The 57671-nt window shown below is 39.2% G+C and carries 50 protein-coding genes, 19 tRNA genes, 2 pseudogenes, 1 riboswitch and 3 other annotated features (1 of these 75 running past the window's edge); of the genes and pseudogenes, 13 read left to right on the top strand and 58 right to left on the bottom strand.

Features of this window, described 5'->3' with window-relative positions:
- The 11 genes from LI954_RS05695 to LI954_RS05645 form a co-directional block, all read right to left on the bottom strand.
- Nucleotides 1-743, bottom strand: the 5' portion of a protein-coding gene (locus LI954_RS05695) for a DUF871 domain-containing protein (protein WP_202064060.1). 346 nt of this gene lie to the left of the window's left edge; only the first 743 of its 1089 coding nucleotides appear in the window; it begins with the start codon at nt 741-743; the stop codon falls past the left edge of the window.
- Nucleotides 740-1000 carry a hypothetical protein gene (locus LI954_RS05690; protein WP_202064059.1) on the bottom strand — a complete coding sequence of 87 codons (261 nt, stop codon included), beginning with the start codon at nt 998-1000 and terminating at the stop codon, nt 740-742. Before LI954_RS05690 ends, LI954_RS05695 begins: the two co-directional genes overlap by 4 nt.
- 192 nt (nt 1001-1192) lie before the next feature.
- Nucleotides 1193-2500 (bottom strand): PTS sugar transporter subunit IIC, encoded by a 1308-nt coding sequence (locus LI954_RS05685; protein WP_202064058.1) that lies wholly within the window; start codon nt 2498-2500, stop codon nt 1193-1195.
- A gap of 128 nt (nt 2501-2628) precedes the next feature.
- Nucleotides 2629-3327: a DUF4310 family protein gene (locus LI954_RS05680; protein WP_202064056.1), complete on the bottom strand. Its 699-nt coding sequence runs from the start codon at nt 3325-3327 to the stop codon at nt 2629-2631.
- A 28-nt stretch (nt 3328-3355) separates the two neighbouring features.
- Nucleotides 3356-4135: a DUF4311 domain-containing protein gene (locus LI954_RS05675; RefSeq protein ID WP_202064054.1), complete on the bottom strand. Its 780-nt coding sequence runs from the start codon at nt 4133-4135 to the stop codon at nt 3356-3358.
- A gap of 22 nt (nt 4136-4157) precedes the next feature.
- Nucleotides 4158-4511, bottom strand: a complete 354-nt coding sequence (locus LI954_RS05670; protein ID WP_229443931.1) for a DUF4312 family protein — start codon at nt 4509-4511, stop codon at nt 4158-4160.
- Between the two features lie 72 nt (nt 4512-4583).
- A complete protein-coding gene (locus tag LI954_RS05665; RefSeq protein WP_202064050.1) occupies nt 4584-4940 on the bottom strand; it encodes a glycine-rich SFCGS family protein in 357 nt (118 codons plus the stop codon).
- 26 nt (nt 4941-4966) lie between these two features.
- Nucleotides 4967-5308, bottom strand: a complete 342-nt coding sequence (locus LI954_RS05660) for a PRD domain-containing protein (protein ID WP_202064048.1) — start codon at nt 5306-5308, stop codon at nt 4967-4969.
- A gap of 105 nt (nt 5309-5413) precedes the next feature.
- Nucleotides 5414-7288 carry a BglG family transcription antiterminator gene (locus tag LI954_RS05655; RefSeq protein WP_229443930.1) on the bottom strand — a complete coding sequence of 625 codons (1875 nt, stop codon included), beginning with the start codon at nt 7286-7288 and terminating at the stop codon, nt 5414-5416.
- A gap of 710 nt (nt 7289-7998) precedes the next feature.
- Nucleotides 7999-8958: a Gfo/Idh/MocA family protein gene (locus LI954_RS05650; protein ID WP_202064045.1), complete on the bottom strand. Its 960-nt coding sequence runs from the start codon at nt 8956-8958 to the stop codon at nt 7999-8001.
- An 824-nt stretch (nt 8959-9782) separates the two neighbouring features.
- Nucleotides 9783-10124, bottom strand: coding sequence for a type II toxin-antitoxin system PemK/MazF family toxin (locus tag LI954_RS05645; protein ID WP_229443929.1), 342 nt, complete (start codon nt 10122-10124; stop codon nt 9783-9785).
- A gap of 328 nt (nt 10125-10452) precedes the next feature.
- On the opposite strand from LI954_RS05645, the gene LI954_RS05640 reads away from it, so the two are divergent.
- Nucleotides 10453-10788: a hypothetical protein gene (locus tag LI954_RS05640; protein WP_202064043.1), complete on the top strand. Its 336-nt coding sequence runs from the start codon at nt 10453-10455 to the stop codon at nt 10786-10788.
- An 88-nt stretch (nt 10789-10876) separates the two neighbouring features.
- Here the strand turns inward: LI954_RS05640 and udk are convergent, their stop codons facing one another.
- Nucleotides 10877-11500 (bottom strand): uridine kinase, encoded by a 624-nt coding sequence (gene udk / locus LI954_RS05635; RefSeq protein ID WP_202064042.1) that lies wholly within the window; start codon nt 11498-11500, stop codon nt 10877-10879.
- 130 nt (nt 11501-11630) lie between these two features.
- Between udk and LI954_RS05630 the strand changes: the two genes are divergently transcribed.
- Nucleotides 11631-12080, top strand: coding sequence for a GNAT family N-acetyltransferase (locus LI954_RS05630; protein WP_202064041.1), 450 nt, complete (start codon nt 11631-11633; stop codon nt 12078-12080).
- A gap of 66 nt (nt 12081-12146) precedes the next feature.
- Here LI954_RS05630 and LI954_RS05625 read toward each other — a convergent pair whose 3' ends face one another.
- A complete protein-coding gene (locus LI954_RS05625; RefSeq protein ID WP_229443928.1) occupies nt 12147-12830 on the bottom strand; it encodes a YjjG family noncanonical pyrimidine nucleotidase in 684 nt (227 codons plus the stop codon).
- Between the two features lie 5 nt (nt 12831-12835).
- Complete coding sequence (locus LI954_RS05620) at nt 12836-13579, bottom strand: 16S rRNA pseudouridine(516) synthase (protein WP_229443927.1); 744 nt, start codon at nt 13577-13579, stop codon at nt 12836-12838.
- 290 nt (nt 13580-13869) lie between these two features.
- On the opposite strand from LI954_RS05620, the gene LI954_RS05615 reads away from it, so the two are divergent.
- Nucleotides 13870-14484: a 50S ribosomal protein L25/general stress protein Ctc gene (locus LI954_RS05615; protein WP_202064039.1), complete on the top strand. Its 615-nt coding sequence runs from the start codon at nt 13870-13872 to the stop codon at nt 14482-14484.
- Nucleotides 14485-14887: 403 nt separating this feature from the next.
- Nucleotides 14888-15208, top strand: a complete 321-nt coding sequence (locus tag LI954_RS05610) for a DUF960 domain-containing protein (protein ID WP_229443926.1) — start codon at nt 14888-14890, stop codon at nt 15206-15208.
- A 106-nt stretch (nt 15209-15314) separates the two neighbouring features.
- Here LI954_RS05610 and LI954_RS05605 read toward each other — a convergent pair whose 3' ends face one another.
- Entirely contained in the window at nt 15315-16949 is a 1635-nt protein-coding gene (locus LI954_RS05605) for a peptide ABC transporter substrate-binding protein (protein WP_229443925.1), read from the bottom strand.
- A 160-nt stretch (nt 16950-17109) separates the two neighbouring features.
- Nucleotides 17110-17333: a binding site (T-box leader), on the top strand.
- A gap of 33 nt (nt 17334-17366) precedes the next feature.
- Nucleotides 17367-17617, top strand: a binding site (T-box leader).
- Nucleotides 17618-17770: 153 nt separating this feature from the next.
- Between LI954_RS05605 and LI954_RS05600 the strand changes: the two genes are divergently transcribed.
- The 3 genes from LI954_RS05600 to LI954_RS05590 are packed head-to-tail and all read left to right on the top strand — an operon-like array spanning nt 17771 to nt 19890.
- On the top strand, nt 17771-18412 hold the full coding sequence (locus LI954_RS05600; protein WP_229443924.1) for an amino acid ABC transporter permease: 642 nt from the start codon (nt 17771-17773) through the stop codon (nt 18410-18412).
- A gap of 14 nt (nt 18413-18426) precedes the next feature.
- On the top strand, nt 18427-19062 hold the full coding sequence (locus LI954_RS05595; RefSeq protein ID WP_202064035.1) for an amino acid ABC transporter ATP-binding protein: 636 nt from the start codon (nt 18427-18429) through the stop codon (nt 19060-19062).
- 12 nt (nt 19063-19074) lie between these two features.
- Nucleotides 19075-19890: an amino acid ABC transporter substrate-binding protein gene (locus LI954_RS05590; RefSeq protein WP_229443923.1), complete on the top strand. Its 816-nt coding sequence runs from the start codon at nt 19075-19077 to the stop codon at nt 19888-19890.
- A gap of 120 nt (nt 19891-20010) precedes the next feature.
- Here LI954_RS05590 and abc-f read toward each other — a convergent pair whose 3' ends face one another.
- The 4 genes and pseudogenes from abc-f to LI954_RS05570 all read right to left on the bottom strand — a co-directional run bounded on the left by abc-f (nt 20011) and on the right by LI954_RS05570 (nt 27351).
- The gene (gene abc-f, locus LI954_RS05585) at nt 20011-21618 is read right to left on the bottom strand and encodes a ribosomal protection-like ABC-F family protein (protein ID WP_229443922.1); all 1608 of its coding nucleotides are present in this window, start codon (nt 21616-21618) and stop codon (nt 20011-20013) included.
- Nucleotides 21619-21959: 341 nt separating this feature from the next.
- Nucleotides 21960-22368: pseudogene (gene fosX / locus LI954_RS05580) on the bottom strand (FosX/FosE/FosI family fosfomycin resistance hydrolase).
- Between the two features lie 88 nt (nt 22369-22456).
- Nucleotides 22457-24973 (bottom strand): leucine--tRNA ligase, encoded by a 2517-nt coding sequence (gene leuS, locus LI954_RS05575; protein WP_229443921.1) that lies wholly within the window; start codon nt 24971-24973, stop codon nt 22457-22459.
- 95 nt (nt 24974-25068) lie between these two features.
- Nucleotides 25069-25285: a binding site (T-box leader), on the bottom strand.
- A gap of 47 nt (nt 25286-25332) precedes the next feature.
- Complete coding sequence (locus tag LI954_RS05570; protein WP_229443920.1) at nt 25333-27351, bottom strand: muramidase family protein; 2019 nt, start codon at nt 27349-27351, stop codon at nt 25333-25335.
- A 281-nt stretch (nt 27352-27632) separates the two neighbouring features.
- Between LI954_RS05570 and LI954_RS05565 the strand changes: the two genes are divergently transcribed.
- From LI954_RS05565 to LI954_RS05545, 5 genes are all read left to right on the top strand, one after another.
- A complete protein-coding gene (locus LI954_RS05565; protein WP_202064015.1) occupies nt 27633-28295 on the top strand; it encodes a DUF1700 domain-containing protein in 663 nt (220 codons plus the stop codon).
- Complete coding sequence (locus LI954_RS05560; protein WP_202064013.1) at nt 28295-29341, top strand: DUF4097 family beta strand repeat-containing protein; 1047 nt, start codon at nt 28295-28297, stop codon at nt 29339-29341. Before LI954_RS05565 ends, LI954_RS05560 begins: the two co-directional genes overlap by 1 nt.
- A gap of 199 nt (nt 29342-29540) precedes the next feature.
- Nucleotides 29541-30191 carry a phosphatase PAP2 family protein gene (locus LI954_RS05555; RefSeq protein ID WP_229443919.1) on the top strand — a complete coding sequence of 217 codons (651 nt, stop codon included), beginning with the start codon at nt 29541-29543 and terminating at the stop codon, nt 30189-30191.
- A gap of 14 nt (nt 30192-30205) precedes the next feature.
- Entirely contained in the window at nt 30206-31174 is a 969-nt protein-coding gene (locus LI954_RS05550; protein ID WP_229443918.1) for a TIGR01212 family radical SAM protein, read from the top strand.
- On the top strand, nt 31174-31737 hold the full coding sequence (locus LI954_RS05545) for a class I SAM-dependent methyltransferase (protein ID WP_229441888.1): 564 nt from the start codon (nt 31174-31176) through the stop codon (nt 31735-31737). Before LI954_RS05550 ends, LI954_RS05545 begins: the two co-directional genes overlap by 1 nt.
- A gap of 646 nt (nt 31738-32383) precedes the next feature.
- Here LI954_RS05545 and LI954_RS05540 read toward each other — a convergent pair.
- From LI954_RS05540 to LI954_RS05525, 4 genes are all read right to left on the bottom strand, one after another.
- Entirely contained in the window at nt 32384-32926 is a 543-nt protein-coding gene (locus LI954_RS05540; RefSeq protein ID WP_229443917.1) for a hypothetical protein, read from the bottom strand.
- Between the two features lie 71 nt (nt 32927-32997).
- Complete coding sequence (locus LI954_RS05535) at nt 32998-33423, bottom strand: hypothetical protein (protein WP_229443916.1); 426 nt, start codon at nt 33421-33423, stop codon at nt 32998-33000.
- A 233-nt stretch (nt 33424-33656) separates the two neighbouring features.
- Nucleotides 33657-35426: an ABC transporter ATP-binding protein gene (locus tag LI954_RS05530; RefSeq protein WP_229443915.1), complete on the bottom strand. Its 1770-nt coding sequence runs from the start codon at nt 35424-35426 to the stop codon at nt 33657-33659.
- A complete protein-coding gene (locus LI954_RS05525; protein ID WP_202064001.1) occupies nt 35423-37141 on the bottom strand; it encodes an ABC transporter ATP-binding protein in 1719 nt (572 codons plus the stop codon). The genes LI954_RS05530 and LI954_RS05525 overlap by 4 nt, the downstream gene beginning before the upstream one ends.
- A gap of 229 nt (nt 37142-37370) precedes the next feature.
- On the opposite strand from LI954_RS05525, the gene LI954_RS05520 reads away from it, so the two are divergent.
- Complete coding sequence (locus tag LI954_RS05520; RefSeq protein ID WP_202063999.1) at nt 37371-38018, top strand: TetR family transcriptional regulator; 648 nt, start codon at nt 37371-37373, stop codon at nt 38016-38018.
- Nucleotides 38019-38466: 448 nt separating this feature from the next.
- On the opposite strand, the gene LI954_RS05515 is transcribed toward LI954_RS05520, so the two are convergent.
- The 35 genes and pseudogenes from LI954_RS05515 to LI954_RS05345 all read right to left on the bottom strand — a co-directional run bounded on the left by LI954_RS05515 (nt 38467) and on the right by LI954_RS05345 (nt 57623).
- Entirely contained in the window at nt 38467-38712 is a 246-nt protein-coding gene (locus tag LI954_RS05515) for a GlsB/YeaQ/YmgE family stress response membrane protein (protein ID WP_202063998.1), read from the bottom strand.
- Nucleotides 38713-38740: 28 nt separating this feature from the next.
- The gene (locus LI954_RS05510) at nt 38741-38896 is read right to left on the bottom strand and encodes a hypothetical protein (protein WP_229443914.1); all 156 of its coding nucleotides are present in this window, start codon (nt 38894-38896) and stop codon (nt 38741-38743) included.
- A 246-nt stretch (nt 38897-39142) separates the two neighbouring features.
- A complete protein-coding gene (locus LI954_RS05505; RefSeq protein ID WP_229443913.1) occupies nt 39143-40102 on the bottom strand; it encodes an IS30 family transposase in 960 nt (319 codons plus the stop codon).
- Between the two features lie 405 nt (nt 40103-40507).
- Nucleotides 40508-41305, bottom strand: coding sequence for an alpha/beta hydrolase (locus LI954_RS05500; protein WP_202063996.1), 798 nt, complete (start codon nt 41303-41305; stop codon nt 40508-40510).
- A 24-nt stretch (nt 41306-41329) separates the two neighbouring features.
- Nucleotides 41330-42811 carry an MDR family MFS transporter gene (locus LI954_RS05495; RefSeq protein ID WP_229443912.1) on the bottom strand — a complete coding sequence of 494 codons (1482 nt, stop codon included), beginning with the start codon at nt 42809-42811 and terminating at the stop codon, nt 41330-41332.
- A 158-nt stretch (nt 42812-42969) separates the two neighbouring features.
- The gene (gene metK, locus LI954_RS05490) at nt 42970-44157 is read right to left on the bottom strand and encodes a methionine adenosyltransferase (protein ID WP_202063994.1); all 1188 of its coding nucleotides are present in this window, start codon (nt 44155-44157) and stop codon (nt 42970-42972) included.
- Nucleotides 44155-44269: riboswitch (SMK box riboswitch) on the bottom strand. (Overlaps the previous gene by 3 nt.)
- 334 nt (nt 44270-44603) lie before the next feature.
- Nucleotides 44604-45035, bottom strand: coding sequence for a hypothetical protein (locus LI954_RS05485; RefSeq protein ID WP_202063993.1), 432 nt, complete (start codon nt 45033-45035; stop codon nt 44604-44606).
- Nucleotides 45036-45211: 176 nt separating this feature from the next.
- Nucleotides 45212-45925 (bottom strand): DUF1003 domain-containing protein, encoded by a 714-nt coding sequence (locus LI954_RS05480; protein WP_420705970.1) that lies wholly within the window; start codon nt 45923-45925, stop codon nt 45212-45214.
- 759 nt (nt 45926-46684) lie between these two features.
- Nucleotides 46685-48322 carry a peptide ABC transporter substrate-binding protein gene (locus tag LI954_RS05475; protein WP_202063992.1) on the bottom strand — a complete coding sequence of 546 codons (1638 nt, stop codon included), beginning with the start codon at nt 48320-48322 and terminating at the stop codon, nt 46685-46687.
- 29 nt (nt 48323-48351) lie between these two features.
- Entirely contained in the window at nt 48352-48669 is a 318-nt protein-coding gene (locus LI954_RS05470; protein ID WP_229443911.1) for a cupin domain-containing protein, read from the bottom strand.
- A gap of 492 nt (nt 48670-49161) precedes the next feature.
- On the bottom strand, nt 49162-49977 hold the full coding sequence (locus LI954_RS05465) for a histidine phosphatase family protein (RefSeq protein ID WP_229443910.1): 816 nt from the start codon (nt 49975-49977) through the stop codon (nt 49162-49164).
- 367 nt (nt 49978-50344) lie between these two features.
- The gene (locus tag LI954_RS05460; protein WP_229443909.1) at nt 50345-50536 is read right to left on the bottom strand and encodes a hypothetical protein; all 192 of its coding nucleotides are present in this window, start codon (nt 50534-50536) and stop codon (nt 50345-50347) included.
- 325 nt (nt 50537-50861) lie between these two features.
- Nucleotides 50862-51063 (bottom strand): annotated as a pseudogene (locus LI954_RS05455) (family 1 glycosylhydrolase); the annotation flags it as partial.
- Nucleotides 51064-51225: 162 nt separating this feature from the next.
- Nucleotides 51226-52656 carry a 6-phospho-beta-glucosidase gene (locus LI954_RS05450; protein WP_229443908.1) on the bottom strand — a complete coding sequence of 477 codons (1431 nt, stop codon included), beginning with the start codon at nt 52654-52656 and terminating at the stop codon, nt 51226-51228.
- A 135-nt stretch (nt 52657-52791) separates the two neighbouring features.
- Complete coding sequence (locus LI954_RS05445; RefSeq protein ID WP_229443907.1) at nt 52792-54690, bottom strand: beta-glucoside-specific PTS transporter subunit IIABC; 1899 nt, start codon at nt 54688-54690, stop codon at nt 52792-52794.
- A 150-nt stretch (nt 54691-54840) separates the two neighbouring features.
- Nucleotides 54841-55683 carry a BglG family transcription antiterminator LicT gene (gene licT / locus LI954_RS05440; RefSeq protein WP_202063981.1) on the bottom strand — a complete coding sequence of 281 codons (843 nt, stop codon included), beginning with the start codon at nt 55681-55683 and terminating at the stop codon, nt 54841-54843.
- A 262-nt stretch (nt 55684-55945) separates the two neighbouring features.
- Nucleotides 55946-56017, bottom strand: a tRNA-Glu gene (locus LI954_RS05435).
- A gap of 12 nt (nt 56018-56029) precedes the next feature.
- A tRNA-Ile gene (locus tag LI954_RS05430) sits at nt 56030-56103 on the bottom strand.
- Between the two features lie 3 nt (nt 56104-56106).
- Nucleotides 56107-56177: transfer RNA gene (locus LI954_RS05425), tRNA-Gly, on the bottom strand.
- Nucleotides 56178-56187: 10 nt separating this feature from the next.
- Nucleotides 56188-56260 (bottom strand) — tRNA-Asp (locus tag LI954_RS05420).
- 33 nt (nt 56261-56293) lie between these two features.
- A tRNA-Met gene (locus LI954_RS05415) sits at nt 56294-56367 on the bottom strand.
- Nucleotides 56368-56379: 12 nt separating this feature from the next.
- A tRNA-Ser gene (locus LI954_RS05410) sits at nt 56380-56469 on the bottom strand.
- Nucleotides 56470-56482: 13 nt separating this feature from the next.
- Nucleotides 56483-56554 (bottom strand) — tRNA-Glu (locus LI954_RS05405).
- Between the two features lie 9 nt (nt 56555-56563).
- A tRNA-Ser gene (locus LI954_RS05400) sits at nt 56564-56651 on the bottom strand.
- 2 nt (nt 56652-56653) lie between these two features.
- Nucleotides 56654-56727 (bottom strand) — tRNA-Ile (locus LI954_RS05395).
- Nucleotides 56728-56732: 5 nt separating this feature from the next.
- A tRNA-Gly gene (locus tag LI954_RS05390) sits at nt 56733-56803 on the bottom strand.
- 10 nt (nt 56804-56813) lie between these two features.
- Nucleotides 56814-56886 (bottom strand) — tRNA-Phe (locus LI954_RS05385).
- A gap of 4 nt (nt 56887-56890) precedes the next feature.
- A tRNA-Asp gene (locus LI954_RS05380) sits at nt 56891-56963 on the bottom strand.
- Between the two features lie 33 nt (nt 56964-56996).
- Nucleotides 56997-57070: transfer RNA gene (locus LI954_RS05375), tRNA-Met, on the bottom strand.
- A gap of 12 nt (nt 57071-57082) precedes the next feature.
- Nucleotides 57083-57172: transfer RNA gene (locus tag LI954_RS05370), tRNA-Ser, on the bottom strand.
- Between the two features lie 30 nt (nt 57173-57202).
- Nucleotides 57203-57276: transfer RNA gene (locus LI954_RS05365), tRNA-Ile, on the bottom strand.
- Between the two features lie 18 nt (nt 57277-57294).
- Nucleotides 57295-57368 (bottom strand) — tRNA-Met (locus tag LI954_RS05360).
- A 9-nt stretch (nt 57369-57377) separates the two neighbouring features.
- A tRNA-Ala gene (locus tag LI954_RS05355) sits at nt 57378-57450 on the bottom strand.
- A 21-nt stretch (nt 57451-57471) separates the two neighbouring features.
- Nucleotides 57472-57545: transfer RNA gene (locus LI954_RS05350), tRNA-Pro, on the bottom strand.
- A 4-nt stretch (nt 57546-57549) separates the two neighbouring features.
- Nucleotides 57550-57623 (bottom strand) — tRNA-Arg (locus LI954_RS05345).
- Between the last annotated feature and the right edge of the window lie 48 nt (nt 57624-57671).

Here is a 57671-nt window from a genome sequence, read left to right as displayed (position 1 = left end):
AATTCCAGCTGATAGCGATTCAAATTGCCTAATACTTCGAGCTCTTCATCTGATGCATAGGCATTTCCTATGATAACATCATCAATCAGCCCTGTAGCAAATAAGTGCTTGGCCTGAACCTCCACCGGCAAATGACGGTGACTCTCAAGTGTTGGCAAGCCATCATTGATATCCCACGGTCCAATGCTCCCTGACTGAGAAGTAATAAAGGCTGCAGTACGAATGCCCTTTTCTTTAAAACGTATACTGCATTTTTCAAAGAAATCATAAGGCAGAGCTGTACCTTCCTGAGGATAAAAATTATGACAGCCGTACAAAAAGGGCTTATTTGCTTCATAGGTCAAAATATTATCCAAGTAGGCAACATCATTACTCATATTCAATTCTATCGCCAAATTATATGGATTGAAAGTTAGTTTCGCTTCTTTATTTCCATCAAAGCCAACATCCAGACGGATTCCGTCTGCTCCAAGCTCATGGAAAAAGGATAAATCATCATAAGAGATTTCCAGCTCATCAAATAAAGAGGGAACAACATCCAGTATGGTCTCAAAGCCAAGCTTTTTCGCATAACTGATTAAATGCTGAAACTTTTGTTTGACTGTGTCTTTCCCATCCGTTACCTCCAGCATACTCATAAAAATTCTGGTAAATCCATATTCTGCTGCTTTCTTTAAATAAGCTTTATCCTGTTCCATATCACTATGATTCGGATATACTGAAACTCCCAGTGCTCTTTTCATATTCTTTTGCCACGCTCCATCTTGTCAAATTTATCTCGATTTTTCCATGATACCAAAGATCCAAAGAAAATAGTGGTCGTTCCTACAATCAATATCGGCTGTCCTGCTATAATACCCAGAACAATTGCCAAAGAAATTCCGCCTATTGAATACAAGCAAAGTGTTCTCAATCGGACACTTGTCAGTTTTTCAGGCAGTAGCTTTTTCTCCAGCACAGCCTGTACAATAACAAAAAAAAGAATGAACCATACCCACATCGCTTACTCCTCCTATAGCAGTGTTTGTTAGCGCCTTTTATCTAAAATGAAAGAGAGATGAGCCCGGAACATATGCACGTACCAGGCTCATTTACTATCTCTATAACAGAATAATGGACGTTGCTGAAACATCGAGTCTACAAAAGACTGTCATAACCTTATTCTGCCCGCTTCCCTTTTTACAAATTCTTTTTATACTGCTTCTGCTGCTTCTTCCAGTTCCAATTCTTTATCAAGCTGCTGCTTTTCATAAACTTTAAAGAATGGATAGTAGATAGCCAGTGTAATGACAAAGTTGATACAAACCAGAATCGCTGACATGACACTGTAATCTGTACTCAGCCATGCAGCAATTGGTGCCGGTAAAGTAAAGGCCAGACGAACAGCCATCATTGGAACGACGTTCGTAATTGTTAAAAAGTAAGATAATGTAGTTGTTACCAATGGAGCCACAATAAACGGTATCCCGATAATTGGATTCATTACAATCGGCGTCCCGAAAATAACTGGTTCATTGATGTTGAAAATTCCTGGAAGCAGGGATAGTCGGCCCAAGCTTTTTAGGTACTCTGATTTTGAAAAGACCATTAAAAGAACTAACGCCAGTGTCGTTCCCGCACCGCCAATCCAAACGAACCATTGTAAAAACTGTTCCGTAAAGATATTAGGCAGTTCATCTGCACTTATACCATTTAGAAATGCCTCATTATTTTCAACAATTGACATATCCCAGAATGGGCGGATAACCGGTCCCATAATTGCCGGACCATGAATCCCAAGAACCCAGAAGAAACAGATTAGGAAAACTGTTAGAAGTCCTCCGAACAAACTGTTTCCTGCCAGAATACCTTTTAACGGCATCAGCAGATTACTTAAGAATCCGTTTAAGTCAAAGCCGATAATATGGCGCAGTCCCCAGAACAACAACAAGATAACAGTGCCTGGAATTAACGCTACAAATGAATTTGATACTTCCGGCGGTACACCCTCAGGCATTTTAATCGTAATATCTCTTGAAACAAAGAAGCGGTAAATTTCCACCGTCAGCAACGCTGCAACAATTGCTCCAAACAGAGAAGCTGCTCCCATGTTTGCCAAATTAATGTAACGACCGGCATTAATGACATCTGGAACATCCTCAAACACTCTTGTTGGAGGAGCAGCCGTCACCAAGAAAGCAACCAATGCCAAAATGCCGCACATCAGTGAGTCAAGTTTATAACTTTGCGCTAAAGAAGATGCAATCCCAAAAGTAGCATATAGAGCCAGAATTCCCATAGTATATCGGGAAGGAATATCCATTACAGCTGAATAAGGTGCAATAAATTCCATGTACGAATCAATAGGAATATTTTGAAACAGCGTAAAAAACGACCCCACGATTGTTAAAGGCATTGTTGCAATCAACCCTTTTCTAATTGCCACCATGTGCTTTTGCGAGCCAAATTTATTGGCTACAGGCATCAGGTGCTGTTCCATCCACAATACAAATCCATTCATTTTAAACTTCCTCCGTTCAATTAAAGATTATAACGTTATTATAAATCATTGCGGATTTATAATAACATAGTTCTATACTAATGTAAACGGATTTTTCACTATTTTATGAATAGAGTTTCTACTTATTACTACGGCAATTCTACTGGAAAGAATGCTCCGAAAATCATCGCTCCAAGTATTGCCCCGCCTGCAATCGGTTTTTTCCATGCATAGAAAATCAATGCACCGATCGTCGAACCGATACCAATGGGGATTGAAGCACCAGCTGCACTTAAAATGATTAGCGGACCAAGGAAGCGGCCAGCCGCATTTCCTGCTCCCATCATAATATCTGCTCCAAATGTGGAATTCGCCTGATTAATCGTAAATTTACGAATCAGAATAATAACACCGCCAACTAATAGTCCCAGCACAGCTCCGGTAATCAAGGACAACGCAAAATTATCAATCGGCGCTGTAATATTCATACTCAATAAAATAGCTGGTACGCCAATACCAATTCCTGTCAGAATTGAACCGCCCAAATCTAAAATCCCTACCAGCGAGCCTTCCAAAATACGTGCAAACAGGAAGCTGGCTCCAAACGCTGCCGCAGCTCCATAAGAATCTCCGTCAAGCCCAGCCTTCAGCATTGCCACGATCGATACTTCATTAAAAGCCCCTACACCATGGACCACATACATATGTGTACCTGCAAATACTGCAGCTGCCATCAAACCAACTAAAATCGGAAAAGACCAGTCAGCATACCAGAAGCTTTTTGCTTTCAATGATTCTTGAATCTCTATCTCTTCCTGAGACCATTCTTGTTTCTCTTTTACATCCATACCTTGCTTCCCCCTTACTTAAATCAGTTTATTTTACAGTAAATACATCATGCAGATTATTCAGCCAGTTTGGTACTTCCAGCTTAAAGCTCTCAATCATCTGCATATCAAATCCACGGAAAAAGCCGCTGAAAATAAACAGGAGAATAATTGCAGCCATCATAGCTTTCGTCATCTTGGACCAGCCCAGCTCATCGACGCCTTTACCAATTAGAATTCCCAGAACTACACCGGGCACTGCATTTCCCATAACCAGCTGAGAAAGTCCGCCAAATAATGTTCCCCAAAAACCTGTACGTTTACCTGCATCTAAAGCTGCCAGCCAAAACAATACCGGCATCACTGTATTTATTAAAATAGTTGCAGCCGGAACCAGAACAGCCACTGCGGTTACTTGAAGAGATGGCGGTATAGCTGCAGCTGTACTGTTTAAAAAAGCTACAGTTATAATTCCCGCAATCATTCCTGTAATCCCCATTTTTTTAGGATCATGCATCGTTTTTGTGACATCTTTATCTTTGACCAATAATGCAGCAGCTGCCCAGTTCGGAATGATTCGATGTGTGACATCCTGAGTAAATGCACCTGCCCCCACAGCAGAAGCCCACGCATTAAAGAAAAAGCCCAACCCAAAAGAAAAATGGGAAGCTGGATCTCCCTCTGCTGCATTCATTTCTCCTAATGTTCTAAATGCACCCAACCCCTGAGTTTGAGGAGCATGAAACATTCTCGCCGCTCCGGTCCCAGCCGCAAAGCCAAGTAACCCGCCAATAATAACTGATTTAAATAGAATAATAATTAAATCCACTTACCTGTTCCTCCTGCCCTAATTAAATTTTCCTTGATGTAAACGGAATCGTTACACCATTCGGATCTTCTGAATCCACTTTTGTAAAAACGATATCAGCTGCTTCAATCAAACTGATTTCTACCTCAACCATTAACTCTACTTCATAATTTGTTCGTTTTCTCGGAAAGAAGAAGAACAGAAATCGTTCAGTGTACTCTTTCTCTTTTGCAAACAGAACAGCAATATTTGTCGGTTCGATTCGAATCAGTACATCTTCTGAATCTTTAAGAACTTTTTTCGAAACACTGCTCAATGCACTGGCAAATGCGGTGACTTTACTGTCTCCTTTTCCTGTTACCTGTACGATCTGTGACATCTTTTTAGTTAGTCCCATTCCTCTTCCTCCTCGTGCATTTTTTAGACATCTGATATACATTTAATCTGCTTCTGTATTAAGCATTCATTGCTATTCTCCATGTTTCTTAATGAATGCTTCTGTCAGTCTTTTCCCAAGTTCTTCCTGATCCATGAATCCAAAACCAAGAACTGTTTTCCCATCATTGATTGCTGTAATCCCCTCCTCAATCGAACGCATCCCATGTCGCTCCGGATAGCCATATTTCGTTGCCGCAGTTAAAGCTCCTGCCCCGCCGCTCCCACAAAAGGAAATACCCATATCCGCATTTTCCTGCTGCATCACATCACCTAAACGCATATCTGCACCCATTCCCGGTACAACTACCGCACGTCCGCCGGCAGCTTCGACACCTTTCGCTACATTTTGTCCTTTTCCTAAACGATCTGCAATTACTACTGTTATCATCCTATTTCCTCCTAAAATTATTAGATTTACTCAACTGAATTTTGTTTAGCTGTTTCAAAATGAATGGATAAAACATACATTTCATCAATCATCAGATTCCCAATACTTTTTACCAGCTCACCAGCTATAGACAGTGCTTCACTCGATACTTCCGCAAACAGCTCCGGATCAATACCTGTCATTTTCTCACCTGCTTTCGAACGCTTAATCATTTCATTTATGTGATTGATTAAAACCGTCCACTGTAAATCGGTGGGAACAATCCCGTTCGCTTCCAGAAGCTGATTTGCCTGTTCAATCATTTCAGTCAGTTCCGCCTGATATTCAGAATCATTGATGATTTTTTTTGCCTCTTCAGTTAAATTCATAGCCTCACACCCTTTTCATTGATATCTTTTACTTAATTTCTGTTTATGAATTGGCTTCCTTCCCTGACTCAATAATTGCCGCTTCTGGAGTGTTTCTCTTGTGAATCACCCCAGATTCTCTTTAATATAGTTTAATAAAGCAACGATCTCTGCCTGATTAACAGTTAAATTGTTTTTGGCAAATATTTGTTCAATTTTTTCTACCAATACTTTCCTTTCCATCAATTTTTCTTTCATGCTGTACCTGCCATTCTCATACTGCCCGTCAAACATTATTCTGTGAACCATCAACAGCACATGAAGCAAAAAAGCTTCTCTGTATTCCTCATTCAGACTTTCTGAAAAAGCTGTCAGCAGCTCTTCATAAATAATGTATCCTGTCATCAAAAGCTCTCTGCTTTCAGCCTCAATTCCCTTTCTTTCTTTCAAGGGACGGCGCGGCGTCAGCCTAGGAATACTTCCATCACGAACACTGGTCAAAATTTTATTTACCTGTTCCTGAATTAGCTGGATATCTCCTTCAGTCGGTAAAGGGTTCACTTTAATAAAAGGGTGATTCATTCCCTCAATCGGAAAAATACTAAGAATCAGGTCAGGATTCTTTTCTTCAATCAATTCTGCAGCATTGAGTACTGAGGCAAATCCGGCTATCTCAACATTCGACACTTCCTCCAGAATTTTCTGTTCAATCAGGCTGGTAACACCTAGCCCCGTTGAACAAACATAAACAATCCTCACAGTGTTCACTTCATGCTGATTTTTTTCATAGGCAACCAGAAAATGCAATGCAATATAAGCAATAAATGATTCATTAATAAAATGAACGGCGTTCTCAATAGTACGATTACTTCCACATTCGATTGCAGCAAAAAGCTGCGGATATTTTGTCTTGATATCATCAACAAAAGGATTGTACTCATTGATAAACTGATGCTTCTTTGTTAAACGCAAAGACAGATGTGCAAATAAATTCGTAAAAAGCTGGCGATCTCTAAAAAAAGGAAAGTTGATTTCATTAGAAACATTTTTAATTAATTCTTCAGTCAGTTTCGCTATATCCTGATTTTTGTCAGAAATAAACACATCACTGTATATATATAAGTATTCGTCAGCAAGCAGAGGCAGTTCATAATATTCAAATACTTTATCCATCAGCAAAAATGGCAGATCCTGTTTTTTCAGAAGCTCCTTTTGGTTTGATAAAATCTTATAGCCATTCATGGTGTGATTCAGCTGCATTCGTGAAGCTGCAATTGAAACACGTAATGTAATTGACAGAAGCTCTGCATAATTGAAATGCTCAAATAGTGATGGGTCCAATAATTGAGCCATTTTACTCAATGCCACTTGATAAATATCCCGAAAAATTGCGTTTGTACCTACATGGACTTCCAGCTTTGATTTTTTATTTCCGGGTTGAACAAAGTGGCTCATAATTTGATAAATATCATATTCAGTAATTTCTTTCTGACTGATGTATTCCATTAGCAAACGGATTTTGCTTTCTTCTCCGCAAATTAGAAAGCCCAGACCGCTTTGCCGGTTCAATGTGATTCCATATTCATTAATAAAAGCCTCCAGCCGATCAAGATCTTTTAAAATCGTATTACGGCTGACTTGAAGTTCATCAGATAATTTCTGAGATGTTACGTAATCCTTTGACAAAATCAAGTAGAAAATCAGCTGATTCATCCTCAGCTCCTGATCAGGATATGTTTCAAATCGATCAACTTCAAGGATTTCATTTTTCAGTCTCAATAGTTTTGAATCAGGCAGGTCCAGCCATATTCCTTTATTCCTTCGTGCCTGCAGTATAATTCCGCGCTCCCAAAACCATTCACGGACTTTATCTAAATCATATTTGACTGTGCGGACACTAACCTTAAACTTCTCTGCCAGCTCCTTCGTGGTGATACTGTTTTCCATATCCAAAAGCAGCAGCAGCAGATTGATTTCTCGTTTTGATAAGTGCAGCGACATCTTTCACCACCTTCATTTCCTTCCCTTACATTTGCAACTATAGCCTGATTTTATTAGTGTAACAACACAAAAAAGTTGCACTTTTGTAAGTGCAACCTTAATCAGATATCTTTTTTATAACTCTAAATTTGAACTGTTTCTCTTGTCAGCCTCTTTCCACTGCTTTGTTAAAAGCTGGCATTGCAGGCTTTTTTATTTCCTTAAGTGCAAAACATCTTAAAAATAACAGAAGAAACATACCTGCACTTAACTTGAATTCTCCAATATTTTATGGAAATTTGCAAAAAAAAGAAGATTTTCATCTTCTTTTTATACAGTATTTATATGGTTATAAATAGATAACGACTTCTCCACAAAGACTTTATCCGACACACTACAAATGCGGTAGCTGATGAACAAGGGGTACCTTGAACCTCTGTGCCTCTGTTTTAACCAACCTCAAGCCGATGAATCGGAACAGTCAGAAACTGTCAGGTTGAGTCAACTCGTCGCATGAGGACTACTTTAGCACACTTTTGTCCTTAATTCAACCGGATTCCAAAAATCGAATGACTATTCTTTATTTAGAAAATCCTGTCCAAGTTTCTTAGCCGGAGTTACACAGCACTTTATCCTGAAACAAAATATGATAGACGCTTTACTCACGTATAAGATTTCATTTTCAGTCCCTTTCAGGTACTCTTATACTTCTGCTGCTTCATATCCGTTTTTTATTCAGTCCACCGGGTGTACATTTCTTCCACTAATTTCACCGTATCAAGAGTTATTTTCTTTGTCATAGCAGGACTTTCCAGAAGTCCTTTCTCCAAACAATCATTGACATGGTCTACTTCAAATGAAAATTCATTGTTAAATGTACTGGTTAGTTTTTCTGTTGTTCCATCTGCATAATGAATCATTCCCTGCTTTGCTTTCCAAAATGATGGAATCTCTATTTTTCCCTTTTCACCATAAATCGTCATCTCACTAGGTAAGTCAAGATTTACAGTTATAAATATACTGGCCAAAAGCTGATTTGAAAATTTTAACGAGAGGTCAAAACGTGCGTCTGTTTTTCCCGGCTCAATAGATGCCTGCCCGGTACAGCTCTCTATTGCTTCTCCCAGAATAAACTGAATATACTCAAGCGGGTAGCTTCCTGATCCATGTAATGCACCACCACCGGCATCCATTGAATGAAACCACTTCAGGTGATCAATATTCGGATAAGCAGTCACGGATCGAATATACAGAACTTTTCCAATTTTATTCTCTTGGACAGCAGCTTTAACTTTAGCAGTTACCGGCAGAAAAACAGCTTTTTGTGCCTCCATCAAAAAACAATTATTTTTTTCGGCCAACTCAAATAGCTCTTCTGCTTCACTGATACAAAGTGTAAAAGGCTTTTCCAGAAGCACATGCTTGTGGTTCTCCAAAGCCAGCCTGGCTGCTGAATAATGACCTTTGTTATATGTTGCGATGTAGACCACATCAATTTCTTTATCCCGGCAAAGTTCATCATAACTTCCATAGGCTTTTGGTATCCCAAGCTTTTCCGCTGCCTCTTTTGCTTTTGTCAAGTCTCTGGATGCAATTGCTGCTGCTTCTCCTTGTCTGCTTTCTCTGATCCCCTGAACAAACCGCGGAACAATCTGCGCAGTGCTTAAAATCCCATAGCGAATCTTTTTCAAATTAAACCCTCCTTATCTACTCTACTATACTGAGAAAAAATAAAATTTCAAATCCTGCAAAGCAAACCCTTAAAAATAAACAAACAAAATGGGTCTGCGACATTAGTATGCCCCAGACCCTTAAAACTGAATAAACAGTGTTCCAGAAGTAAAAGTCTCTTTTGGACCTGCGGTTACTTAAGACATAACATTTAGTGCCTATGAGCTATGATGAACAATACCTGCCTAATCACCAAAAATTTGTGGCGCATCAAGTAGGAAGGCGCATAGGAACGTGTTGTGTTGCCGCTGCAATTAATTGCCTCTCTTTCCGGAATGAATGATCGCTAATTCATTTGACTAGCGCACATATATCATTCCACTAAAAAAATCTGACAAAAGCGGAACTGACAACTCAAGGCATAGCAGCAGCACGTTCCTGCAAGCTGCTCTACGGTTCTCACTACACTACACTTTGTTTCGATCTCATCAATTTCTACATGGCAAAGCCACTAAGAATTGAAGGACTTCGTTTCGATCTCATCACTTTCTAAATGACAAAGTCATTAAGAATTGAAGAATTTCACTGCGATTGATTTGTCAGAGCAGATGATGCATGATACCTGCCCGATGCTAAAAGCTAGGCACTTCTGCCTCTGCAGTCAGCTATCTCATTGTATATGGAATAAATTCTGACAAATTTATCTCCATCAGAGCTTCGCATACCATCCTGCTAGCTTACTACTAGGCAAGCAGGACTGGCAGCTCAGGACAAATAAAGATTTGTCATAACCTCATCTTCCCCATTCTTCACACTTCATCATTCTATGTATCAGCTAAAGAGCCTATCGAATTCCTATGCTTATCTTCAGCGCCTGATTTACTTTTTCCATATCACCTTCTTGCAGTTTGCAGATCTTCTGCAAAATTCGTTCCTTATCCAGTGTCCGAATTTGTTCCAGTAAAACAAGCGAAGGAGTCAGTTCCTCTTCATGCGGAATGTTCACCTTAACCTGTGTCGGCTGCATTTTTTTTCTGATATTTCTTGTAATAGGCGCTACAATCAATGTTGGACTAAATAAATTTCCTTTATTATTTTGAATAATCAAAACCGGCCGGATTCCTCCTTGTTCAGATCCAACAACTGGTGACAGATTTGCGTAAAAAATTTCTCCCCTGCGTATCATTTCTTTTATCTCCCCCTTCCGAGGATAACATCTTTTTACAAATTATAACATGATTCGTACAGAAATGTTTTTCAAGATTTTAAAAGAATAAGCAAATATTTGATAATTTATAGTAGAATAACTGACATATTATCAAAAAAAAAAGAACTGCAAAAAAAACTTTCAATTCATGACCTTTTTTGACCTTTTTCCTGTTAAAGTTCAAGTTGAATAGATATTCAAAAGCTTTTATGATAAACTTATATTGTATTTCGGGGTCAGCTTCTGACCCTTATTTACTTTAGGGGGATGGTTAGAGAATCACCATTATTGATAGAAGGAGCGCTGTATGAATATCTATTCGATTAAAATTTCACCTAATCGACCTTTCAACAAGTCTGAATTGAACTACTTACTTGAAAGATGTACCATACTTTCCAAAAAGGCGGAAGCCTTAGACTACATTAAAAAATGTAGTTACACTTATGACCAGAATGCCGAATCATTCAACTTTGATTTTATCTGTATCCATGATGAAGCCTTCTCGCTCAATATTGTTAAAGACAATCGCTCAAATAATCATACATTTTCTATGCAAAATTATGAAAAATGGGCTGTCTTGAGAAAAGATTTTTTGAAGCAGCTTAAAATCATCGACGATATTCACACCGGCCTTCACAACTAAGACAGCACTGCTTGACAAAATGATGATTAGCTGAAAAAACGGGATTTTCAAATTGAAAATCCCGCTTTTTTTATCTTGTATGGTCAGCTTAATCCAAAATACTTTTTATTTTAGTCGTAATTAAATCAATTGCCACATGATTTTCTCCGCCTTCTGGAACAATTACATCGGCATATCTCTTTGTAGGTTCAATAAATTGATGGTACATCGGCTTTACTACGGTCAAGTACTGATCAATCACCGAATCCAGTGTCCGTCCTCGTTCTTCCATATCCCTTTTTATCCGCCGAATAATCCGAGTATCGTCATCTGTATCCACATACAGCTTGATATCCATTAGCTCCCGCAGTCTGGGATCTTCCAAAATCAGAATTCCTTCCAAAATAATCACGTCCTTCGGCTCCTGTATAACAGTCTCCGAACTTCTGGTATGAGCCACATAATCATAGACCGGTTTTTCTATAGGCTGGCAGTTCAACAGCTGCTTTAAGTGCTCAATCAATAAATCCGTATCAAATGCAAACGGATGGTCATAGTTGGTTGTTAATCTCTCCTCAAAGCTTAAATGGCTTTGATCTTTGTAGTAAGAATCATGCTCAAGCATCATGATGGAATGATCAGGAAAGTAATTGAAAATTGCTCGGCTGACACTTGTTTTGCCGCTCCCTGAGCCCCCGGTTACACCAATGATTATCGGTTGATTGTTTTTCATGCAGGAAAACCTCTTTCTTTTTCAGCTATAGTCATTGTCGTCCTTATCTATTATAATGAAAAGCGGAAAGAATGCCACAGAAAATATGAGCTTTTTTAGAATTCAATAAAAATTTACTGGAGGTAAAAATTTGAAGCTCGATAAAATAAAACTACTGACAGATGATCACTACAGATTACTCTTTAAAGCCGATCCATCCAAACGACTTATCGATGACTATACACAAAGGGGAACAGTATTTGCTGCTCTGAATCCTGAACTGGTTGGAATTATGGTCCTGCTGCCAACTCGTCCTGATACACTGGAACTGGTGAACATTGCAGTAGACGAAGCCTTTCAAAATCAAGGCTATGCACAAAAAATGATTGCCTTCGCATTTGACTATGCAAGAAAGCAGGGAATTAAGACGATGGAAGTAGGTACAGGAAGTACAGGATTCGCCCAACTTTATCTCTATCAGAAATGCGGATTTCGCATGACAGGCATAGATAAAGACTTTTTCATTCGCCATTATGATGAAGAAATTATTGACAATGGTCAAGTTCTGAATGATATGGTTCGTTTAAGTCTGGATTTATAAATAAAAAATTTTTAACAAATTTCTTTCAAAATAAACATACTAAGATTAGTGGTTTCTTAACCTTCTTTAACCTAATATCGAAAACAACTGATCCAGCTGTTGAATTTCATACGTAGGCTGAATTTCCTGTTTGCCTGCTTGTCTGGTTGGATTCAGCCAAACCGTTTGAATATTTGCCTGCTGTCCTCCGCCAATATCTGAATTAAGAGAATCACCAATAATGACCGTCTTTTCCTTATCAAAATCAGGGATTCGATCAAATACATAATCAAAATATTCTTTCATCGGCTTTTGATATCCAATTTCTTCAGAAACAAAGATATCCTGAAACAGCGGATAAAGATCAGCATCTTTCAATCGCTTGTATTGTGTTACAGCAATCCCGTTTGTGACCACATACAAATCATAATCTGGCTGTAATTTTTCTAAAATCTTCTTACTGTTTCCCAGAAGATCATGACCATCACTTAGGTGCTTCTGATATCTTGCACCCAGTGCTTTTCCATCAACCTTTTTCCCCAGCTGCTCAAACAATAAACCGAAGCGCGTTTCGCTGATGGTTTCTTTTGCAACTTTACCATGCTCGAAATCCTGCCACAACTGATGATTGATTGCCTGATAAGTCTGTTCAATTTCCTTCGTCAGTTCAAGCTGCTCTTCTGAAAACAACGTATACAGAGCACGCTTTTCTGTTGTCCGAAAATCCAATAATGTGTCATCTACGTCAAATAATAATGTCTTGTATTTCATCCTCACTACCCATTTCTATCTATATTTACCTTTTTTACAACAGGAAGCAGCTGCCTTATTTCTTCCTGATTTAACGACCGATAGTCTCCGCTCCTTAAATCATCCTCCAAAACAATCGGTCCTATGCTGATCCGCTTAAGATAGGTTACTTTTTTCCCAACGGACAGGAACATCTTTTTAACCTGATGAAACTTTCCCTCTTTGATATCCAGATAAGCCTTGCTTCTATCTGAAGAGCTAGTAAGAATGTCCAACTCAGCCGGAAGACACTGTACTCCGCCAATAAAAACGATTCCCTCTGAAAAACACCGGCAATCTTCTTCAGTCAGTTGGTCATTTACCGTAACAAGATATCGTTTTGTTACTTTCCTGCTGGGGTGAAGCAGCTGATACCCCAATTGTCCGTTGTCTGTAATCAAAACCAGTCCCTCGGTATCTCTATCCAACCTGCCAACTGGATAAAGACCAGGTTTTCGATCCTCTTCTCTGATAAGATCAATGACTGTTTGGTGTTCAGCATCCTTTACAGCTGTAACTGTTCCCTGCGGTTTGTTCAGCAGGAAGTAGGAATGCCCTGCACCTCTTATCCTTTTACCCGCCACTTTTATTTCATGGACAGTCGGATCAATATTTATATTTTCTTCTATTACTATCTGACCGTCAACGGTTACAGCTTTTCGCTGAAGTAATCGTCTGACGGACTTTTTAGAACCTATATTCTGCTGTTCCAAAAATTTATCTAAACGCATAACAGCTCCTTAACATAATAATCCTTAATTATACATTAAGATCTGTTCAATTCAAGCCAAAAATTTCACTTCCCTTGACTTAAAGTTAAAATCACGTTATGGTTAATAAGTAAAGTGAATCATAGGTTTCTCAAAAACAGCGTAATGACCTGGAAGAGAAAAGGTATCATAGGTGAAGTTCCAGGGCTGATTATGTTGTAATCAGTCCTTTTTTGTTCGTTGGAATTTCTTTATGTTGCATTTTGTTTAACCAAATAAATTCACTCACTATCAAAGGAGGAATTTAGGTTATGTCAGTTTCATTAGAAGTTCAGAAAAGAGCCGTCCGTCCCCGTTCACTTAGAAATGAGTTACGTCACTCAGGAAAAATTCCAGCAGTTGTTTATGGCTATCAGATCGAAAGCACTCCAATCACTGTAGATGAGAAAGAATTAACTAAGGTCTTACGCGATAATGGTGCCAACACAGTTATTGCATTGACTATTGATGGAAAAAAAGTAAATACCTTGGTGTATAAAACACAGCTTGATACATTTACAGGTAAGATTAAACACGTTGAATTTCTGGCAGTTAACATGACTGAAGAAACAGAAGTGGAAGCTGAAGTTGTTTTAGTGGGAGAAGCTAAAGGTGTGAAAGCCGGTGGAGCTCTTACTCAAAATCTGTATTCTGTTCTTGTATCCGCTACACCTGAAAATCTGCCTGAACGTGTAGAAGTTGATGTTGCCAAGTTGGCAATCGGTGATTCATTAACTGTTGCTGATCTTCCAAAAAATGATAAATTCACTATTGTAACTGATGGTGACGAACAAATTGTCAACATTACGGAAGCTCAGTCCAACGAAGAAGAAGAAACTCCAGGAGAAACTTCTGAACCAGAAGTGATCGGAGAAGAAAAAGAATAATAAAAATCCTTTTACACAACCCAATTTTTTATTACGGAAACAAAGGATTATTATCGGGGCTGTAACATTATGTTGCAGCCCCTAGTGTTCCAGACTTTATATACCTCTGTGATTAATTGCTTCTCTTTCTGGAATGAATGATTGCTAATTCATTTGACTATCGCACTCCTATCATTCCACTAAAAAATCTGACAAAAGTGGAACTGACAACTTGAGGCAAACAATGACTGCTCAGAGGCTCAAAACAGAGTCCTTCAATTCTTAATGGCTTTGCCATTTAGAGATTGTTGAAATTGAAACGAAGCTCAGCAAGAACTATAGACACAGAAAAAGAAGCACCCCATTCCAAACTTCCAGTTGTTTGCGCTATACTAATAGTAAGTGAAATGAAGGAGGGATTTCTATGTTTGAATCATTTGATACAAATCGCAGCCGTTATGCCTCTTTAGGCATTGTGACCACTCTTCCGGGAGAGCTGATAGATAGTATCTGGTTTATTATTGACCGTAATCTAAAAGGTGTGATTCCTTTAACAACTATGCTCACTTTTGATGTTCTGTCCAATAACGACAAGGTAACTCTCCACTTTTCACAAGAATTCAGCGATGTAGAAATGGCAGTTGATCTGGATTTTCCTTACTCTTCAAATTATCCTGAACGAGTTTTAGCAGTTGATGATGGACAAAGGGAAACAATATTACTGCCTACCGAGATTATTCATTAAAAAGCATATGTATAAACAGCTAAATGAAAAAAGACACAGAACGTTTTGGGGTCACTTCAAACCGTTCCTTGTGTCTTTTTTCATTTTTAGTTTCTTCAATCAGTCATTATTCCTCAACATAAGCCATACGATAAGAGATCGTCCGACCAAATGAAAATACCTGAAGATCTTTTAGTCGATCTGCTTTCAGATAACCAATCGCTCCCTGATACAGCGGAAGCACCGCAGCATCTTCCTCAACAAGCATTTTCTCCAGCTTCAGCAATTCCTGCCAGCGCTGTTCGGGTTCATTGGCAAGTGTGATTTGTGCATCATTCAATCCGGCATCATACGCTGAATTGTCGTATCCTGCTGTATTTAATCCGCTCTTTGAATCATAAAACTCCAAAAAGTTAATTGGGTCCGCATAATCTGGTGTCCATGTTCCAAATACCAAATCAAACTCGCTTTCTGTCTGAAGGTCCAATCTGTTTTGCAACGGTATAGATTTTAAGTTGATTGTCAAGCCAGAAAGATTCTGCTGCAGCTGTCCCTGTACAAATTCAATCGTTTTTTTAGCAATTGCCGAGTCAGCAGAAAGCAATTCCAGTTCAATCGTTTCTTTTCCAAGCTCTTTCTTCGCTTTTTCCCAGCTTTCCTTCGCCGCATCTAAATCATAGGGCAGCAAATCACCATTTTCGTTCCTGAAATCATCTCCATTTGCCGGATTTCTCGTAAAATCTTTGGGTACAAATCCATTTAAAGCAGTCGAGCCATCACCCAAAATATCTGCTGCAAAAGCCTCCTTGTCAATAGCCTGCAGGATTGCTTTACGAACATTCACATTCCCTGTTACTTCACGCTTGTGATTTGGACTCAGATAACCGACCAATGCTTTGGGAACAAAGTAGGCCTGAGGTGAATCCTTATATTGCAATGCATAGGTATCGGCCAATCCAGTATAATCCAAATCACCACTGTCGAATAAATTCGTTCCTGTCGCAATTTCCTTCACAACCTGTACATTGATTGCCTCAAGCTTTACTTTTTCCTGATCCCAGTAATTCGGATTTTTAGTCAGCTGCCAGCTTTCCGTTGTACCATCCCACCCGGAAATCAAGAACGGACCATTCCCTACAAAGTTATCTGAAGAAGTACCATAGGCAGTTCCTTTTTCATCTGCAAACTCTGCATTTTTCGGCATAAACGGTGTACCTGTCAAAACTTGAGACAAGTACGTAATCGGATATTCCAGCGTGAGCTCCAGGGTCTGATCATCCACAGCTTTTACACCAAAATCATCTAAAGTAAGTTCACCTTCACGAATCTTTCGTCCATTTTTAAATATATCCATCTGATTACTGCTGCTTGAGCCATACGCAGGATCAACAACATTTTTAAAAGAGTAGACAAAATCTTTTGCTGTGACCGGCTCCCCATTTGACCATTCAGCTTCCCTCAACTTAAATATATAAACAAGCCCATCTTCACTTACTGTCGGTTCTTCTGCTGCCATCGCCGGTTCCGGCTCCTGATCTTTGTTCAAACGATACAGCCCTTCAGCCAACTGCCCAATCATATCGGAACTGTAAACATCTGTATAATGAGCACTGTCTAAAGTTGATAATTCACCACCAGAAGCTACATTAATCACTTGCTCTGGTTCAGTCGTGCTTCCAGACTCACTTTTATTTTTAGCCCCTGAACTACAGGCACTAAGCAATAGTACAGCTGCTGCCATTAATAAACCAAATTTCTTCATTCTCTTTCCTCCTCCAAATAAATCCCGCTAAAAGTACAAAAAAAACTGCACATATACCTATTATATTCTATTTTACCTGAAAAAAATTATTTGCTTAATTTATATGCTTCATATTTTTTCCTTTTCACATTGACAGATTGTAATCCCGATGATAAAGTAAATAAAAACAAAGAACAGAAGAGTAGCTTTCGTCATTGTTCAAGAGAGTCTTTGGTTGGTGAAAAAAGGCACAAGACAAAGTGAACCACATCTGGGAGTTGGTTTGTTGAACTTCAGTAAACAAACCCGGGACGGCCCGTTACAGCATAGAGTCATAGACTTTCTAAGACTGTTATTGTGAGATAACAGTGAACAAAGGTGGAACCACGATATTTCGTCCTTTGGCATTTGATATGCCGAAGGACTTTTTTTTATTATCTAAAACTAATGAACAGAACGAGTAATTATTGCCCCCTTACTGACAGAGAATGCTTCAACCGCTGAAAGAAGCAGCAGAAAGACAATAATGAACACATCTGAAGAAGTCATTTTCTGAAGCTTTCAGTAAGAAAATGCGGCAGCTCACCGTTAACGAGGCAGCAGTCGGTTTATACAGCCAACTGCTCATGAGGCTTTTGTTGCAAGACAGAAGTAAAATGAGGTGGAACCACGATATTTTCGTCCTCTTGGCTCTTATGCCGGGAGGTTCTTTTTATTTGGTCGAGACTGTATTGTCTGATGGAAAGAGGAAAACACAACATTGTTTTTGGTTTTTAAAATGAGCGGCAAAACGGTTCATTTTTTAACATAGTCTTTATAAAGAAATTACTGGAGGTTGTATCATGGATTATGTAGGGGAAATTTTACCGGCTTTATTAAGCGGTGCTGGAATGACCATTAAGGTATTTATTTTTACTTTGCTTGGGTCAATTCCTTTGGGAATTATTGTTGCCTTTGGACTTCAAAGTCGATTTAAGCCACTGACTTATCTTATCAACGTGTATATTTGGCTGATGCGGGGAACACCATTGTTACTGCAGTTGATTTTTGTTTTTTACGGTTTGCCGTTAATTGGAATTGTTTTCGAACGATACGATGCAGCACTTTTTGCTTTTATATTAAATTATACTGCTTATTTTGCTGAAATTTTTCGTGGGGGTATCCAATCAATTCCTCAAGGGCAGTATGAGGCAGCTAAAGTGCTTCGTCTGACAAAACTGCAGACCATTCAAAAAATTATTCTGCCTCAGGTCGTTAAAATCGTCCTGCCTTCCATTGGCAATGAGGTCATCAACCTGGTGAAAGACACTTCACTGATTTATGTTATCGGACTGGGAGACCTGTTAAGAGCCGGAAAAATTGCAATGAGCAGAGATGTAACCATATTGCCGCTGGCTTTGGTCGGGGTCATTTATCTATTATTCACAGCTGTTCTGACGCTGCTGTCTAAAAAAATCGAAAAATACTATCAATATTACCGCTAAAGGGAGGAAAAGACATGCTGGTCATAAAAAATTTAACAAAACGATTTGATACTAAAATGATTATTGATCAATTATCTATAGAAATTCCGGATGGAGAAATTTTGACAATTGTCGGTCCTTCCGGTGGTGGAAAAACAACATTACTTCGTTGTCTTGCCGGTCTGGAAACCATTGATTCAGGAGAATTGTCTATTGATGGACAAACCTTTGATCCTGTTGCAATGGATAATGCAGATCAGGTTGTAGGTATTGTTTTTCAGGACTTTCAACTGTTTCCTCATCTTTCAGTACTTGATAATATCACATTAGCACCTGTCCTGTCGCTGAAACAACCCAAGGAAGAAAGCAGAGCCGAGGCACTGGAGCTGCTAAATAAATTTGGCCTTTCAGGAAAAGAGGAACTTTTCCCTTATCAGCTGTCTGGTGGTCAAAAGCAACGGGTAGCTTTGGCTCGAGCTCTTGCAATGAAACCCAAAGTCTTGGGATATGACGAGCCTACCAGCGCACTGGACCCTGAGCTGCGTCAGCAAGTGGAAGCAGTCATTTTAAGTTTGAAAGAACAGGGCATCACGCAAATCGTTGTGACTCACGATATGCAGTTTGCTGAAAATATTGCCGACCAGCTGTTAACGGTCGCCCCTGTTCAATAGGAGGAGAATTTTATGAAAAAGAACGTATATTGGCTGATCCCTAGTTTGCTGATTTTCTCCTTACTGATCGTCGGTTGCGGAAGAAAAAAGACTGACGGAGACCAATGGGAACGAATTAATCAGGAGAAACGGATCATTATAGGCTTGGATGATTCCTTCGTCCCTATGGGCTTTCAAAATAAAGCAGGAGAGATTATCGGCTTTGATGTTGATTTGGCAAAAGCCGTCTTTGCTTTGTATGATATTGAGATTGATTTTCAGCCAATCGACTGGTCAATGAAGGAAAACGAACTGCAAAATCAGACCATTGATTTAATTTGGAATGGCTACTCAAAAACAGCTGAACGAGAAGAAAAGGTGCTGTTCAGTAACGATTACATGAAGAATGAACAGGTTGTTGTATCATTGAAAAAGAACAATATCAACCAGTTTTCTGATATGAAAGATAAAATTTTAGGTGCTCAAAACGGCTCTTCCGGGTATCATGGCTTTGAAGAAGAGCCGGAGATCCTGAAAGATCTGGTAAAAGACCAGACAGCTGTTTTATATGATGGATTTAATGAGGCTTTCATGGATTTAAAATCCGGTCGTATTGACGGTCTCCTGATTGATCGGGTTTATGCCAACTATTACCTTTCACATGAAGAGAATCTTGCAAATTATTCCATCATTCCCGGAGCCTTCGAAAGCGAGACATTTGCTGTTGGTATACGCAAAACCGACCCGCAATTAGCTGAAAAAATTAACGAGGCTTTCAAAATACTGCGTGAAAATGGGACGCTCGCTGAAATATCTGAAACCTGGTTTGGTGAAGATGTTACTGAATAATAACTAATCTGAAAGTTGCTGAGCCGTTCAGCATCAAAAGACTGTGTAAGACTACAAAAGAAGGACAGAGTAAAATTTAATTTTATCTCTGCCTTTTTTTATATCTTTCATTTTCCCAACTTAGATTTCCTGTTTAAAAAAATCAGAATAGCTGCATGTTATCTTAGTGATTCGTTCATCTTTAATCACCAAAAAATCAGGAAACATTTTTTCTAAAAAGAAACGATCATGCGAAACAGCCAGTAATGTCCCAGTGAAGTCTTCTAGAATTTCTTCCACCTCTTCCCTTGTTTCAATATCCAGATGATTTGTCGGTTCATCCAGCAACAAAAAATTAATTTTCTGCTGCATCAGTTTTGCCAATTCGAGGCGGATTTTCTCTCCGCCGCTTAAAAACCGCAGTTGAGTCAGCACATCCTCCTTATAAAATGAATATCCAGCAAGCAGCCGCCTGCTCTCCTGTTCGTCCAAAGAACACTCATACATAAACTCCTGTAAGATGGACCGCTGTGGATAATCGTATTGAATAGCTTGGGGTAAATAGCCAATCTTCACATTACTTCCCAGTTTAAGCTCACCACTATCTAGAGATTCTTTTTCCAGAATCAGCTTCATCAATGTTGTTTTTCCGGCCCCGTTCTCACCGATTATCGCAACCCGCTCTTTCCAAAATAAAGAAAAACTGCTGTTCTTAAACAACACGCGATCATCATACTCCTTTTTAAGCCTTTCGCCAATAAGGACTTCTTTGCCTGAACGATCAGCCATGCGGAAAGAACCTTTCCCAAGTTTCTGGCTATCTCCTTTGGGTTTGGGTATTTTTTGAATTTTTTCCAGACGACGTTCCAACTCTTTTGCCTTTTTAAAGAACTTTTCGTTATCTCCTTCATGCCCCCATTGTCTGAATCTACGGATCGTCAGCTTTATCTTTTGAATTTCCTTTTGCTGCTCAGCGAAATCCTTCCTCAATTTTTCAATGCGCTCTTCTTTTTGTTCCTTATAAGCAGAGTAACTGCCTTTATAATTCCAACATTTACCATCCTCTATCTCAACGATTCTCTCAACCACTTGATTTAAAAACTGACGGTCATGTGAAACAATCAGACAAGTTCTCTTTTCATGAAGCAGATAACCTTCCAACCAGCTGATTCGCTGAATATCCAAATGATTCGTCGGTTCATCCAGCAGCAGCACTTCATGCTGCTGAAGAAGAATACGTGCCAGATTAATGATTGTCTGTTCCCCACCACTTAATGCATCAAAACTTTGATCCATAAGGTGAGCTACCTCCAATCCATTTGCAATCATCTCCAAACGATTCTCTACCTCGTAACCGCCTGCTGCTTCAAACAACTCCTGCTGTTTGCCATATTGTGAAAGCAGCTTCCCAAAATCAGCCTGCGGATCGGTCATTTTCTCTTCTAAATACTTCAGATGTTTTTGTATATGATTGACAGTCTCAAACGAATCAAGCAAGTATTCCCGAACCGGTTTTGGCTCAGCTTCAGGAAGTTGAGCCAGATAACCCACAGTTACATTTTTTTGAATACTGATCGTGCCTTTATCTGCAGCCTCCAATCCTGCAATCATTTTAAGAATAGTGGATTTTCCGGAACCATTTGTTCCCACTATTCCAATCCGTTCTCCTTTTTCAACTTTTAAACTCAGCTCTTCAAATAACGGATATGTGCTATAGTTTTTTTCTATTCCCTGTAGTTGTATTAACATCTATTGCCTCTTTCTGCCGCTCAGCATACTAAAAACAGATTTGTTCATATCAAAGAAAAAAGCCGCAGGAAAAACACCCATGGCTTTGTTTGTTATTTATTATCTTTAACATATCTGCGTAAATAAGCCTGAATGGTCTCTTTATTTAAATTTTTCTTCCATATTTAGACACACTTGTCCCTTGGAAGAAAAAATTGGAAATAATGTTATAGCAAAAATAAATAAATCCTAGAAAGTCAAAGACTTTGTATGTTATTTTTCCCATAACTGCCATCACGCCTATTCACCACCTTGTCTTTTTTTGTTATTGTATCATGATGCTGACGACACCGCAACCGCCTCTATTTATTTCCCTTCCTGTATCTGTTTAAGCGCTCTCCCAATGTTCCGGTATGCAGTTCAAACAAATGATTATCATAATCATAAAAATAAATAGACTGCCCCTCTTCCTTTATCCTATTTCGACCATCTTTGATCTCTAATCCAAGTGAAGAAATTTTGTCCCCATACTCAGCCAGTTTGTCCCTGTCAATTTTAAAAGCTACATGATTATACGTTTTTGACGGTAAGGACTCTCCTTCCATAACTGCGATCCACACCTCCCTGAACCAAAAAAAACTTTTCTCTTGATACAGAAAATACATCCTCTCCGCTTGAATAGATTTCTTCTGCAGCAAACACTTCTTTAAACAGCTTAGTTGTTCTTTCAATGTTTTTAACGATAAACGTGATATGACTTAATCCTTCCATAAAAAATCTCTGCTTTCAATAAAAAAATGGACCTCAGAAAGCGCATCATAAATATACACTCACGCTCTAAGGTCCAACCTTCAATCAGTTAATTTGCTACTATATTGACTAATTTATCTGGTACAACGATAATCTTTCGCACAGGCTTTCCTTCAATGAAGGACTGCACACTTTCTGAAGCAAGTGCCTGTTCTTCCAAAATTCCTCGATCAAGTCCCCGAGCAACTACCAGTTTTTCTCTGACTTTACCATTTACCTGAAGAACAATTTCCACTTCATCTTCAACCAATTGGCTTTCTTCATAGGTTGGCCAAGCAGCATAAGTCAGGCTTTCTTCATTTCCAAGAATTGACCACAGCTCTTCTCCAAGATGAGGAACAATCGGTGCAAGCAGCTGAACAAATCCTTCTATATATTCATAAGGCAGAACCTCTGCTTTATTTGCTTCATTTACAAAAACCATCAGTTGAGAAATCGCTGTATTAAAATGAAGCTGTTCATAGTCTTCTGTGACTTTTTTCACCGTTTGATGATAAACTTTTGTCAGTTTCTCATCGTTCATAGTAGTGATACGATCCCGCATTTTCCCTTTCTCATCAACAATCAGACGCCAAACGCGGTCGAGGAACTTCCTGCTTCCTTCCAAACCATTTTCACTCCAGGCAATCGCTGCTTCCAAAGGTCCCATAAACATCTCATACAGACGCAGCGTGTCGGCTCCGTATTTTTCAATCACCTCATCCGGATTCACCACATTTTTCAGTGATTTACTCATTTTGGCCGGAGCTTCTTCCAGCTCTTCCCCAGTTTCAATACTTACCCAGCCATTGTTCTCAGCTTTTTTAACCATATCTGTAGGTACCAGTGCACCTCGACTGTCACGGAAGCTTTGACCCAAAATCATTCCTTGATTGAACAGCTTTTGATACGGCTCTTTTGTCGGAACTACACCGATATCATACAGGAATTTGTGCCAGAAGCGTGCATACAGCAAATGCAGCACCGCATGTTCTGCTCCGCCAATATAAATATCCACCGGCAGCCAGCGCTTCAGTTTCTCAGGATCTGCAATAGCTGTTTTATTATGAGGATCAACATAGCGCAGATGATACCATGAGCTCCCTGCCCATTGAGGCATCGTATTTGTTTCCCGACGCCCCTTCATTCCTGTTTCAGGATCAACAACATTAATCCATTCTTCGATATTTGCCAGAGGTGATTCACCCGTTCCGCTCGGTTTGATATCATCCGTTTTAGGTAATGACAACGGCAATTCTGATTCAGGAACGGTCGTCGTCGTGCCATCTTCCCAGTGAATGATCGGGATTGGTTCACCCCAGTAACGCTGACGTGAAAACAGCCAGTCACGCAACCGATAGCTGATTTCCTTTTTACCGACACCCTGCTCTTCCAGCCAGTCGTTCATTTTTACAATCGCTTCTTCTTTATTCAATCCATCAAGAAACCCTGAATTAATATGGAGCCCATCGCCTGTATAAGCTTCTTCAGCTGTATTTCCACCAGCAACAACCGGAGTAATTTCCAATCCAAATGTTTTGGCAAATTCATAATCCCGTTCATCATGAGCAGGGACAGCCATAATTGCACCTGTTCCATAAGAAGAAAGAACATAGTCTGCAATCCAGATCGGTATTTTTGTCCCATTTGCTGGATTGATTGCATACGCACCAGTGAACACACCCGTTTTTTCTTTTGCCAGATCTGTTCGGTTCAGCTCTGATTTCTTTGCGGCTTCTGCAATATATGCTTCTACCTCTGAGCGTTGTTCATCTGTTGTTACTTCCTGTACAAGTGCCAGTTCAGGTGCAAGCACACTGTAAGTCGCTCCAAAAAGTGTATCCGGACGAGTTGTAAATACCGTAAACTCTTTATCTGTGTCTGCAATCTTAAACGTAACATTAGCACCTTCTGAACGGCCAATCCAGTTCCTCTGCATTTCCTTAATATTTTCAGGCCAGTCAACCAGCTCAAGGTCGTCCAATAGACGATCCGCATAATCAGTTATTTTCAGCATCCATTGACGCATAGGCTTACGGACAACATCATAACCGCCGCGTTCGCTTTTCCCATCTATCACTTCCTCATTGGAAATCACAGTTCCCAGCTCAGGTACCCAGTTAACCGCCACTTCAGCTTCGTATGCCAGTCCATGTTCATACAGCTTGGTAAAAATCCATTGTGTCCACTTGTAATATTCAGGATCTGTCGTATTAATTTCACGATTCCAGTCATAGCTGAATCCCAGAGAATTAATTTGGCGTTTAAACGTTTCGATATTTTTCTTTGTAAATTCTGCTGGATCATTTCCAGTATCCAAAGCATATTGTTCTGCCGGAAGCCCAAAAGCATCCCATCCCATTGGATGCAAAACATTGTAGCCCTGACTTCGTTTCATTCTGGATATAATATCTGTTGCTGTATAGCCTTCCGGATGACCGACATGAAGTCCTTGACCGGACGGATAGGGGAACATATCCAGTGCATAAAATTTCTTTTGATCCGGATCATCATGTGTATTGAACAAATTATTTTTGGCCCAGTACTTTTGCCATTTCTTCTCTATTTTCTTGTGGTCGTAGTTCATTTTTCTCCTCCTGATTCATTAATTACTGTATTCGCTGCTACAAGTTTCGGCAATACAACACCTTAATAAAAAAAACGCCCTACAGGAAAACTTTCCCATAGGACGTTGAATACAACGTGGTACCACCTAAATTTATTTGCTGCTTGCACAGACAAATCTTCAGCGCTCTATCGGCCGCCGCCGTTCTTATCTACTGTTCAATTCAACAAGAATCAGCTACAAGGCGAGTTCAAAAGCTTCTGTGCGTATTTTCACCAGCCATACGCTCTCTAAAACAGAGTTCTTTCTACTACTCCTTATCATTGCTGTAGTTATATATGACGTTATACTAACAAATTTCCTTGCGCATTTCAATCCTTTTACGCAACTTTCAACTGCTGTCCAATATAAATTATATCTCCGGTTAAATTATTCAGCTGTTTAATTTTTTGAATTGTTGTAGAGTACTGGTTAGCAAGCTCCCATAATGTATCGCCGCTTTTCACCAGATGTGTCTTGCTGCTTGAGCTGTTGGAATTATTGGTACTGCCGGTACTGCCGGAGCTGCCTCCGCTGGATGCCCCGCTGCCTTTTTTCACAATCAAACGTTGACCAGGATAAATCAGATCACCGCTGATATTGTTCCAGCTTCTAAGATTCGCTATACTCACTCCGTTGCTGTTAGCAATTACCCACAGGCTGTCACCAGATTTCACGGTATAATACGTATCCGTTGTCGTTCCAGTACTGCCTGAATTATTATTGTTTGAAGAACTGCCGCCGGTATTGGTATTTCCTGTGCTGCCGCCTTTTTTTACAATCAAGCGTTGACCGGGATAAATCAGGTCGCCGCTGATATTGTTCCAGCTTCTAAGATTCGCTATACTCACTCCGTTGCTGTTAGCAATTACCCACAGGCTGTCACCAGATTTCACGGTATAATACGTATCTGTTGTCGTTCCAGTATTGCCTGAATTATTATTGTCTGAAGAACTTTCCCCTGTACTTCCTGTGCCTCCATCTGAGGAAGTACTGCTGCCTCTCTTCACAATCAGTCGTTGACCAGGATAAATCAGGTCGCCGCTAATATTGTTCCAGCTTCTAAGATTCGCTATACTCACTCCGTTGCTGTTAGCAATTACCCACAGACTATCACCAGACTTCACGGTATAATACGTATTTGTTGTTGTTCCGGTATTATCAGAATTATTGTTGTTATTGTCGGAGGATGAGCCGCCGGTATCCCCAGTACTCCCTCCGGAAGATGTCCCGCTACCTTTTTGCACAACCAGCTTTTGTCCAATATAAATAGTGTCGCCGAATAAATTATTCCAGTTTTTAATATTGGTAATAGTCGTTCCATATTTGCTGGCGAGTGCCCACAAGCTGTCTCCGGAGACAACGGTGTGAATCACATCCTTATTGTTTGACGAAGAACCGCCGCCAGTTCCTGTTCCATCGGTACTACTGTCTGTGTTTCCTCCAGTATTCCCATCGGTTGACGGTGTGTCGTACTGAGTCAGATTATTGGCCTCAATCAGAGTATTTAATTTTGCACCATATGCTGGATCAGTTGCATAACGTCCTGTCAGCCATGCTGTTGCATCCCTGTAAGAACTTGTATTACTTTTCCAAGCGCCGGAATAATAATATACGCCGGACTGAAATGATGTATTTCTTAAAACATAGGCATTATCATGAAAAGATTCCGTAAATGATGGATATTTACGAAACGCTTCATTTTTAGCGACCCATTCCCCATTCAAATATTCCCAGGTATTCATGTATACTGATTGACCATTATAGCTTCCTTTAATCCCAAACAAATTATAATACGGTGCCTGAGCTAACGAGCTCGCCCCTGAACCACTTTCAAGAATAGCCTGAGCAATCATTACCGAGGTATATAAGTCATTTGCTGCTGCAACGGTTTGAGCATGCCCGGAGATACTGTTTATAAAAGAGGACGTACTGACAGACGCACTTGCTGCTGCAAAAGGAGCAGGTTCAGTACGTTCATCTAAAGAGACTGGAGTTTCTTCTGCTGCTGTCGATTCTTCTGTTACAGCTTCACTTTGGATCGTTTCCTCTATAGACATTTCAGAGTCGTCTATTATTTCTGAAGAAGCGGTCTCCTCCGCCCAGGAATCTTCTGCTGTGTTTTCTATGTTTGTTGTTTGTATATTGTCCAGATATGTATCAGTAGCCGATGGCGCAATTTCTGCACTGTCTGCTTCCCCATCTGTTGCTTCTGCAACACCTGGTAATAAAGCCGCTGTACTGGCAATAGAAGAGACAGCCCAGGCTGAACTGAATATCGTAGTTCCTTTTTTTAATTGTTCAACCGCTTTATAGTGTTGTTCTGCTTTCCTTCTTTCTTTTCGTGACAGCTTTTTCATAAGTAGGTCCTCCATCTATAATAGAAAAAAATTCTTCTTTATAAGTATACATGTTTTTAATAAAAAATAAAAGATTTATAAAAACATAACATCTATATTCATTTTAGAAATATTTCTTATATTTAGTTTTTATAGTATTAAATCCTCTCCGTCTTAAGACCTACTTTACTCTTTACCTTAGACCGATTTTCCGCAAAACTACTTGTTATTCTTTTCGTAAAAACTTATAGTGTACATGAGAGAAACATCGTAGAAATTATTGAATGAAAAGAGGGAATCGTATGAATAAAGAGCATTTTTTGATCGAACTCAAAATATATTTAAAACCCCTTTCTCCTCAACATCAGGCAGCTGTTCTAGAAAAATATGACACACTTTTTGAAGAACGGACAGCTGCTGGAGAAGCAGAAGAACAAATTGCTAAAAGTTTGGGAAAACCCCGTTCTATCGCAGAAGAAATCCTAAAGGAATTTGGTATTGATATCCCTGAAAAAAAGCTGACCAGAGATGGCTGGCAGGAGATTCCCTCATCAGAGGAATATGACGAATACACTGAATTTGAAAAATTCGTATCAGAACATCCCTATAAAGAAGAACTCTTTGATACACGGCCTCCTGAAAAAATAGGCATGCGTGTTTTTAAAAGCTGTGCATTGCTGGCTTTTGATTTTCTGTTTATGATCTGGATGTTTGTTGCTTTCGCCGCGGTCGTTTTTTCATGTTGGATTGCAGCGATCGTTCTGGTTCTTTCACCAATTCTAGGAACATATTCACTGATCGTTGGATTTAATGATGCCGGACTGTTTCAGCTGTTCTTCACTATTTTTCTTTCCGGTATCGGAATTATTGGTGTAGTTATTTTATTGCCGCTTACACGGTTATTCTTCAGTTCATTAAAGAATTACATCAAATGGCATGGTAAAGTGTTTAGGGGGCGGGCATAATGAAAAAAGTCACTATTTTCTTTCTGATTCTCGGTATTCTGGCAATAGCCGTCGGCGGTATTGGCAGTGCAGTATTCTATCAGCGGGCGAAAATATCAATGGTAAAAAATCAGCAGGAAGCTTATACTATCAAAAATAAAAAAGATATCAAAGAGCTGCATTTAACTCTTTCCGGCAATGCTGCTTACATTCTGCGGTCTTCAACAGATAATCAGGTGTCCATGAATACTCAAAGCAGTGTTACTACACCCATTAACAGTTCCTTTGATGCAAAGGAATCAAAGGAAACGCTCACAGTATCTGTCAGCGGAAATCAAAAAAATGAAACCTTTGAACAGTTTGACTTTCAGTTTTTCCATCTTGAAGATTCCCAAATTGAACTGACCATCCCAGCAGATATTGAGCGCTTGGTTATTGATGGTGATGCATCAGGCACAATTGATGTCTATGATTTTATCACTACCAAGTTGGAAGCAACAATTGATCATGCCGATATCAATTTTATTTCTAATACATCAGAAGAGATAAATATAAACAGCAGGAATGGATATATTAATATTTATGGTGACAGCCGCATTGAGAAACTATCTCTAAAAAGTGAGTATGGTAATACCAGTATTTATGGCTTTACAGGTAATGAGGTTGAAATCATTACTTCAAGTGGAAATATAGACTTAAACGATGTAAAAACTTCTAAATTAACCGCAGATTCTAAAAATGGAGAGTTCTATATCATTGATCTCCGGGGGGATGTGGAGCTGACCGGGAAAAGCGGCTCTATTTACCTGGCTGGAGAGAATCTTCCTAAAAAGATGAACGCTGTGATGGAACACGGAGATATTGAAATCGATTTACCCCAGGGAGTAGATAATATCACAATCAAAGCCGAATCCGAACTGGGAGATGTAGATCTTTTAGATGAAGAAAGCTCTACTTATAAACGCGGAAAAAACGGTAGTGAATTTGAACTAAAAACTAATACAGGAGATATCTCTGTTTATGATATATATTATTATGAGGAAGAGTATGAAGAATACGAAGAATAGTTATTTTCACAGTATTCCATCTAAATAGAACATAATAGGGCTGAAGCAGATAATCATTTATTCGCTTCAGCTTTTTTCATTAAAATTTATTAAATAAGCTCCGACTCATTTTTTAATAAACCATAATGCGGTATACTGAATAAGCGTGTCAAAAATTTTCTGTAGAAAAACAAATGACTAAAAGGAATGACTTATATTAATGAAAAACAACCTTTATTATCAGTTTGCCGGCAGCTGCTTTCTTCTCGTTTTTATATTTCTTGGATACACAGTGAAGTTCTACTCCGAATGGCTGAACGGCTTTGATCAAACACTCACTGCAATTATTCGAACTCCTTACCCTGCACTTAATCAGGAATTTATCTGGTACACAAAATTTGCCAATCCATTGACTGTTGCCATTTTAACAATGACAATTGTAGGAGTACTTGCGTTGAAAAAGTATTATGCAGAAGCTCTGTGGCTCTTGATTAACACAGGCTTTGCTGCAGGTATTCTGAATTCGCTGCTAAAATTAATATTTCTACGGGAACGTCCGGATCTGGAACATCTAGTAACAGAACACAGCTACAGTTTTCCCAGTGGTCATTCTACCGGAAGTGTCCTGCTCTATGGTACAATCATTCTATTATTGCCATTATTTGTCAAAAAAGATTCTCTGCGCCTGACTTACCAAATCCTATTGGGAATTGGTATCCTCTTTATTGGAATCAGCCGGGTCTACTTAGGCGTTCACTTTCCAAGTGACATACTTGGAGGGTTTTGTTTCGGTCTTTCATGGCTTTTAATCAGCTATCCCGTTTACCAGAAGCTGCGTTTTGTATGGCGATTTAAAAATATTCAATCTTAGAAAGAAGACTAAAAATGAAAACTTTTCCTTATACTGATGATCTTAATAAACGCTATCATACATGGAACTATGCTTTACGTCAGCAATTTGGCGGCAAGATTTTCAAGGTGCCTCTTGATGGCGGCTTTGACTGTCCAAATCGCGATGGTACAGTTGCTAAGGGCGGCTGTACATTTTGCAGTGTATCCGGATCTGGAGACATGATTGTTGCACCTCACGATCCGCTTCCAGTGCAATTTCAAAAAGAAATTCAAATGATGCATGGAAAATGGCCAAATGTGGAACAATACATTGTTTATTTCCAAAATTTTACCAATACTCACGCACCTGTTGAAGTTATTCGTCATCGCTTTGAACAGGTTGTTAACGAAAAAGGTGTTGTCGGGCTGGCAATTGGAACCCGCCCTGACTGTTTGCCTGATGATGTAGTAGACTATTTAGCTGAGCTGAATGAACGCTATTATTTATGGGTAGAACTAGGACTTCAGACAACCTTTGAAGAAACCAGCAATGCCATTAACCGTGCACACGATTACCAAACCTATTTGGACGGCGTAGAAAAACTGAGAAAGCATAATATTCGTGTGTGTACCCATCTGATTAATGGCCTGCCAGGGGAAAATCTGGATATGATGCGGGAAAATGTCCGCCGAACAATTATAGATTCAGACATTCAGGGAATCAAACTGCACTTGCTTCACTTGATGACCAACACAAAAATGATGCGGGATTACAATGAAAGTCGTCTTCAGTTGATGACCCGTAAAGATTATGTCTCTGTGATCTGTGATCAGCTGGAAATGATTCCCCCGGAAATAATTATTCATCGATTAACCGGGGACTCTCCTTTTGATTCTTTAATCGGTCCTATGTGGAGTCTGAAGAAATGGGAAGTATTAAATGCCATCGATAATGAACTGAAAAACCGCGACAGTTATCAAGGAAAATACAATGTCCGGACTAACGGGGAGGTATTGGCATAATGCTTCAGACATCCCTTCATTTCAGCCACCGACTGCTGGAAGAAATCATTCAGCCTGGCGATCAGGTAGTTGATGCCACTATGGGAAATGGACATGATACTGCTCTATTGGCAAAACTTGTGGGAATCACTGGTAAAGTCTATGCTTTTGATGTTCAAAAAGCAGCAATTGATGCAACACGTAAATGTTTGAGTGAGCAGAAGCTGATGGAGCAGTCCACCTTGTTTCATCAGGGCCATGAGACAATCAAGGATGTAATTACTATAGAAACTCCCATTAAAGCAGCTATCTTTAATTTAGGCTATCTCCCAAAAAGTGATAAAGAAATTATCACTCAGCCTGACACGACAAAAGCAGCTGTTGATGCGCTCCTTGATCGTCTGGTATCTAAGGGACGAATCATTTTGGTCGTCTATTATGGGCACGAAGGAGGTAAAGAGGAGCTGTCTATGGTTGAAGCTCTTTGCAGAAGCCTTCCACAACAGAACTATAATGTTCTGAGTTATCAGTTTATCAATCAAATGAATCATCCGCCGATTTTATATTGTATTGAGAAAAAATAGGTAGAAATGAATAAAAGAATGTTCACATCTTCAGAAAAGTTGTGGGCATTCTTTTATTCTATGATTTTTTTTCAGGCTCTATAATATCTAGTGTTGGTAAGGTTATATTCACCGGCACTTTTTCTTTTTGAAAAAAACAGGAATGACACCTTGAAATCCGTTAGAAGTAAAGTCGACCAAAACCAACCTACAGGAGTGTTTCAAAACGTCTTTATCCGAGCAGACCAAAGATTCCTTAGATATTCTAGACCCTAACCTTTCTTTTGAAGAGAATTTTTTTCAAAAAGTTTCCATCAAAAGAAAGCTCTACTTTCAGTTCGATGCTTTTGTAACCTACTGCCGTCAGTGCTGCTTTCACTGAGCGGATCTTTTTGTATAGAGGAACCTATTTCCTCAAGAAGAAACCAAAAGCAACACTGAAAAAGCAAACAGGGTGACATGGATTAATATGTTCCCTGTTTGCTTTCTCTAGCGTATTTCTTTTACCAACACTAGTTGACAATGAGTCTTTATCTTCAGTGATTCTTTATAAAGTTTACTTTTTTTTGTTTTAAATATTTCTCGCTTCCCATATTTGTCCCACATATGAGTTATGATTATAATAAGTATAAATTGTATTAGCACCAGAAAAATACCAGAGAGCTCCCTATGGCAAAGCTGTCCCTGAAAGGGTTCCATTAAAAGTCCGTGTCGCCTGTGTTGCTGTTCCTACCATAGCAGAGTCGCCTAATGTTTCCCACCTTGTATATGGACCACCATCAGTTGATTGATAAACGCAACTAATTGAATGCCAACCTATTCCACTAGGGAAAGTGCCTGTCCCTCTTGCGCCATACTTCAAAAGCACATGAGTAAATGTTGGAGTTACTCCTCTTGCTAATACAGGGCCTTGAACATTTCCGGCCTTCTCAGCTCTTTCTTCTAATATCTCTCTAGCTTCTTCCACTAATATAGCTTCTGAATCGTTCTCACTGTCAATTTCTGTTTCTTGATTGTTCGTCGTTACGACAGCCTGTCCATACAGGAATGCCCCGTCAGGTAATTCAACAACCTTATCTGTATCACTGACTCCAAAGAATATTTCAGAATCATCACCACTTTCCAAAATTCCTTTTTTAATCGGATCTTCAGCAATGGCAACTTCTGGCTCTTTGTATTGAGCTGCATCAACTTCTAGATTTGAAACCAAAAAAACACCGCTAAATAAAACTAAAAATAATACTTTTTTTATTTGCTTCTCTCCTTATTTAAGTTAGTAAGTTATTTCACCTTTTCATAAAATGAATCAATTTCTTCCTTCCTATCATTTAGTAAATATTTAAGTTCTTTAATAGTTACACTATTTTTGTCTGTAGTTGCATCTACAGGGGTTCCTTCAATAATTGCACTTCCTGTCAGAATTGTATAACTACCAAGAATTACTACCTGATCTGAATCGCTGTAGTAAGTGTCAATGTCTTCTATCAAATCAACTGTTTTTCCATAACCGAAAACTTTGCACAATTCTTCAACACTCATTTCTGAAGGAGCTAATGTTAATACTTTCACCTCGTCTACAATAGTACTGCTGTTAACCATGTCCTTTGCATTTTCCGAAGTTGTACTTGTGGAATCATATTGACTACCACAACCTATTAATGTAAATACACCAAGAAGTAAATAAATAGAAAATACCCTTTTACGCATTTAAAAAGCCTCCCTAAACACAATTATTAACTTTCTTACAAAAGTAACATCCCCAAAACAATTGTATATCCATACTTTAGTATACACATACATTACTGAAAATAATACTTTTTTTAGTTAATCAACATTATTATTAATAGAGTAAAATTAAAATAGTTATTTATCTGCATTGTTTTATTGTTTACAAAAAACGTATGGAAACTGAAAGTTTCCATACGTTCTCTTTATCTGTTCTATTCCAATACAAACTGATTATGATACAACTCAGAGTAGAATCCATGCTGTTTCAACAGCTGATGATGGTTGCCTTCTTCAATGACTTTCCCATCACGCAGCACCACAATTCGGTCAGCATTTAAAATTGTCTTCAAACGGTGAGCAATTACAAAACTTGTTCTTCCTTTAATCGCTTCGTCCATCGCCTTTTGAATTTTTGCCTCCGTTACCGTATCCACATTACTTGTTGCTTCATCCAGAATCAACAAGGATGGATCTGTCAAAATCGTTCGTGCAATGCTGACAAGCTGCTTCTGTCCTGTACTAAATACATTGTTTTCTTCCGTAATCAGCGTATCGTAGCCATTTTCCAGACCCATGACAAATTCATGAATATTTGCCTGTTTTGCTGCATTGACTACTTCATCGTCTGTTGCAGAAGGTTTGCCAAAAGCAATATTTTCCCGTATTGTTCCTGAGAACAATACAGAATCCTGCAGAACAATTCCCACGTGAGAACGCAAACTTTCCAGGCTCAGTTCTCTAACATCTGTCCCGTCAAAAGTAACCGAGCCCTGATTCACATCGTAAAAACGATTCAGCAGATTCATAATGGTTGTCTTGCCGGAGCCTGTCGGACCAACTAGAGCGACCATTTCACCTTTATTAACTTTAATGGATACGTCTTTCAAAATTGGAATTTCAGGATCATACCCAAATTCAACATGATTCAATGCAACTGATTCATTGACTCCGCTGATTTCTTTTCCATCAGCTGGGTTGATCTCATCCGGCTCATCAAACATTTCATTAATTCGGCGAGCCCCTGTTACCGCAAGCTGAATCATACTGTATCCAGAAGAAATCTGCATCAACGGCTGATAATACTGTTGCGAATACTGAACGAACATTACAATCAGTCCCAAACCTGCTGCACGATCCACCTGCCCGTTAAGCGCCAGCCAGCCTCCAAAAAAGATAACGATTGCGGTATTGACTAAAGACATTCCCTGCATCATTGGAAACAGCAGACCTGAGTAAACTTGCCCTTTAAAAGTCGCTTCCCGAACTTTCTTATTCTGTTTCATAAAGCTGTCAATCGTCTCGTCCTGAAGACCATACGTAATAATGACACGCTGCCCGCTAATTTTTTCATCCATGTAACCATTCAGCTTTCCGACTTCATCCTGCTGAAGATCCACATACTTTCGTGCCTTTTGAATAATGACTACAGCAATGACAATCGCTACCGGTGTTAAAGCAATAGTCGCCCATGCCAACTCCACATTTTGCCGGAACATCATAATAATCACACCAACTATTAACGCCGCGTTGGTCAGCACTTGAAGCAGTGCCTGATTCAAGCTGTTTTGAATATTGTCCAGATCACTGGTAAATCGACTTAAAATTTCTCCATCCTTGTGAGAATCAAAGAAACGAATCGTCAATCTTTCCAATTTATTAAACAAGCCTATACGCATGCGGTTTGTTGATTCCCCTACAACTTGGGTAAATAAAATACTGTAGATGAAGTTTGCTGCACTCGTCAGCACATAAAAAATCAACAGTTTCCAGATTACATTGATGAATGCACTCTTATCATCGACACCCTGACTCAATGAGAGCGCATATATTGTCAGCTCTTCTATTGCTTCACCCACAAACTGAGGAGCCTTTACCTGCAGATAAGTGGCAACTGCAATTGTAATGAAAATAATCAGAAAGGAAAGTTTGTATTTCTTCAAATAATGATAAAAGAATTTACTTGCTTTAATTAAATCAGTCATTCATCCTCATCCTTTCCTTTTTGAGTCTCATAGATTTCTCTGTACACATCATTTGTTTCTACCAATTCTTTATGGGTTCCTTCCCCAACCAGACGCCCTTTATCCAAGACCAGAATGCGGTCTGCATTCACAACAGAAGATATTTTTTGAGCGATAATAATTGTTGTCGTATCCCCCAGATCATTTTCCAGTGCTTCTTTTACCAGACCTTCTGAACGGGCATCCAACGCACTGGTGCTGTCATCTAAAATCAGTATTTTAGGTTCTCCGATAACCCCCCTGGAAATAGACAATCTTTGCTTCTGACCACCTGAAAAGTTGCTGCTGCGTTCTTCAACAGGTGCTTCATACTGCAAACCAAGTTTTTCAATAAATTCTCTGGCCTGTGCAATTTGAGTTGCACGATTCATATCTTTTTCATCCGCGTCCTTCTTTCCCTGACGAAGATTCTCTGAGATGGTTCCTGAAAATAAAATAGCTTTCTGAAGGACAAAGGAAACAGTTTTACGCAGACTGTGTTCATTCACTTCACGCAAGTCTACACCACCTACTTTAACTGTACCTTCTGATGGATCGAACAGGCGAGGAATCAATTGAGCCAAGGTAGATTTCCCAGCTCCTGTTGCACCGACTACCCCAATTTGTTCTCCTTGCTTAATCGAAAACGAAACATCCTTCAATGTAGGTATATCATCTCCGGGATAATGGAATGTGACATTTTCAAATTCAACCTGTCCGTCAAGTTCTTGCTCTGGACCGTCTACATAAGTAATAGCCGGAACAGCTTCCATAATTTCCTTAATCCGCTTGATTGAAACAGCAGCACGTGATGTCATCATCATCATCATTCCACCGATAATAATCGCCATCATAATCTGCATCAGATAGCTCATGAAAGAAGCCATCCCGCCAATAACTGTCGGATCGCCCTTGACCAGATCACTGACAAAAAAAATAGCACCTGCCACTGCCAGATTGGCTACCAGCATAAACAATGGAATCATCACAGAAAATAATGTCCCAACAATCACATTATGCTTCGTCAAATCATCACTGACCTTGGAAAATCTCTTTAACTCATTTTTTTCCTGAACAAAAGATTTCACAACACGAATACCAAGTAAATTTTCTTTTGCCAGTAAATTTACTCTATCTATCAAATCCTGAATAATTGTAAAGTGCTTTCCCATTTGAGAAAAAGAGAGCATCGTAATAATTACAACACTAACAACCAATAAAATAATAATCCACCACAACTGCGGCAGTGTAATCATTGCCAAAGCAAAACTGCCGATAAACAGTATGGGAATCCTAAATAATGACTGTAACGCAATCATGATGACATTCTGAATTTGAGTAATATCATTTGTTAACCGAACTACCAGACTCCCTGCTGAAAATTCTTCAATATTCGCAAAGGAAAATGTCTGGATCTTTCGAAAAGCTGCTTCTCTGATATCTGCACTGACTCCCTGGGCTACTTTTGCAGAAAAAATTGTGTTAAATACACCGGCTATCAAGCCCAAAACAGCAATCCCAATTAAATACATTCCTAATGATTTCATCTGATTATCGTCTTCTTTTATAATTGCTTCCAATACCTGCTGAAGCAGTTTTGGCTGCCAAAGTGCAGACATAACCATGATAATCACTGTAAATAGCGCAATGATGGTTTCTTTTTTATACTTTTTTACATAATCCATCACAATGTTCATTTATTCCCCTTCTTCCCTGTAAAACTAGTCTATTCCCTCTTTCAGCACGTTACTTTAATTTGAAGAGGAATGTGTTATTATAAACATAGAAGCAGACAGTTAGCGAGACACAGACTAACAGCTTTATCCCAGTTATTTAACACCGTAAAATAGACTGCATAACAATTTACCATTTCTGTGCAAAAAATACAAGCCATCTGCCTAAATTTCAGACTAAAGGATGAGAAAAATGGAAACAAAGTTATCACGGGAAAAAATTATCAAGACAGCTTTCCAGCTTTTGGAAGAAACCCCTGATATAAAAAGACTGTCCATGCGCAATATTGCAAAAAAGATTGGCGTTCAGGCTCCCGCTCTTTACTGGTATTTTCAAAATAAGCAGGCCCTTCTGCAAAGTATGGCTGAAGATATAGAAAGTCAATTGCAGGAACCTGACCTACAGGAAAACTGGAAAGACACCTTGTTCCTATATATGGAAAACTATTATGAACTGTATCAACGCATCCCTTGTGCTTTGGAAATTGAGATACAAACAATCCCTTCTTCTCCTTCCCGACTGATCCACTACAATAATATGTTGGGAGTCTTGAGGATGGCCGGTTTTTCTGTGGAAACAAGCTTTACTGCGGTCAGTTCTCTTCGACATCTGCTTTTCGGATTATTAGTGGATGCGCATGAAGAACAGCAGATTTACTCTAAAATTCTTAACGGCGATCAGTATTTAAGCCAACAGGTTGTTTTGATGAAGCAGTCTATCCAGGAGCATCAGTTGAAACATGTTGAAGAAAGCTTCCGTTACAGACAAAATGAAAAGCATAAAGATATTTTCAGAAAAATGATTACTCTTTTTTTAAATAGTCTGGAAACAGAGAAGTAGGTTTACTCTTTTTCTATAAATAAAAATAGGTCTGTGACATTTAGTATGTCCCGGACCCTTGATGCTGCAAAGCTGCTCCATGCCTCTACGATTAATTGCTTCTCTTTCTGGAATGAATGATCTACTAATTCATTTGACTATCGCACTTCTATCCTTCCACTAAAAAATCTGACAAGGGTGGAACTGACAACTCGAAGCAAACAATGACTGTTTCGAGGATCAAAACGGAGTCCTTCAATTCTTAATGGCTTTGCCATTTAGAAATTGATGAGATCGAAACGAAATCCTTCAATTCTTAATGGCTCTGCCGTTTAGAAATTGATGAGATCGAAACGAAGTGTAGTGTAGTAAGAATTGCAGAAGCACTTACATGCTCTTTACTGCGGCGAATAACCGCAGACACATGGAGAAAACTCATTTATTATTCAATCTTATCAATAAATTGGGCTTAATTGCTTCTTCCAAAGAAGAAGGAAATAACTGCGACGAAAATTACTGCACCGATAATAGACGGAACTAATGCCATGCCTGCCAAGCTGGGTCCCCAGCTGCCAAGTAAAGATTGTCCAATGGCAGATCCCACTAACCCTGCTACAATGTTTGCAATCCAGCCCATTGATTCACCTTTATTTGTAATTGCTCCTGCAATCACACCAATTAATGCTCCTACTAATAATGACCATATCAATCCCATTTTCTATTCCTTCTTTCTCATGATTTTTTCAGTTGCATATTAATTGTACCCTTGTTTCCATTTGCTCTTTCGCTTGGTCTATTTCTCTGTTAATTGCTTTTTTCGCTTTATCAGTTTGATTAGAAGCAAATTCACTTTTATTTTCCGCAAAATCACTTAATTTTTTGAAGTACCCTAGCATCATAAGTCAGTTCGCCTTTTACTGCATTTTGATCTTGTTCTGTAATTACTGCTTCTTGTGAACCTATTCCATTTCACCATTAGAATCTTTGACAGTAACAGCTCTTTCTTTCTTCGGCCAAAAAAGGATGACAAAAAAGAGCGTGATCAATAAAATAAATAAAATCAAACTAGCCCAAAATAAATACAGGTTAAGGTATTGACCAATAAATAAAGAATAAGTAATTTTCATTTTTGGTAATTTCATTTGTCAAATTAACCTAGACACCATTTCATCATCCATATAACTCAAAAATACTTCCATGGGGGTTCGATAGTTCAGTGATTTCCTTGGAATATGGTTCCTTTTTGAGGCAACCGATTGGACAAATGCCTCATCAACTTCATTGAAATTCATTTGCTTAGGAAGTCCATCCTTTCTAAGCAGCCCATTTGAGTGCTCATTCAGGCCGCGTTGAGAGGGAGTTCCTGGATCCGCAAAATAGATATCGATGTCTTGCTTATTAGAAATACTCTTCCAATTCGAAAACTCTTTTCCACAATCAAACGTAATTGATTTGAAGAGATTTTTAGGAAATGTGCTAAACCATTCGTTCAAAGTTGTTTCGATATCTTTGGCTTTATGTCCATTAGGTTTGAGTGTGACGATGGCTTTTGATTGGCGTTCAACTAGCGTAATGACAGCACTTTTATGATGAGCACCCACAATCGTATCGCCTTCTAAATGGCCAAATTCTTCACAAAAATGAGGATATTCCTGTTCTCTTTCGTCAATCGTCCGTCTAAAGGCTTGTTTTCCACGTTTTTCCTTATGACCGTTAGGCTTTCGTTTTCCTTTCAACGGTAGGAAGGAACAATCAAAGAGACCTTTTCTAAACATCCGATAGAGGGTTCGAATCGAGCAGTCAATCGGAAACTCACCACAACCAATCAGAACATCTGGCGTCCACCCTTGAGTTACTTTCGTCTGAATATAGTCTTTTTGTTCATCAGGTAAAACAATGGACCGACGACCACAACGAGATTTGTGCGCCTTGTATTGTTGGTAGTATTCGAGCGCAGTATATCCAGCTGCTAGAAAATGATACACGTTATAGATGGTTTGACGAGCACGTCCTAAGCGTTTAGCAACTTGTGCAACAGGTTGCTGGGTATTGAAATAAGCTTCTATCATCACGAGTTCATTTGGTGTAAGATGAGTATAGGTCATTTGTCTTCACTCCTTATAATTCTTTCGACGGAACTATTTTGAGTGTAGCACAAATGACTTATTTAGTTGTCTAGCTTAATTTTACTATCGGCGTAATGAAAGAACTGCTGCCTGACTATTGTAGATAATTAACGGAGCTAATAATGTCAAACCAACAATAACCAGTAAGCCTAAAATAAGCTTTTTCCCTCTGTTCAACACCTCTTCCTCCATTCAGACTATAATTCCTTACATTTTTATTCTAAGGATAAAATATATTTTTTTCAAAAATTATGCACTAAAAATGAGAAACTAATAAAAAAAGAACCAATATACTTCAAATTAAAGTGTATTGATTCCGATTATTTTACTCATTGCCTCGTCAACAAAAGTTAATGACGTTTCTGATGGATCAGTATAATTTTTTTATTTATTCGCTTCATTAAGCGGAAGCCATAAAAGAAATTTTTGTATCCACTGATCCCAAAAGATCCAGTCATGCTCGCCTGCAGCTGTTTCAAAGAAATGAGAAATAGTTGCTTCATCAAGAATAGCAGATACATCCTGACTGGCATGCAGCAATGGATCCTGCTCTCCACAGGCCAGGAAAATCTTTGGAAGCGCCTGATTTTCTCTGATTGCTTTCTGAAGAAGAAAAACCAAATCATGCTCTGAGTTCTTAAAATTTTCCAGCGGACCAAAAACACCTTCCCAATAGGTCTTTCCTCTTATCGCCAACAAATCTTCCACTCGTGCTGCAATATTCAGCGGTCCTGATAAAGAAGCAACGGCTGCAAACTGATCTGATTGAAGGAGTCCCAATTTCAACGCTCCATATCCTCCCATAGATAAACCGGCCGCAAATGTTTTTTCCCTTTTTTTACTTAGCTGAGGAAATAATTCATGACAAATTTTGGGAAGTTCCTGTGAAAGAAATGTCCAATATCTCATATCGTACTGCGTATCTGTATACCAGCCAAGATCTGTAGAGGGCATAATCACAGCAATGCCAAGATCTGATGCGTAACGTTCAATATTTGACCTTCTCTCCCACACACTGTGATTACCACCCATGCCATGTAGCAAATAAAGTACTGGTACATCCGTTGTATTTCCCGGACTGCTTCTTCCTATAAGCTTTACTGTTTTTTGCGGCAGTAAAACGTTCATTATTACTTCCATTCCCAAAACAGTTGAATACATATTTACCTGTAAAAATGCCATTGTAATCCCCTCACCTTTTCTTCATTACCTTATTTTAGCACTAATTGCTCTTTTTGGTCTCTGTAAAAAAAGAATTAGCAGCAATGCGGCAGCGACTAACATCAGTCCGGCGATAAAGACACCATGCAGCCCGTCAAACAGAATAGTTCTGAGCGGTACTAAAATTTCTTTAGGAATATCTCCGGCAGTGTGCGGGTTGACTAGCTGGTTCATCATCCCTTTATCCACACTCAAATTGCTTTGATTTAGACTGACAGCTATTAAAGAATTCAGCAAAACACCAAAAACAGAGATCATAATCGTCTGTCCGATTGTCCGACACAATGTATTAAATGAAGTGGCAACCCCTACCTCAGTACTCTCTACACCATTTTGTGCAGTTACAGTAGTCGTTGTAATGGTAATTCCAAACCCAATACCGAGCTCAGCCGAAATAATAAAAAATAGAATCACTGGTACTGAAACAGGAAGTAAAACAAGACAAAGTCCGCCAATCAAAATAATACTCAGACCAATCAGCAAAACCTTAGTCATTTTCAACTTGACCATTAAGCTGCCTCCGACAAAAGAACCGACCATCCACAACACGGACATGGGTGCCAATGCAAGTCCGCCCAGCCCTGCACTGGTTCTTAGAACGCCCTGCATCCACATGGGAATATAAACCTCAACTCCCATCAGAAAACCGCTGATTAACGCAGCAATCAAATTAACCAGCATAAATGAATTGTTTTTAAACAGATGGAGTGCAATAACCGGATCTTCTGCCCGTTTTTCCACAAAGAAAAAAACTGCTATAAAAATAGTTGTGACTATCAGACCTATTAAGATCTTAAATGAGAACCCTTCATCTCCAATCATTTGGAAACTCAACAGTAATGTCAGCAAAGAAATCATCAACATCACACTACCCAAAATATCCATCGGCTGCTTTGTTTTTTCGTGCTTGTTTTCTATCAGATACACACTGATTAATGCCAGCAAAGCAAGACCAATTGGAACATTAATAAAGAATATCCAATGCCAGCCGACTGTATCCACAATAAAACCACCGGCCAAAGGACCAAACACACTGGCTACACCCCACGCAGCACTGTTCAAGCCCAGGATTCTCGCTCTTTTTTCTGTAGGATAAATATCTGCAATAATTGTCAGAGCGACCGGCATAACTGCACCAGCTCCGATTCCCTGAACAGCTCTGGCTATAATCAGCGTCAACATGCTGGGAGCAATTCCGCATAAGGAAGATCCTAAAATAAAAATACTGATCCCTATCAAAAATACTGGTTTTCTGCCGATTTTATCAGCCAGTTTACCATAAATCGGTGTCAGCATAGCATTTGTAAGCAAATAAATGGAGAATACCCAGTTCATAATTTCCATTCCTTCAAGCGAACCAACAATCGTCGGCATGGCCGTAGAAACAATGGTTCCTTCGATTGCTGTCATAAAAGTGGCTGTAAATACACCAATTGTTACTAATTTCGTATTTGTCTGTCGTTCCATTCATTCATCTCCGTATTCTTCCAGAAGAAATTTGAACCGGCAGGATACTCCTCCTTGGATGCTCAAACTTTTCCACTTTCTTTCAAATTACAATAATTTCATTACTTTTATACAAATTAAAAAGCCGCTCTGCTAATTGTTTAACAGAGCCGCCTCTTTTATTCCTTTAAACTGGCTTTTAAAGCATCAACTTTGTCTGTCTGCTCCCAAGGCAATTCAATATCTGTACGACCAAAATGTCCATATGCTGCTGTTTGTTTATAAATAGGACGACCCAGATCCAGCATATCAATAATGCCAGCCGGACGTAAATCAAAATTTTCCCGAACTGCTTCAATCAGTTTACTCTCAGGAATGTCACTCGTCCCAAATGTATTGATGGAAATTGATACTGGCTGTGCCACTCCGATTGCATAAGCCAACTGTACTTCAGCTTTTTTAGCCAATCCTGCTGCAACGATGTTCTTAGCAATATATCGAGCTGCGTAACTTGCTGAACGGTCTACTTTTGTTGCATCTTTTCCTGAAAATGCTCCACCGCCATGTCGTGAATAACCGCCATAAGTATCAACAATAATTTTGCGCCCTGTCAGCCCTGCATCTCCCTGAGGTCCGCCAATGACGAAACGACCAGTAGGATTGATAAAATATTTTGTCTCATCATCCAACCATTTTTCCGGGATTACTTTATTGATCACTTGTTCTTTAACATCTTTTTGTATCTGTTCCAGCGTTGCATGTTCATCGTGCTGTGTGCTGATAACGATTGTATCAACTCGCACTGGCAATCCAGCTTCATCATATTCTACTGTAACTTGAGATTTAGCATCAGGACGAAGATAGGATAAAGTTCCAGATTTTCTCAAATCTGCCAGACGACGAACCAGCTGGTGGCTTAAAGAAATCGGCAAAGGCATAAGCTCCGGTGTTTCATCCACCGCAAATCCAAACATCAAGCCTTGATCTCCTGCTCCAATTTCATCTTTAGCAGCTTCTGTACCACGAACTTCCAAGGCTTCATCCACACCTTGTGCAATATCAGGCGACTGTTCATCAATTGCTGAAAGAACAGCTACTGTTTCTCCATCAAACCCATATTTTGCTCTAGTATAGCCAATATCCTTCACTGTCTGACGAACAATTTTTTGAATATCCACATACGCTGTTGTCGAAATTTCTCCAAAAACTAAAACCAGACCTGTTGTAACAGATGTTTCACAGGCTACTCTGGCCTTTGGATCCTGCTCCAAAATTGCATCCAAAATTGCATCACTGATCTGATCAGCTACTTTATCCGGATGTCCTTCTGAAACTGATTCTGATGTAAATAAATGTTTCTCTGCCATAATATGATATTCCCCCTAATTTATATTCGGTTACAAGGCATCTTTGCATACGTTTCATTTCTTTTTTGAAGATAAAACCTTTTGCAAATCCTTTCGGGAACTTGTAACGTAACCAGTATAGCAAACAATTTCTGAAAAAGCTCACTTTAAATCAAATTAAGACATAATTATTCCTCAGCCTTAATTTTTGAGTGGCTGAAAAATTTTTGATAAATAAGAAAAGAGCTGGAAAAACCAAGAAAAGTCTCATCCCGCCCTCTAAAAATTCTTCAGCACTTTTATTTTAATCCTAATTGATTAAAGCCATATTGCAGAATACACAATCCTATTTCTTTTATCATCACTGCACCAACAACATAAACTGTCAGTGCAGCTCTGAAGACAGCTGAAGCAATCTTTAAATGCTCTCTGTTATCTGATTATTCAAATATCTCTGGAAATAATATCTACATTTTATGAACACTGTGTGCACTTTTGATCCCGCCGCATGCTTCACGACAAGCCTGATTGATCAGATCAAAAGATGTTTGTATCCCATTAATTCCATGTCCATATTTTACAGTATCCACAATCATGCAATGTTCATCCATTGCATCAAGCCAATAATAAACGCCTCTTTTGTATGCATCCAAGCCTTCGCATAAAAGTTGTGTTGCCGATCTCCCATCATAAGGGTTTAAGATTTTCCGAAAATTTTCATCTTCGACAAACAGCCGATTTACATTGTTTCTGCAAAAAACATACGTATCTTTCTTTTTTCTGTTTGCAATTTGTTCATAGCCCTCTTGTTGTATTTCCTTGGAAACCGTTGTAAAAATTTCGTTATACACTTCGACTCTCTGCATTACTGATAAAATTGTATCTGTGTAGTCAAACATAATAAAACTCTCCCCTTCCAAGCGAGTCAAACGAATTGCTCATAATGTTATTATAGTATCGACTATCCTTTTCTTTCAAGTAATATGGTCGGGAAAAATTTCAAAAAACAAATTTATTTTTATTTTACCGCATATAATATCCAAAATTACCTAAGAAAAATTTATTTATATTATTACTATCTTTTCTTATTTTTAACTCTTTCCAATTGCTCCTGAAGTTCTCCTAAAAGCTCCAGCTGAATATTTTGAATTTCTACTAAATGCTGCCACTGATCATTAATCAGATAATCTATTTTTTCATGAAGCAGATTTATTTCCACCTCCGCTTTCAAATTCACCTTGTAGTCACTTTTAGCCTGTTCCCGATCTCGTTCTTCTTCTCGATTCTGACTCATCATGATAATCGGTGCCTGAATGGCAGCAAGACATGAAAGAGCCAAATTCAATAAGATAAAAGGATACTTATCAAAAGGCTGAATAAAAAATCCGGCAGTATTCAGAATTATCCATAAAATAATCACCACTATAAATATAAAAATAAACGGCCAGCTGCCGCCAAACTTTGCTATCGCATCTGCTGCTTTCTGCCCTAATGTCAGCTCCTCCACACTTGTTTTGGCAGACCTGTTTATAATATCCTCATTTCCCTTCAGTTCTTTATAAACCAGTTGATTTAACTGCTCATTTTTCAATGTTTCATCGGCTAAAAGGGTACGGACATAACTTAATCGATAACTCAAAAGCTGAGAGTATGTAAGTTGTGCCCCCATTGTCAAATCTGGATTTTTTTCCAGTATAAAATTACGGATTTCTTCTTCAACATCTGAGATAGTTATCATTTCCAGTTTATCTTTAGAAAAATTTTTTTTCACATCCTTTTCCTCCCCTATATTTTCGCTAATTCAATATATATTCGCCTAAAACCTCCAAATCCTTGATATACAAGAATTCACCGCCTGTTTTTATTCTTACTCCATTGTATCAAGTTAATTACATCATCCTAGGTGGCAAAGCGAACACTTTACACTGAACAGCATTGAGATGCAATAATTATTCTGACACATTTCTTTGCTAGGCTTTTTATTGCCGGAATACTCCATGATGGGGACTCTTTGTTAAGCATACCGATTCTTTAATCAGTCAGTTTTTTATAGATTCTTTTGAGCTGCCCTATCTTCCTAATAGTACACGTTTCAAGCTATTTAAGAAACTATTATGTCTACAGTATCTGAAAATGAGCAATATAAAGGCTTATCATTTTTCAGTATCTGCAAATTATTTATTTAATAGGGTAGAGGGGAAATAAATTCCGCCCCTCCCATTGCACCGTACGTACGGGTCTCGTATACGGCGCTACATTCACTTTACAACCTCTTGATTTACTGTCTTGGTTTTACGTTTACCTTTTGGACTTCGGTTTGTTGAGCAACCTCATCCACCATTTAGCCTCATCAAGTTTCTGTTCGTAGGCTCAAAGTTTTGCTACACCACTTCCTTCACCCCGCCATTACTGACTTCGGCTTGTGGTTCGCTACGCTTGGCGGTAACTACCCGCGACTGGACTTTCACCAGCTAGATAAGTGCCACGCCTGGCACACTCAAAAAAGCCGGAATCCAAACGACTGGAATTCCGACTTTCTATCTATTCGCTACTCTGCTTTATAAACATTCTTTAATGTTAACGGGGCAGCAAACGTATGATAATTAAGACCTTTTATTTGCTCGCCATGCATAACTGATTGCTGATTTTGGCTGATGATAATCATCCCTGCTGTTTCTTCAATCACTTCTTTTTCAGCAGCAATCAGCGTTTCCCAGCGTTTTACCGGGTCCATCGCATATTTTTGAGACGCATCATCTAACAGCTGATCATAGGTTTCATTCGAATAATTCCTATCATTACCAGTATAAAGCATCTTCAACGTCGAAATAGGATCTTTATAATCCGGCGTCCAGTAAATCAAAAACATGTCATAGTCACTTTCCCGACCGAAGTTCAGTGCAGTTTCTGTAGGAAGAGCTTTAACATTGACAGTCAGTCCATCAAATAATTCCTGAAGCGCGCCTTGTATACCTTCACCCATTTTTTTATAGGAACCATCATCAGTGACCATTAACTCCAATTCAATCTCTTCTCCAAGTTCTGCTTGTGCTTTTTTCCAATAGTCTAAAGCTGTTTCTTTATCATAGACCATCAAATCACCCGCATCTTCTCTAAAGTCCTTTCCGGTTTCAGGATTTGAAACAAAACCTTCCGTTACTGCACCATATAACGGTTTTGACCCATCCGCAATAATATTGTTTACCAGTGTTTCTTTATCAATTCCTAAAGCAAGAGCTTTTCTTAAGTTTTCATTTTTAAGTGGTGTGTCTTTTCCCATACGCTCCTGATTCAACCGAATATAGTTCATCGTTGCTGTCGGATAAGAATGATAGTTTTCATTATCCTGGTTTTGCTTAGCTATTTCCCCTGTAATTGTTGCAACATCTAATTGTCCATCTTCAAATAAATTCAATGCTGTAGAAGCTTCTTTGACTACTTCATAATGGATCTCTTCAGATTTTACATTGTCTTTATCCCAATATTTTTCATTTTTTACCAAATCCCAATTCAAATCATTCTGTTTCCAGTTTTCGACTAGAAACGGACCATTATATACAACAGATTCACTAGTCGTTCCGTAGTCAGCACCAAATTCCTCCACAATCTTTTCGTTCTGAGGAAAGAAAGTTGGAAAGGCTAAAACTGAAGTAAAATAAGGTTTTGCATCCGCTAATATAACTTCCAGTGTATAGTCATCTAACGCTTTAACGCCCAATTCATCCGGTTCTTTTTCCCCGTTGGATATTTCCAAACCATTCTCAATCGTTTCTACAATTAGAAAACTGTACACAAGCCCATTTGCCGGATCAATCATTTTCTTCCAGGCATATTCAAAATCATGTGCTGTTACTGGATCATCATTACTCCATACTGCATCTTCACGTAAATAAATCGTATAGGTTTTACCATCTTCAGAAATTTCCGGCATCCTCTCTGCCACTGCTGGAATAATCTCATCATTCTCATCTAAAGCATATAAACCTTCAAAAGCAGCTGTCTGTACTATGGCATCAGGGAAGTCCAGCATCACAGATGTATCCAATGTTGTCAATTCTGATGCAGACATCAGCTGCAGCGGAGTTGTTTCTTCAATCCCACTTTCTTTTTGAGTGCTGCCTGTACAGCCAACCATAAGTATACCTGCTGCCACTAATCCCGTTAGTGCTTTAATTGCTTTTTTCATTCTTATCTCCCTTTCTACTTCATTTTTTCTTACTCTCGTTCCACAAGCATCCAAACAACAACCGCCGGCTCATCTCCATCATTATAATTAATATGCCCTTCCCCTGCTTCAATGAGTTGGGCTTCTCCAGGTTTTCCTACAAGAGCCTGCCCATCTTCTAATATTGTATGTGCTAAACCGGAAACAACATAGGAATATTCGTCCTGATCATGTCTGGAAAATCCTTCCATCGGTCGTTTCTCACCAGGCGCCAGCGTAACTACACCCATCTGAACCCGTTTATTTGGTTGATTTTCCTGATCAAAAAAAATGGTCATTTCCTGAGGTAAAGTTGGTTTAATTATCATAGCTAAAGTCCTCCGCTAGTTATTCTTTTTTGAAGTGATAGTATTAATTATTACGTTCTTGACAGTGTATGTCAATATTTTTTAGAAAATTCTGAATAATCAAACGTCATTTGAACAAAAAAAGTGACATAAAACTTTTTTGTCAGTTTTATATCACTTGATTATAATTCACTCATTATCCTATCTTTTAAAACGAAGTAACAAATACTTAGAAATGGCATTTTGACAAAACTATAACTTACACTAAAAGATAGTCTATAAATGATGTTCAATGATAGGAAATATTCCCCTGCATGCTTCAATAGCAAGAATGAGAACGAGCAGCTGTTCATTTCTATTGGCGCATGTCTTATGATCATGTAAGAACGTGCTCCTGAGCTTCTTGGAATGCTCATCACCGATCCAGTTGCCTCATATGTAATACTACTGGATCGGCTATACATTTCTTGGATGAGAAGCATAGCTCAGGTTTAAATCGGTCAATATAATAGTTTATTTCTCTTGTCCTTTTTCTATATAACTCAAATCGTTTACTTTATCTAATGTGTAGCTGCCGTCTTTATAGACGATTGTACATACACTGGCATTTTTCAGTCCGCCTTCCGGAATCTCAAAGTCATCAAATAAAGTATCCAGCAAAGCAGAGATACTTAAACCATGCGAAACAACAAGCACATTACCGGAGCCTTCAGTATCCAACTCTTTTTTCACTAAATCATCTAAACCAGCTGTTAAACGAGCAGTAATAGTTTCATAATCTTCAGCAGGCCAGTTTAAGCCTTCTTCATCCCTGCCTTCATCCAATTTTGCCACACTATCAGCAAAAGATTCCGGTGTCATATTTTTCATAAATTCTTCCAATGTCACACCTTGATCGTCAGCAATATCCTGCCACATAGTGTGGTTTAAATCACCTTCGTATGTTCCAAAATTGAACTCTCTAAAACGCTCGTCTGCATTTAATGGCAGTTCTGAGGCAGTTGCGTTTTCTGCAAGAATCATTTTTGCTGTTTGCATTGCTCGACCACTATCGCTGCTGTAGGCACTTTGAAAATCAACATCTTTCAGACCAATACCTGCTGCTGTTACAACTTCTTCCCCAGCTGGAGTCAAAACTGCATCAGACCACCCCTGTACTCTATCTGTCGTGTTAAGCATGGTTTTACCATGACGAACAACATAAATAGTCAACTCCTCAGGTTTCTCAGCCGTAGTTGTTTTCTCACCTTCTTCTGCTTGATTACCACACCCCGTTGCAAATAATAGTGACAGCCCCAATACTCCAATTACTTTAAACATTTTTTTCATATTTCCCACTCCTTATAATTTTTGGTATTAATTGATTTTTAATACGAGCGTGAATCAATTAATTTTTTTCCTGTGGTCCGATGTCCAGTATTTCTAAGTGGTAGAACCACAAAGAACTAATGGCACTCCTTGTAATTTTTGATATTAATTGATTTTTAATACGAGCGTAAATCAATTAATTTTTTTCCTGTGGTCCGATGTCCAGTATTTCTAAGTGGTAGAACCACAAAGAACTAATGGCACTCCTTACAATTTTTGGTATTAATTGATTTTTAATACGAGCATAAATCAATTAATTTTATTCCTGTGGTCCGGTAGCCAACGCGTTTCATCTTCACATAAACGCGTTTGTATCGAGGATCGCAGTCTAACGAGAACCGCAGATACAATGTTCAAGAGTCACATAAGCCTGTTGTATCATGGACTGGAATGGCAACAGTTTTTTGACAGTTTCTATAAATAGTTGTGATACATCCGTTTGTTCTGTTACGGTTGCCCTTGACAATGAGCCTCCTGGGGTATGTGTCTTCGTTTTGTCGCCTGAGTCTAGAAACGGCACAGACGATTCCCTCCGGATAACATACCCCAACTCATTGTCAATGGTTCACTTCGCCAACAAACCACACTAGATCGTGTTTTTTAACACTCTAATTTCCACAGAAAAATTGTCAAACAAAATGTAGCCTATTCAGACCGCAGTCTAACAAGAACCGCAGATACGACTACGCTTGAAAAGTGCAACTACACTAAGCGAATAAACTTTTCATAATTATTGATAGTAATTTAACTTTTTCATTTTTAAAATTAACCTTATTTCCCTCTAGAGAACCATCCATAGAATAATTTCACTTATTATTATTATTAAGCGCTTTCTAGTCAGATACCCCTTCAGGCAAAGATTTTTCTCTTGAACAGGATCTGATTTTTCCATCTTTTGTTTTATACGTAATCATTCTTGGCTCAGTGTGACTCCCACCTGTAATCGCATCTAAAGTGCTTAATCCTTTGCCATCGGATTAAATAGCCGCCTTCATATTGATTGGCAGCTGTCGCACCACCCCATAAAAAGTCTTTAGGAAATGCCATCTGCTCATTGCTCCTTCTGTTTTTTCTCAGAAGTATCATAAAGATACATTGAGAACAACTTATCGACCCTTTTGCTTAAATAAAAAAATAAATCGTTTTCATTCAAAAACATAGAAATGGGCTGAGATGAATCACAAGACTTTTCTCAGCCCGCTTAGTTATTTAATTACTTAGATCTTCACCATTTGAGGCAATCACTTTCTTGTACCAGTCAAATGATTTTTTTTTCGTACGTTTTAATGTGCCATTTCCTTCATTGTCACGATCAACGTAAATAAAGCCATAGCGTTTCTTCATTTCACCTGTTCCAGCACTCACCAAGTCAATACAGCCCCAGGTTGTATAGCCCCATAAATCTACGCCATCTAATTCTACAGCGTCTTTCATAGCCTGAAGATGGGCCGCCAGATACTCAATGCGGTAATCATCCTCAACATAACCATTTTCATCAGGTGTATCAACAGCACCCAAGCCATTTTCAACAATAAATAATGGTTTTTGATAACGATCATACAGATCATTCATTGTTATCCTTAACCCAAGAGGATCAATCTGCCAACCCCATTCACTCGCTTCAAGATAAGGATTTTTAACTGATGCAAAAATATTTCCTTGAGTCTGTTCCAGCAATTCTGGATCAACGGTTGCAACACGTGAAGAGTAATAAGAAAACGAAATAAAGTCTACAGTATGAGCTTTCAGTAATTCTTTATCGCCCTCTTCCATTTTGATTTCAATCCCGTTACGTTCCATTTCTTTTAATGCATACGCTGGATATTCTCCACGAGACTGCACATCAATAAAGAAGTAATTTTCACGATCATTTTGTTTTCCTGCCCATACATCTTCCGGTTTTGGTGTATATGGATAGTTGCTGCCTGCAGCAAGCATACAGCCGACTTTGTTCTCAGGATCAACTTCATGCGCAATTTTAGTTGCGATTGCACTTGCTACCAATTCGTGGTGAGCAGCCTGATATTTCACTTGTTCTTTGTTGTCATCCTCTTCAAAATAAAGCCCTGCTCCCATAAATGGTGCATGCAGAATCATATTGATCTCATTAAATGTCAGCCAATATTTAACCAGCCCTTTATAACGATTGAAAATTACTTTACACAAGTTTTCGTAAAACCCAACCAGTTCACGACTGCGCCATGCACCATATTTCTTAATCAAATGCATTGGACAATCAAAGTGTGTGATCGTTACCAATGGTTCAATCCCATATTTGTGACATTCTTTAAAGAGATCTTCATAGAATTTCAGACCTTCTTCATTAGGTTCTGCCTCATCTCCATTTGGAAAAATTCTAGTCCAGGCAATAGATAAACGATAGGTTTTAAAGCCCATTTCACCAAATAATGCAATATCTTCTTTGTAGCGATGGTACATATCAATTGCTTCTTTTGCAGGATAGAAATGCTCATCATCAAAATCAAACATTTTCATCTGTCCAGAGATAATCGGAAATCTGTCTTTGCCAATTGGAACAACATCCACATTCGCCAAACCACGGCCGCCTTCATTATATCCGCCTTCACACTGGTTGGCTGCTGTTGCGCCGCCCCATAAAAAATCTTTTCTAAATGCCATGTATAAAATCCTCTCCTACTATAGAGATGAGCCAGAAGAGGCTTTGGAAGGAGTACGGTTTTATTACACCCCTCATCTCTCCAAAACGTCTTCCGAAAAAAATCATCTCATTTTTTTGTTCATTTTTATTTTAAATTAAGCCAACGCTGTAATCAACGTATCATTTGAAGTAACTTCTCTGTTTTGTGTCTCCACAATATCCAGATAATCTCCTGAATTCGTTACAATAACTGGCGTTTCAACACTGAATCCAGCTTCTTTAATTGCAGCAATATCAAATGTTACCAGAACATCACCTTTTTTAACTTTATCACCTTGTGCGGCTTGGGCTTCAAAGTATTTCCCATTCAGTTGAACCGTGTCCATACCAATATGAATCAGCAATTCCATTCCCTGATCAGAAATCAAACCGATTGCATGTTTTGTCGGGAATAAGGTCATTACAGTAGCGTCAAACGGTGCTCTTACAATCCCTTCTGTTGGATTAATCAATACCCCTTTACCTAATGCGCCTTGAGCAAATGCCTGATCTGCTGCTTTTGCCAAAGGTAACACTGTTCCTTTCACAGGGCTTAAAACAGCTTCTTTCATTGCTTTTTGCACGGGTTCCGTAGCTGTTGTTTCTTCAACTGCCTCATCTTTCCAAAAGAAGAATGTTAGAGCAAAAGCAATAGCTGCAGCAATAGCAATCCCTATTACTGAATTGGCAACACCGCTTGCATCATCACCATTGATAAAATTCAAAAACCCGAAAATTCCCAATCCGCCCATTGTATATGAAGTTACTTGATCAATCATTAGATAGAGACCACCTGCTGCTGCGCCAATCATTGAGAAAATGAACGGAGTCCTTTTAGGTAATGTAATACCATAAATAGCTGGTTCTGTTACTCCAAAAATCCCAGAGATAATTGCTGGTGGACACAGAGCTTTCATCTTCTTATCTTTCAATTTGAAGAACATTGCCGCAACTACTGCAGTTTGAGCAAAACTTGCTGCAAATGAACCTGTTAAAACCTGACTGAATCCATCTTGTGTAATTTGCATGATTGCCAATGGTATAACACTCCAGTGTAAACCAAAGATAACCAATACCTGCCAGAAGAAGCCAAGAATGACTCCATATAATGCTGGTGAAAAGTCCATCAAGCCTTGGAAACCTGCGCTTAACAACTCCGTTAACATACTGATAATTGGACCAATTACCAGAAACCCAATTGGTAATGCAATTAATAATACAAAGAATGGTACCAAGAATGTCTGAACCACTTCAGGAATAATTTTCTTGAAAAGCTTTTGAATTTGAGCCGCAAAAGCAATAATAAAGATGATTGGTACAACACTACTTGTATAGCTGGCACCTACCCAAGGAATCCCCAAAAATGTATCGTAAGCAGGCAGACCTAACAAGCTGTATGGTGCAGCTCCTCCTATCCCGGCAGTCATTTCATACGCAGATTGTAATGCACTGCCCTGAACAGAGGGATAACATAATGCTGCTCCAATAACGATCCCCACCATCGGGTGCAGCTTAAATTTCTTAGCAGCCGTGTAACCAAGAATAACAGGCATGAAATAAAAGATTGCATCGCCAATACCATTCAACATTGTATAAGTCCCAGAGGTATTCTCATAAAATTTTAAAAAGACAAATAATTCATTAAACCCTTTTACCATACCGGCAGCCGCTAAAGCCCCTAAAAATGGCTGGAAACAGCCGCTCAAAATATCAATCAGACGATTAAAAATATTTCCTCCTGAAGACTCTTGTTCAGTATCTGAAGAAATTCCTGCGATACTTACTACTTCCTCATAAACCGCCGGTACATGGTTTCCAATAACTACTTGATACTGACCGCCGCTCTTCATCACTGTAACTACGCCGTCCATGTTTTTAAGTACGTCATCATTAGCCTTGCTCTCATCCTTCAATTTGAAGCGCAACCGAGTGATACAGTGCGTTAAGCTGTTAATATTCTCTTTCCCACCTACATTTTGTACTACTTTTTCTGCTAAATCATGATATTTACCCATTGTTATTTCCTCCATTTTCTATTTTTCAATAGTTATTTGAAGGTTTAGCCAACTTAATGTCACTATCCAAAAGCCACGTCTTTTCAGACATCACAGGGTATTTACATTACTTTTTTCTCTATCCTCCTTACTATATATTTTATAAACAATTTAACTGTTCTTTGACACCAGACGTGCAATATGAATGGTTAAATATAGTTTTTCATCATTAGAAATTGTGTAATTATACGTATCCTGCAAATAAGTACCTATTGTATTCACACAACTGTAGGCATTCTTATATTTTACCTTGATAACATCCAGCAGTTCATTGTCTGTCTCTTCCAAATACTGTTTCTTCGTTGTTAAGCGATAAGCAAAAAACTTAAGATGCGTCGTGAAGCGATAAAAATAAACGGATGTTTCATCAAACGAGATTTTGAAATAATATTTTATAATATTCATAATTTCCTGCATAATCTTTGTAATCTCGTATGTATTTCCCGGACTCTCGCCATCTTGCTGCGCGTTCACAATATGTAAGGCTATAAAACCAGCCTCGTCTTCTGATAATTGAATGTCGTATCGCTCTTTTACTTTTTCAATTGCTTCCATACCAACCTTAAATTCATCAGAGAAGAAACGCTTTATATCCCACAAAAGAACATTTTTAACTTCCACGTTCTTTTTCACTCGTTCAATTGCTGTATGCAAATGATCCGTTAAAGAGATATAAATCGTTTCATTCAAACTTTCATTAATCTCTTTCTTCGCATACTCAATAATTTCATCTGATATTTCTAAATATTCCAATGGTATATCCGCCAACAGCTCCTGAAATCGCAAAGAATTAGTTTCATTTTTTAGCTGATAAATCTTATCTACATAGTCTTTGGAGATAAAATCACCTGGCTTCTTTTGAAACCCCAATCCTTTACCCATAACTATTAGTTCATGCCCCCGATCATCAGCAGTAATGATCACATTATTATTAAGTATCTTATGAACTAACATCTTAACCCCCTTTCTGAATAAAAAAACAGCTTCTATTCGCTTATTCAAAAACAAAAAACCTAACCACTTCAAAAAAGACGACAAAAATTCATCTTTTTAGAAATAACTAGGTTTAGCTTGTAATTAAACAATCACTATCCAACATCTAATCATTCAGTTTTAATACCACTAATCACAGATTACATGATAAAAATACGTTTGTCAACGCTTCCAAAGGGATTAAATCAAAAAACGGTAGCTCTCTACCGCTTATTGATATTAATGACCCGTACGGGAATCGAACCCGTGTTACCGCCGTGAAAGGGCGGTGTCTTAACCGCTTGACCAACGGGCCTGTAAAAAACAATGGGCCTAAATGGACTCGAACCATCGACCTCACGCTTATCAGGCGTGCGCTCTAACCAGCTGAGCTATAGGCCCATAAGCGGGTGACGAGAATCGAACTCGCGACAACAGCTTGGAAGGCTGTGGTTTTACCACTAAACTACACCCGCAAAAAAATAACGGTTCCGACGGGAATCGAACCCGCGATCTCCTGCGTGACAGGCAGGCATGTTAACCCCTACACCACGGAACCTTATTCATTTTCGTTCAAACACTGTTTAAACAATTGCGGGGGCAGGATTTGAACCTACGACCTTCGGGTTATGAGCCCGACGAGCTACCTGACTGCTCCACCCCGCGATAATTTTAAAAAGGAGGATAAGGGATTCGAACCCTTGCGTGCTTTTACACACCTGACGGTTTTCAAGACCGTTCCCTTCAGCCGGACTTGGGTAATCCTCCATAAAAATAAAAATGACCCGTACGGGAATCGAACCCGTGTTACCGCCGTGAAAGGGCGGTGTCTTAACCGCTTGACCAACGGGCCTACTTAGAACGGAGAAGGAGGGATTTGAACCCTCGCGCCGGTTTCCCGACCTACACCCTTAGCAGGGGCGCCTCTTCAGCCACTTGAGTACTTCCCCAATGGGCCTAAATGGACTCGAACCATCGACCTCACGCTTATCAGGCGTGCGCTCTAACCAGCTGAGCTATAGGCCCATTAAAGCGGGTGACGAGAATCGAACTCGCGACAACAGCTTGGAAGGCTGTGGTTTTACCACTAAACTACACCCGCATTAATAGGATGGCGCGGGACAGAATCGAACTGCCGACACATGGAGCTTCAATCCATTGCTCTACCAACTGAGCTACCGAGCCAAAACGGTTCCGACGGGAATCGAACCCGCGATCTCCTGCGTGACAGGCAGGCATGTTAACCCCTACACCACGGAACCTTATTCATTTTCGTTCAAACACTGTTTAAACAATTGCGGGGGCAGGATTTGAACCTACGACCTTCGGGTTATGAGCCCGACGAGCTACCTGACTGCTCCACCCCGCGATAATTTTAAAAAGGAGGATAAGGGATTCGAACCCTTGCGTGCTTTTACACACCTGACGGTTTTCAAGACCGTTCCCTTCAGCCGGACTTGGGTAATCCTCCATAATATAAGAAATACTAACAATGTCACAATGGACCTTGTAGGACTCGAACCTACGACCGGACGGTTATGAGCCGTCTGCTCTAACCAACTGAGCTAAAGGTCCAAGCTCTTAAAAAAATAATCGCGGCGAAGGGGATCGAACCCCCGACCTCCCGGGTATGAACCGGACGCTCTAGCCAGCTGAGCTACACCGCGAATATAAAATGGAGCCTAGCGGGATCGAACCGCTGACCTCCTGCGTGCAAAGCAGGCGCTCTCCCAGCTGAGCTAAGGCCCCAAAACAATCTTAAATCTTATATCGGGAAGACAGGATTCGAACCTGCGACCCCTTGGTCCCAAACCAAGTGCTCTACCAAGCTGAGCTACTTCCCGAAAACGCGCCCAAGAGGAGTCGAACCCCTAACCTTCTGATCCGTAGTCAGACACTCTATCCAGTTGAGCTATGGGCGCATCTTATTATTTGTACCTATGCCGAGGACCGGAATCGAACCGGTACGG

The sequence above is a fragment of the Enterococcus sp. CWB-B31 genome (genome assembly GCF_020567645.1).
Classification (GTDB): Bacteria; Bacillota; Bacilli; order Lactobacillales; family Enterococcaceae; genus Enterococcus_L.
Note: the sequence above shows the minus strand (reverse complement) of the source record. Positions and strands in the feature narration are given on the sequence as shown.

Bases quoted from the DNA above. Each gene is read 5' to 3' on its own strand.
- udk (WP_202064042.1), bottom strand. From the start codon at position 11,500: ATGAAAAACAATCAACCGATAATCATTGGTGTAACCGGGGGCTCAGGG.
- LI954_RS05570 (WP_229443920.1), bottom strand. From the start codon at position 27,351: ATGAAAAAGCTGTCACGAAAAGAAAGAAGGAAAGCAGAACAACACTAT.
- LI954_RS05600 (WP_229443924.1), top strand. From the start codon at position 17,771: ATGGATTATGTAGGGGAAATTTTACCGGCTTTATTAAGCGGTGCTGGA.
- LI954_RS05655 (WP_229443930.1), bottom strand. From the start codon at position 7,288: ATGTCGCTGCACTTATCAAAACGAGAAATCAATCTGCTGCTGCTGCTT.
- LI954_RS05605 (WP_229443925.1), bottom strand. From the start codon at position 16,949: ATGAAGAAATTTGGTTTATTAATGGCAGCAGCTGTACTATTGCTTAGT.
- LI954_RS05665 (WP_202064050.1), bottom strand. From the start codon at position 4,940: ATGATAACAGTAGTAATTGCAGATCGTTTAGGAAAAGGACAAAATGTA.
- LI954_RS05445 (WP_229443907.1), bottom strand. From the start codon at position 54,690: ATGGGTAAATATCATGATTTAGCAGAAAAAGTAGTACAAAATGTAGGT.
- LI954_RS05685 (WP_202064058.1), bottom strand. From the start codon at position 2,500: ATGAATGGATTTGTATTGTGGATGGAACAGCACCTGATGCCTGTAGCC.
- LI954_RS05660 (WP_202064048.1), bottom strand. From the start codon at position 5,308: ATGAATTTAACTGAAGAGGCAAAAAAAATCATCAATGATTCTGAATAT.
- LI954_RS05475 (WP_202063992.1), bottom strand. From the start codon at position 48,322: ATGAAAAAAGCAATTAAAGCACTAACGGGATTAGTGGCAGCAGGTATA.
- LI954_RS05450 (WP_229443908.1), bottom strand. From the start codon at position 52,656: ATGGCATTTAGAAAAGATTTTTTATGGGGCGGCGCAACAGCAGCCAAC.
- LI954_RS05680 (WP_202064056.1), bottom strand. From the start codon at position 3,327: ATGGATGTAAAAGAGAAACAAGAATGGTCTCAGGAAGAGATAGAGATT.
- metK (WP_202063994.1), bottom strand. From the start codon at position 44,157: ATGGCAGAGAAACATTTATTTACATCAGAATCAGTTTCAGAAGGACAT.
- LI954_RS05615 (WP_202064039.1), top strand. From the start codon at position 13,870: ATGTCAGTTTCATTAGAAGTTCAGAAAAGAGCCGTCCGTCCCCGTTCA.
- LI954_RS05690 (WP_202064059.1), bottom strand. From the start codon at position 1,000: ATGTGGGTATGGTTCATTCTTTTTTTTGTTATTGTACAGGCTGTGCTG.
- LI954_RS05525 (WP_202064001.1), bottom strand. From the start codon at position 37,141: ATGAACATTGTGATGGATTATGTAAAAAAGTATAAAAAAGAAACCATC.
- LI954_RS05595 (WP_202064035.1), top strand. From the start codon at position 18,427: ATGCTGGTCATAAAAAATTTAACAAAACGATTTGATACTAAAATGATT.
- licT (WP_202063981.1), bottom strand. From the start codon at position 55,683: ATGTTAGTTCATAAGATACTTAATAATAATGTGATCATTACTGCTGAT.
- LI954_RS05495 (WP_229443912.1), bottom strand. From the start codon at position 42,811: ATGGAACGACAGACAAATACGAAATTAGTAACAATTGGTGTATTTACA.
- LI954_RS05465 (WP_229443910.1), bottom strand. From the start codon at position 49,977: ATGAAAAAAATGTTTAAAGTAATTGGAGTATTGGGGCTGTCACTATTA.
- LI954_RS05625 (WP_229443928.1), bottom strand. From the start codon at position 12,830: ATGAAATACAAGACATTATTATTTGACGTAGATGACACATTATTGGAT.
- LI954_RS05560 (WP_202064013.1), top strand. From the start codon at position 28,295: ATGAAAAAAGTCACTATTTTCTTTCTGATTCTCGGTATTCTGGCAATA.
- LI954_RS05515 (WP_202063998.1), bottom strand. From the start codon at position 38,712: ATGGGATTGATATGGTCATTATTAGTAGGAGCATTAATTGGTGTGATT.
- LI954_RS05485 (WP_202063993.1), bottom strand. From the start codon at position 45,035: ATGTTTGACTACACAGATACAATTTTATCAGTAATGCAGAGAGTCGAA.
- LI954_RS05545 (WP_229441888.1), top strand. From the start codon at position 31,174: ATGCTTCAGACATCCCTTCATTTCAGCCACCGACTGCTGGAAGAAATC.
- LI954_RS05590 (WP_229443923.1), top strand. From the start codon at position 19,075: ATGAAAAAGAACGTATATTGGCTGATCCCTAGTTTGCTGATTTTCTCC.
- LI954_RS05620 (WP_229443927.1), bottom strand. From the start codon at position 13,579: ATGCGTTTAGATAAATTTTTGGAACAGCAGAATATAGGTTCTAAAAAG.
- LI954_RS05555 (WP_229443919.1), top strand. From the start codon at position 29,541: ATGAAAAACAACCTTTATTATCAGTTTGCCGGCAGCTGCTTTCTTCTC.
- LI954_RS05505 (WP_229443913.1), bottom strand. From the start codon at position 40,102: ATGACCTATACTCATCTTACACCAAATGAACTCGTGATGATAGAAGCT.
- LI954_RS05640 (WP_202064043.1), top strand. From the start codon at position 10,453: ATGAATATCTATTCGATTAAAATTTCACCTAATCGACCTTTCAACAAG.
- LI954_RS05530 (WP_229443915.1), bottom strand. From the start codon at position 35,426: ATGACTGATTTAATTAAAGCAAGTAAATTCTTTTATCATTATTTGAAG.
- leuS (WP_229443921.1), bottom strand. From the start codon at position 24,973: ATGAACTACGACCACAAGAAAATAGAGAAGAAATGGCAAAAGTACTGG.
- abc-f (WP_229443922.1), bottom strand. From the start codon at position 21,618: ATGTTAATACAACTACAGGGAATAGAAAAAAACTATAGCACATATCCG.
- LI954_RS05520 (WP_202063999.1), top strand. From the start codon at position 37,371: ATGGAAACAAAGTTATCACGGGAAAAAATTATCAAGACAGCTTTCCAG.
- LI954_RS05670 (WP_229443931.1), bottom strand. From the start codon at position 4,511: ATGGGACTAACTAAAAAGATGTCACAGATCGTACAGGTAACAGGAAAA.
- LI954_RS05550 (WP_229443918.1), top strand. From the start codon at position 30,206: ATGAAAACTTTTCCTTATACTGATGATCTTAATAAACGCTATCATACA.
- LI954_RS05645 (WP_229443929.1), bottom strand. From the start codon at position 10,124: ATGATACGCAGGGGAGAAATTTTTTACGCAAATCTGTCACCAGTTGTT.
- LI954_RS05510 (WP_229443914.1), bottom strand. From the start codon at position 38,896: ATGATGCTAGGGTACTTCAAAAAATTAAGTGATTTTGCGGAAAATAAA.
- LI954_RS05535 (WP_229443916.1), bottom strand. From the start codon at position 33,423: ATGCGTAAAAGGGTATTTTCTATTTATTTACTTCTTGGTGTATTTACA.
- LI954_RS05470 (WP_229443911.1), bottom strand. From the start codon at position 48,669: ATGATAATTAAACCAACTTTACCTCAGGAAATGACCATTTTTTTTGAT.
- LI954_RS05565 (WP_202064015.1), top strand. From the start codon at position 27,633: ATGAATAAAGAGCATTTTTTGATCGAACTCAAAATATATTTAAAACCC.
- LI954_RS05610 (WP_229443926.1), top strand. From the start codon at position 14,888: ATGTTTGAATCATTTGATACAAATCGCAGCCGTTATGCCTCTTTAGGC.
- LI954_RS05500 (WP_202063996.1), bottom strand. From the start codon at position 41,305: ATGGCATTTTTACAGGTAAATATGTATTCAACTGTTTTGGGAATGGAA.